We start from the raw sequence: 57,671 nt of genomic DNA, 5'->3' as shown, positions 1-57,671 counted from the left end.
TTACTTCTTTAGGTAAGGAGTCAGTACTGTTTTGAAAACTGTGTAGCGATTGTTTATGATGGAGTAAGACTGAACTTGGTCATCATACAGCATTTATGGATGTTACTGCTTGGCCCAGAATAAAGGAGATGTATATACATAATGATAGCAATATGGACAGAAAATATTATGATCCAATCAGATGATGTCGACTTTAATTCCGTCATTCGTTGGTCCTCGTTACTCGGCCTTATGCAGCGCGCTGCAGACGGACACATTGAAGCATTGGGAGTTAGCAGAGAGCAGCTGGTGGAACACGGCATGGGCTGGATGCTCATAACACTGGAAGTAGAGATGGCCTTTTTGCCGCGATACATGGATACCATTGAGATCAGCACATGGAGCAGAGGTTCAAAGGGCGCGCTCTGGAACCGTGATTATCGTTTGAAAAATGCTACTGGTGAAGTAATCGGTACAGCCCGTTCCGTTTGGGCACTCGTGGATATAAAGAAACGTAAAATCATGAGACCTTCCGCATTTCCTTACGAGGTGCCAGTTCATACGGAATCAGTTGGCAGTCCTCTGGATAAAGCGGTCATCCCGGAAGGGACACTGATGAAGGACATATATTCCCATACGGTGCGGTACAGCGGTATCGACAGCAACGGCCATTTAAACAACGCACGGTACGCTGATTTATGCTGGGACACACTTACGGAAGAAGAGCTTAAAAAGAACGTTACTGGATTCAAAATCACATACCATCATGAGGCAAGGCTGAATGATGAGATGACGTTGAGGCGATCTTCCGGAGAAAACAACGCCATTTATGTACAGGGGCTTTCTTTGGAGGGGGCAAACTTTTTTGAAGCGGCTATCGTTATAAAATAATGAAAAAGGGCTGCTTCTCGCATGACGGGTAAACAGCCAGACGTTTCATGGAAGGAGCATGTAATATGTACAACATCATGATCGTCGAGGATGACCCTAAGCTTGCGGGATTGTTACAATCTCACATACGGAGATACGGGAATGAAGCCATCATTGTTAATGATTTTGACCATGTGCTGGAGCGGTATCAGGAGATCCGACCGCATATTGTTCTATTGGACGTAAATCTACCGAGCTTTGACGGTTATTACTGGTGCAGGCAGATTCGTTCCCTCTCGACATGCCCTATCATATTTATATCCGCCAGAAGCGGGGCAATGGATCAATTAAGGGCCCTCGAGAATGGTGCCGATGATTATATAACTAAGCCATTTCACTACGACATCGTTATTGCCAAAATCCACAGTCAGCTTCGACGAGTATACGGCGATTATGCCGCTGCTTCCGGAGAACGGACCGTAGAGAAGGAGGGGCTTGTTCTATACCCTGAAAGAATGGAGCTTCAATTGGGCGAACAGACCGTGGCTTTGACCAAAAAAGAAACGATACTGCTAGAGACTTTGCTTGGCCGTAGCCCGCGTCTGGTGAGCCGGGAGACCATTCTCGAAAAGCTGTGGGATGATGCCTTTGTTGATGACAACACTTTGAGTGTAAACATTACGCGGGTGCGTAAACGATTGGCAGAGATGGGGATTGAGGATGCGCTGGAAACGGTTCGGGGTTCAGGATACCGGATAAACATCGTGTGGAAGACTGAGCAACCGAAATGAAAAGGTTATTTTGGCGTGAGCATATCCCGCTCATTCTCTTTACCGTTGTGCTTCTCCTGGTTGTACTTCTGGTGTTCTGGTTCGACGGATATGATCATCCGGTCACAGCTGCTTATGCCGTATTTCTCGGACTGTTCATTCTAGGTGGATACTTGATGTACCGGTACTACAGTCATCGTGATTTTTATGAAAGGCTATCCCGGCCAATGAGGTCCCTTGAGGAATCCATTAAACACAATGAATCGGCTCCGCTGTCTGCGGCACTGGGTCATCTTATGGAAGAACAGTACCGACAATACCGGAATCAGCTGCAGGATTGGGAACGGAAAAGGAAAGAGCACTTGATCTTTATGAATCAATGGGTGCATCAGATGAAAACTCCGTTGTCCGTGATCGAGATGATTACGCAGGAAGATGACAATGACAGCTTCAGGAGTATTTCCGAAGAGTCAGATCGTCTACGGCGCGGACTTGATATGGTACTGTACATGTCGAGACTTGAAACATTTGAACAGGATTTCAGTGTAGAGCCCGTGTCTTTGCAGCAATTGGTTAAAGACGCGGTACATGAAAACAAACGCTATTTCATCCACAGTCATGTATATCCCGAGGTACTGGTGGATCCCGGGATTGTAGTGCAGACGGACATCAAATGGCTTAGGTTCATCTTGCTGCAGCTGCTCTCGAATGCCATTAAATATTCTGCGGGTAGCGGACAGAAGGTTACCATATCGGCTTTCAGAACATTGAATGGTCGTGAAATTTGGCTGGAGGTGCGTGACCGGGGAATAGGCATTCCAAAGTCGGATCTGACGCGTGTATTTAATCCTTTTTACACCGGGGAGAACGGAAGAAAGCTGAAGGAATCCACCGGAATGGGGCTATACTTGGTCAAAGAGGTTGTACAAAAGCTTAACCATAGCATAGAGTTGGAATCCGAGGTAGGCAAGGGAACCGTAGTTCGGCTTATATTTACTGTATAGGCTAATGAGTATTCTGACCGTACACGATCTTTTATAGTGTATAAAGTTTATTATGTCAAAAGAAACCTATCCTTAAGTAAATGGTGAAGCAGACTATCATTTACAAGTGATTAGGTTTTTTTGTTTTATTAACCTTACACCGATGTAAGGTAGGTGAAAGCATGATCGATAGGAGAAGAAGGGGAGGTAGATTACACTAAAGTTAAAGATAGTGATATTCAGGAAATGAGGTATTCATTATGGAAATATTATCGGTACGCAATTTGGGAAAGGTTTATAAAGCTGCTGTATCACACGAAGCACTTTCCAATATAAACTTGAGCATCAACGAGGGGGAGTTTGTCGGGATCATGGGACCCTCAGGCAGCGGGAAGACGACCCTGCTTAATATGATATCCACGATCGATCGGCCGACATCGGGTGAAATCCGGATTGGGGGCGAGGACCCGTTCCAGCTGTCACAGGATCAACTCGCTATGTTCCGGCGTCGTGAACTTGGATTTATATTCCAATCATTTAACCTGCTGAATACGTTGACGGTAAAAGAAAATATTTTGCTACCGCTCGCACTGGACGGTGTGGATTTGAACGAGATGAACCGCCGTATCGGGGAGCTGGCCGAAAAGCTTGGCATTACGTCCATCCTGAACAAGCGTACCTATGAAATCTCAGGAGGACAGGCACAGCGGACGGCAGTCGCGCGGGCCATGATCCATGTTCCGAAACTGGTTCTGGCAGATGAGCCTACCGGGAATCTGGATTCCAAGGCGGCACAGGATGTGATGGAAATAATGGATCGCAGGAATAAAGAAGATAAAGTGACCATGCTTCTTGTCACTCATGATCCGGTGGCAGCCAGCTACTGCAATCGGGTAGTCTTTATTAAAGACGGACAGCTGTTCAACGAAATTAACTATGGTGAAAGCCGTTCTGCATTTTATCAGAAGATTATTAACGTGTTATCGCTGCTGGGAGGGTCAGGACATGAATTTTCGCCAGTTCGCGGTTAATAACGTCCTGCGCAGCAAGCGCACGTATGTCGCTCATTTTTTGAGCAGCGCCTTTTCCGTCATGATCTTCTTTACGTATGGTCTGCTTGCATTTCATCCGAATCTGAAAGATGGTATCGTTTCCTCCAGCGAAACGATGAGCACGCTTGGTATGATGGGCATGCAGGTATCCCAGTATATCGTATTTATTTTCTCATTCTTCTTTCTATTGTACTCGGTAGGCACCTTCATCAAGATGCGCAAAAAAGAGTTCGGCATCCTGCTCATTCTGGGGATGTCGCGTAAACAACTGAACCGGATGCTGTTTATTGAAAATATTTTGATCGGAGTAGCTGCGATTATAACAGGGATCGGCATCGGATTTGTTTTCTCCAAGCTGATTCTACTGATCAGCTCCAAGCTGCTAGCGGTGGATAACGGACTTCCGTTTTACTTCCCAGGGAAAGCGCTGCTGCTTACGGCAGGTGCCTATGCTGTACTTTTTCTGCTGATCGCCTCATTCTCGTCGGTTATGCTCAGAAAAGGAGCACTGATTGATCTGGTGAAAGCTGAAGACAGCCCGAAACCTCAGCCGAAAGCCTCACCTTGGCTGGCTCTGCTTGCCATCGTTCTTATTGGAGTGGGTTATGGCTTGGTTATGATTTTTGCGGTACTGCAGATTTTCTCCATACCGTTGTTGTTTGGCGGTGTGGTATTAGTCATTATCGGTACGTATTTTCTGTTCACCCAGTTTAGTGTGTTTTTCATGCGCTGGCTGCAGAAGAAACAGAGGTTCTTTTTCCGAAGAACGAATCTGCTCACGATTTCAGAGCTCATGTACCGGATCAAGGATAACGCGGTTATGTTTTTTCTCGTATCCATCATATCTGCTTCTGCTTTTACCGGAATTGGCACGACACTGGCGATTGGCGATCCGGGCCTGTCGGCTATGGAGAATCCGTATGCGTATACGTACACGGCTTATCATGAAGATCAAAAAATTGCCACAAAACATCTGAATATCATCAGCAAGGAACTCGAAAAGGCGGGAATTGATTATTCTCAGGCGTCGGTCACACCTTTCTTTGATGATAACTGGTTAAAGTTAATTAAGCTCAGTGAATACAACAGTCTGCTTCGTGCACTTGGCCATCCTGAAGAAACATTGGGAGATTCTGAAGGCATTTTAACGCCAGGGTCTGTAAAAAATAAGAACAAATACAGGATTAACGGATTAGATTCCGATCAGATTAAGTTGTTAAGCAGAACGGTTGAGCATAATGTTAATGTGATTAAAGCGGAAACGTTTATTGCAATACCTCTCGCATATGATGATGCACTGGTCATCTCGGATGGCTTGTTTGATAAGCTTATGGAAGCGCAGGACGAGGAAATCATCTATCAGACATATCATGCTTTCTATATTCCAGATTGGAAAAATACCGGTGAAGTTTCAAAAACCATTGCTGATTCGTTTAACGAGGATGAAAAAAACAGTTATTATTTGAACTCTCTTTATTTCGATTGGAAGAGTTCGTTACAGCAAAACGGAATTCTGCTTATGACCAGCGGCCTTATCGGTATTGTGTTCTTTACTTTTGCGGCAAGCTTTATTTACTTCCGGCTTTATTCCGATTTATCCCGCGATGAGCAGCAGTACCGCATGATTGCGAAGGTCGGTTTAAGCAGACGGGAACTAAGTAAAATGGTAACTAGACAGTTAATTATTATGTTCTTTCTTCCGATGCTCATTGCGGTAGTCCACAGTGGGGTTGCTTTTGTGGCACTGCAGCAGTTGGTTGATTTCTCAATTCTGTCGCATACGATAAAAATCTTTATCTTTTTCCTGACGGTACAAATCATTTATTTCTTTGTGACACGCTGGCGTTACCTTGACCGTCTGTACAAAACGATTGAGTAAAGTTATTTCAACAAGAAAGCTCCGCATTCGTAGTGATGCAAGGACTGAAGATTCTAGTTCACTTAAATTGACAGGCTTCCCAAGGCAGATAGGCTTCTGGGAGGCCTTTTTTTGTGGATAAAAGAGCGGGAGGTTATAATAGCAGTACAGAGGAAGGGGAGGGCTATGAAAGCATTAATTTTGGCGGAGAAGCCGTCTGTGGCAAGAGAGATTGCGCGGGTCATGGGAAGCCGCGAGAAGCATAAGAACTATTTCGAAGGACCAAAGTATGTGGTCACCTGGGCGTTGGGACACTTGGTGGGACTGGCCGAGCCTGAGGATTATGATCATAAATATCAAACATGGGCATTGGAGGATCTGCCGATTCTGCCGGGTAATATGAAACTGAAAGTGCTTCGGGAGACTAGTCATCAATTCAAAACAGTGCAGTTTCTGCTTAAGCGCAAGGACATCGGAGAAGTGATTGTTGCGACAGATGCCGCTCGCGAAGGGGAATTGCTTGCCCGTTGGATATTGAATATGGCGAAATGGAACAAGCCGTTTAAACGGCTGTGGATTTCATCCCAGACAGATAAGGCGATCAAGGAAGGCTTTGCAGCACTTAAGCCAGGGAATCAGTTTGACCGTCTGTACGAATCTGCTCGTTGCCGGGCCGAGGCTGACTGGATGGTAGGACTTAACGTAACGCGTGCCTTAACTTGCAAATTTAACGCCCAGCTGTCGGCAGGCCGTGTTCAGACTCCAACACTCGGTATGATCATGGAGCGTGAGAAGGAAATTACAGGTTTCCGTTCTCAGGAGTATGACACCATCAGTGTTGATCTGGGACATTTTGAAGCTTCCTGGCGACCTGCAAGCGGAGACGGACGTCTCTTCGACAAGGGCCAGTCCGACAAGTTGAAGCAAAAGGTGGATGGCCGATCTGGACGTATTGCCAGTGTGAAAAAAAGTGAAAAATCCGATCCTCATCCGCTGGCGTACGACTTGACTGAACTGCAGCGGGATGCGAACCGGCGCTTTGGATTTTCCGCGAAGCAAACATCGAACGTGCTGCAAAAACTTTATGAACAGCACAAGCTGGTCACTTATCCGCGTACAGATAGCCGGTACCTCACTTCTGACATGGTTTCGACGCTGAAAGAGCGGCTGGAGAGTGTTGCAGTAGGTCCGTATGCGTCACTTGCGCGTCCGCTGCTTCGTAAGAGTCTGTCACCAAGCAAACGTGTGGTAGATGACAGCAAGGTTACCGACCACCATGCCATCATCCCGACTGAGGAGACCGTTCTGCTCAATAAGCTGAGCACGGAGGAACGGAAGCTGTACGATTTGATTGTTCGCCGGTTTATCAGCTTGTTCTATCCTCCGGCCAAATACGATGCTGTATCTGTTACGGTTCAGATTGAGGGGGAGAGCTTCTTCGCCAAAGGAACGACTGTTAAAGACAGTGGCTGGCGTGAAGTATACGGCGGTAACTACGAGGATGACGGAGATGATGACAACCACGATTCTGGTGGAAGCGCGGAGCAATCCGGACGGCTGCTGCCGGAGCTTTCTGAGGGGGAGCAAGTAACGGTCCGCCGCTGCATCGTAAAGTCGGGCCGGACACAGCCGCCGAAGCGACATAATGAGGCATCGCTGTTGTCGCAGATGGAAAAGCACGGGCTAGGGACACCGGCTACACGTGCCGACATTATCGAGAAGCTTGTAAGTTCGGATACCATTGAACGCCAGGGCTCATCACTGCATCCAACCGGAAAAGGGAAGCAGCTGATCGAGTTGGTTGCACCGGCCTTGAGAACACCGGACCTTACGGCAAAGTGGGAAGCGGATCTGGAGCGGATTGCGAAAGGTCAAGGCAAGGCAGAACCATTCTTGCGCGGTATTAGGGATATGACCAAGGAACTGGTGTCTGGTGTCAAAGGTAGTGACGCTGAATACAAACCTCACAACGTATCAAACAGCAGCTGCCCGGACTGTGGCACAAGACTGCTTGAGAAGAAAAGTAAACGCGGAAAGTTTCTGGTGTGCCCTAGTGAGGATTGTGGTTATAAACGCTCCGGAGAGAAGCGGCTGTCCAACCGTCGTTGTCCACAGTGTCACAAGAAGATGGAGATGAAGGAAGGCAAAGCCGGAATGTTTGTTCAGTGTCTGGGCTGCGGCATTACTGAAACGTTGAAAAAGGACAGCAAACATATTAACAAGCGTGAGGAAAAGAAGCTTGTACAGCAGTATGGAAAGCAGGAATCCATCGGTTCCAATCTGGGAGAATTGCTGAAAGCAGCTATGGAGAAAAGTAAATCGGATTAAACAAGAATGAGTAAGGCATAACCTGTCGTGGAATGGTTCATTCTACGAACAGGAGGTGATATGCCGTGCCGTATCATAAACCGAGAACAAGTGAAAATCAGCAGAACAAATCGAGCATTATGGAGGAGAGCAAGACACTCAAGCCTAAAAAGGCTAACGACTATGCTCCCAGTCTGAATGAAATCCCTAAACAGGAATCTTAAGTCTGCTTACCGCATTTAGATGTTCCGACTGCCCGCAAAAAGAGATACGGTTGATACAGGTCCGTTACTTTTCTGCGGGCTTTAGTCGGCTTCTCGCTGCATTAATTAACGTCATTGTGTTCATGATCATGTAGTTTTATAATAAAGATAGAAGCAATGATGCCTGTCAAATGAAAAGGTTTGACCGGGGATTGGAGGTGCAGGTCAACTTGAGAACTGCGCTGGGTGTCTGGTTTGTATTTATTAATGCCGTGGCTTACCTGGTCATGTCCGATGACAAACGGCGAGCCCGCCTCGGAAAGGATCGTGTTCCCGAGAAAACATTATTTTTGCTTGCAGCCGTCGGGGGCGCCCTAGGTGTGTGGGCTGCGATGTATCGTAAAAGGCATAAAACGAGGCATCTTTCTTTTAAAATTGGTGTGCCGCTGCTGCTGTTTGTAAACGCAATGCTTTACGGATATTTTTGGAAATGAGCTCATACCTACATACAGTGTAATTTTGGAAGCGCGTGGGAGTTCGTTTCACCTCAGTGCGTAATGGTTTAATGATATGCAGTTCGTCTTAACACACAGAGAAAGAGGTGGCCTGTATGCTATTCACCAAAATTTTACTGGCTTATGACGGCTCTAAAGCTTCGATTAAAGCGCTCGGCCGGGCGGTTGAGCTCGCAAAAGTGACACCGGGGGCAACATTGAACATTGTACATGCCTATGATTACCCTCGTTTTTTTGTCGGTGAGGGACTCGCTCCTATTCCGGCATCACTGAACAAAGATATTTACGATCTTGCGGTGCAGACAACGGAAGAGCTTAAAGAACGTATGGGGCATGCAGAAGTAGATAGTAGAGTTGAAATGATCCAAGGATCTCCGGCGGAGGTTATTTTGGAATATGCCAAAATGAATGAGATCGATCTGATCGTGATCGGCAGCCGCGGTTTAGGTGGTATACGGGAGTTTGTTCTCGGCAGTGTCAGCCACAATGTTGTGCAGCATGCTAAAGTTCCTGTACTTGTCGTGAAATAAATATATAGAGCAAAAGGGATGCCCGTGGCGTCCCTTTTTTGTTAAGTGATTTAGAAAGAAAGGCGTCGATAGACGTTTTTGTTCAGGAACAAAAAAACGAACATTATTTTTTGTCTATTATGGAATGTTCGTGTTTAGGTTGACATGAGGTGTTGGAGATTGATAAACTGGACTTGTTAAGGTTCAATTCATCTGATGAAATGTAAATTCAGTAAATTAAATATTTCTCGTATAAAGCTGGGGATATGGCCCGGAAGTTTCTACCCGAAAACCGTAAATTTTCGGACTACGAGGGAATACGGCGGTGCTGCAGAACAGAAGCAGTGTTTCTTCTGGATCTTTGACGGCGAGTACGTGGAGTTTCTTCTGTCTTTGTGTTGTAATGACATAGGGAGACGGAAACGGTATTCCCCCGAAAGTCCGATGTCCCGCACATGATGTTAAGGGAGAATCGGACTTTTTAGTGTGATCTGCCTTCTTATGAAGGTACGTCGAGTCAATAGACGTATTTCTCTAAAGTTAAATTCAGAATATGTAGAGAGAGCAGGTGGAATCATGGCGGTGCAGGTAGCAGTCATTATGGGCAGTCAGTCGGATTGGGGCACCATGTCCCATGCGTGCCAGGTGCTGGATGAGATGGATATAGCGTATGAGAAAAAGGTTGTATCTGCGCACCGGACACCGGATCTGATGTTCCAGTACGCAGAGGAAGCGGAAGGACGCGGTATCCGGGTTATTATTGCCGGTGCCGGAGGTGCTGCGCATCTTCCAGGCATGGTGGCTTCAAAGACCGTGTTACCCGTGATCGGCGTTCCGGTTCAGTCGAAAGCCTTAAACGGGCTGGACTCCCTGCTCTCCATCGTGCAGATGCCGGGCGGCGTACCGGTTGCGACGGTGGCGATCGGTCGGGCTGGAGCGGTCAATGCAGGTCTGCTGGCAGCACAAATTCTGGGCTCTGCTGATATGAGCATTCGTGCCAAGGTACAGGAGCGGCGGGACCGGATACGTGATGAAGTGCTGAAGGGCAGTGATGATCTATGACGGAGCGCGTAACTCTGCATAGTGATAGTAAGAGTAAGACACTGCCTCCGGGATCAGTGATCGGCGTTCTTGGCGGCGGGCAGTTGGGCCGAATGATGGCACTGGACGGAACGAGAATGGGCTATAAGTTCATTGCATTGGATCCGGGGCCGGACTCTCCGCTCGGACAGATTGCTGAGCAGATTACCGCCTCGTATGACGACGCAGATGCAGCGAAAGAGCTCGCATCTCAAGCGGATGTCATCACGTATGAATTCGAGAACGTGGACGCGGGTGTAGCGAAATTGCTGGAGGAACGTTCGTACGTTCCTCAGGGAAGCAGGCTGCTCTATACGACACAGCATCGCCTCCGTGAGAAAGCAGCCATCGAAGCGGCCGGAGTTCCAGTGGCGCCATACCGTGAGATCACAAGCCTGGAAACTCTAAAGGAAGCGGTAGCAGAGCTGAGCCTGCCATGTGTTCTGAAAACGGCTACCGGCGGTTATGATGGGAAGGGACAAGTCGTATTGCGACGGGAAGAACAGCTTGAAGCTGCTTATGCGGAGCTGTCCTCAACAGGTGCAGAACTCGTTTTGGAGAAATTCATTACGTTCACAAGTGAGATTTCGGTGATCGCGGCACGTACGCCGGGAGGAGAAGTGAAGAGTTTTCCGCCGGCTGAAAATGTTCATGTGAACAACATTTTGCATCTGTCGATTGTACCGGCACGCATACCGAGTGATGTCCAGCGTAGAGCGTGCCAGCTTGCAGAGCAGGTGGCGGAAGGCTTGAATGCAGCAGGGCTGCTCGCAGTAGAGATGTTCCTAACGGAAGAAGGTTCTCTCTATGTGAACGAGGTTGCGCCAAGGCCGCACAATTCGGGACATTACACGATGGAAGCGTGCACCACTTCCCAGTTCGAACAGCATGTAAGGGCGATATGCAATCTTCCTCTGGGAGACACAACACTGATGAGCCCGGTCGTTATGGTGAACGTGCTTGGACAGCATCTGGATGAAGTCATCAGCCGTACCACAGTGCAAGATCCGGTGGCCGAATCACTGGGCATTGTGCCAAAACTTCATCTATATGGCAAAAGCGTCAGCAAGCATAACCGCAAAATGGGCCACATTAATCTGTTATGCGGTGATGTATATGACGCATTGGAATGGGTAGAGCAAACTAATATTTGGAGGCATTAATATATGATCGAACGTTACAGCAGACCGGAAATGCGGGCCATCTGGACCGAGGAGAATAAATTCAGAGCATGGCTTGAGGTGGAGCTTTGCGCTTGCGAGGCTTGGGCTGAGCTTGGTGTCATTCCGAAGGAAGATACAGTTGCACTGCGTAACAACGCCTCTTTTGACATCGAACGGATTTATGAAATCGAGCAGGAGACCCGCCATGACGTCATTGCCTTTACCCGGGCGGTTTCGGAAAGCCTTGGAGAGGAACGTAAATGGGTTCATTACGGCCTGACTTCCACGGATGTAGTAGATACAGCGAATGGCTACTTGCTGAAGCAGGCCAATGATATTTTGGAGCAGGATATTCTTCGTTTTATTGGGATTTTGCGGGAGAAGGCTGTTGCCTATAAACACACGCCGATGATGGGCCGTACGCATGGTGTGCATGCAGAACCTACGACCTTCGGTTTGAAAATGGCGCTATGGCACGAGGAAATGATCCGCAACCTGGAGCGCTTTCGGCATGCGGCTGACGGCGTTCAGTACGGCAAAATATCTGGTGCGGTTGGTACGTATGCGAACATCGATCCTTCTGTAGAACAGTTCGTGTGCCAGAAACTTGGCACAAAGGCGGCTCCGATCTCCACCCAGACGCTGCAGCGTGACCGTCATGCTGAATACATGGCAACACTGGCACTGATCGCAACATCGCTTGATAAATTCGCTACGGAAGTGCGTGCACTCCAGAAGAGTGAAGTGCGTGAAGTGGAAGAAGCTTTTGCGAAAGGGCAAAAGGGTTCCTCGGCGATGCCGCATAAACGTAACCCGATTGGTTCCGAGAATATTTCGGGTCTTGCGCGCGTCATTCGCGGCCATATGGTTTCTGCCTACGAGAATGTGCCGTTGTGGCACGAACGGGACATTTCCCATTCCTCCGTGGAACGGATCATTTTGCCGGATGCAACGATGCTTCTGAACTATATGCTGAACCGTTTCGGAAATATCGTGAAGAACTTGACGGTATTCCCGGACAATATGAAGCGCAACATGGCACGGACCTTTGGAGTTCCTTTCTCAGGCCGTGTTATGACGAAGTTGATCGATAAAGGCTTCAGCCGCGAGCAAGCTTACGATACTGTACAGCCGCGAGCGATGCAGGCATGGGAAGAGCAGCGTCAGTTCCGTGAGATTGTTGAGGCAACACCGGAAATTACCGATGTGCTTAGTGCTGAGGAGATTGAGGATGCGTTTAACCCAAGCTGGCATCTGAAGCATGTGGATACGATTTTTGAGAAGCTGGGACTGAACTAAGCACCGATAGATCAACAGCAACCAAGAAGAAACGCCTTCGTCGTCCTTTTTAAAGGACGGCGGCGTTTCTCAAGAAATATAAGCCAAGTATACAGTATGAAATTTTACGTTCTTATATTTTGATAACGACCGCTCTGGCGGCCCTCGTTATAAGGGAGTGAGATGACATGGCATTACCTGCGCTTTCTACGGCTGTCGACTTGGTCGATGCGCCCCTTTTGTACAAGGGCAAGGTTCGAGAATTGTATGATCTGGGAGAACACATGCTGATCGTGGTCACCGACCGCATCTCAGCCTTTGACTATGTGCTGGATCCCCCTGTCCCTGCTAAAGGAACGATGCTGAACAAGCTGAGCTCATTCTGGTTTGAGCATACGAAACACCTGATCCACAATCACGTTGTCCACACGGATGTGGAGTTGCTTGGAGATATAGCCAAGAATAAAGAACTGCTGGATGGGCGGATTATGGTGGCCCGTAAAGCGGAGCGTATCGATATTGAATGCGTCGTACGTGGTTATATTACCGGCGGGGGCTGGCGTCAGTACCAGGCAACCGGAGAGGTCAATGGAATCCGGCTTCCGGAGGGGATGCGTAAGAATGAGCCTTTCCCTGAGCCAATCTTCACACCGGCAGCCAAAAATGATGTCGGTCATGATGAAGATATTTCGATGGACCGTATGAAGGAGCTGGTCGGTGAGGAACTGGCGCAAGAGCTGCAGGAACAGAGCCTCATGTTGTATCGGTTCGCACGTGATTACTGCGCGGATCGGGGAATTATTCTGGCAGACTGCAAATTCGAATTTGGTCTGATTGATGGAAAAGTCATTTTGATCGATGAGATTTTCACACCGGATGCATCCCGTTTCTGGGATAAGGGTAGTTACGCGCTGGATATTGAGATCGACAGCATGGACAAGGAACCGGTACGTACGTACTTAGCGTCATCGGATTGGGACAAGAACAGTATACCAGAGCCGCTGCCAGAGTCTGTTGTTGAAGAAACGACGAAACGTTATACCGAGATTTACCACCGGATTACAGCACCAAGTTTCACAAGCCAATCATAAGCAAGCAATTATTCATATACGATACCGAGGAGGAACAGGGAACGATGTTGAAAGCAAAGGTCTATGTCACCATCAAGCAAAGCGTATTGGATCCACAAGGGGTAGCAGTGCAAGGGGCATTACATTCGGTTGGATTCCGGGAAGTGGAAAGTCTTCGTATCGGAAAGTATATGGAGCTTGAGCTGGATACAGATAACCGCCAGGAGGCGGAAGAGCGTCTGCAGCAAATGTGCGAAAAGCTTTTGGCCAATACGGTAGTTGAAGATTACCGTTATGAATTGGAGGGCTAAACATGAGATTTGCAGTACTCGTATTCCCTGGCTCCAACTGTGATATCGATTGTTATAAAGCGGTGGAGCAGACATTGGGACAGCCAGTCGATTATGTATGGCATACCGAAACGGATCTGTCGATCTATGATTGCATCTTGGTGCCTGGTGGTTTCTCTTACGGAGATTACCTACGGTGCGGTGCGATTTCCCGGTTCGCCCCGGTCATGAACGAAGTGGCCAAAGCGGCGGAAGAAGGAAAGTTTATTCTTGGGATATGTAATGGATTTCAGATATTGACGGAAGCGGGCCTGCTGCCAGGTGCGCTACGCCGTAATGAATCCATGAAATTCCGTTGTCATGACAGTGTACTTCAAGTTGTAAATCATGAAACACCGTTTACACGCAACTATACGGAAGGGCAAGAGATCGTCATTCCGATTGCCCACGGTGAAGGTAATTATTATTGTGATGAAGCTACACTGCAAAAGCTCCGGGACAACCGGCAAATCGTATTTACGTATAAGGATAATCCGAATGGATCCGTTGGGGATATTGCAGGGATCTGTAACGAGCGCGGTAACGTGCTCGGCATGATGCCTCACCCGGAACGGGCTGTCAGCAGCTTGCTCGGTTCGGAAGACGGAAAAGCAATGTTTACATCCATCATTCAGACATGGAGGGATCGTCATGGTGCAGCAGCAAGTGTCCGCTAAAGAACCGACAGCAGAGCAGATTGCAGAGTTTCGGGTATATGAGCAAATGGGTGTATCAGACAGCGAGTATGATCTGATCTGTTCGTTTATGGGACGGAAGCCCAACTACACGGAGATTGGTGTCTTCAGTGTAATGTGGTCCGAGCACTGTGCTTACAAGAACTCGAAGCCGTTGCTTCGGCGTTTCCCGACAAGCGGCCCCCGTGTTCTGATGGGACCCGGTGAAGGAGCCGGTATTGTAGATATCGGCGACAACCAAGCTGTGGTGTTCAAAATCGAAAGTCACAACCATCCGTCCGCTGTTGAGCCTTACCAAGGCGCGGCTACGGGGGTAGGCGGCATTATCCGTGATATTTTTTCCATGGGTGCTAGACCGGTAGCGCTGCTGAACTCGCTTCGATTCGGCAAGCTGGAGAGTGACCGTGTTAAATACCTGTTCGAGCATGTGGTCTCGGGTATTGCTGGTTACGGTAACTGTATCGGGATTCCGACTGTTGGTGGAGAGGTTGTCTTTGATGAGAGCTATGACGGCAACCCGCTCGTAAACGCTATGTGTGTAGGAATTATTGACCATGATAAAATTCAGCGCGGTGTCGCCAAAGGGGTTGGCAATCCGGTTTATTACGTAGGCCCTCCTACAGGTCGGGACGGTATTCACGGTGCAACCTTTGCGTCCGTTGAGCTGACAGAGGAATCGGAGGCTAACCGGACGGCTGTTCAGGTCGGCGATCCGTTTATGGAGAAGCTTGTCATGGAATCTTGCTTGGAGCTTATTGATACCGGTATCGTGCTGGGGATTCAAGATATGGGCGCAGCGGGCCTGACATGTTCAAGCGCAGAAATGGCTAGCAAGGCCGGCAACGGTCTGGAGCTGTATCTGGACCAGGTGCCGCAGCGGGAAGAAGGCATGACGCCTTATGAAATGATGCTGTCCGAATCCCAGGAGCGCATGCTGTTCGTGGTGGAGCCGCACAATGAAGCGCAGGCGCTTGAAATATTTGAGCGCTGGGGCGTTATCTGCGCCAAAGTCGGAAAGGTTACGGACGATGGCCGACTGAAGCTGATCCATCATGGTGAAGTAGTAGGGGATATGCCTGTGAAAGCGCTGGTGGATGAGTGTCCGGTATACAACAAGCCTTCTGCAGTTCCTGCTTATTATGAAGCACAGGCTTCGATCGATACGCTTCGTTATGAGGAAGTGAAGGATCTTGGCGACGCGCTCAAAAAGGTGCTTGGTTCTCCAAGCCTTGCAAGCAAAGCATGGGTTTACAATCAATATGATTATATGGTTCGTACCAGTACGGCTGTTCGTCCAGGTTCCGACGCGGCTGTCGTTACCGTTGACGGTACACGCAAGGCGCTTGCGATGACAACGGACTGTAATGGACGCTATGTGTATTTGGATCCGGAACTCGGTGGCAAAATTGCAGTCAGCGAAGCAGCCCGTAACATTGTCTGTTCCGGTGCTGAGCCGCTCGCAATTACGGACAACCTGAATTTCGGAAGTCCTGAGAAGCCTGATATTTTCTGGCAGATGGAGCGTGCGGTTGACGGGATGGCGGAAGCCTGTCGTGAGCTGAACACGCCGGTCATCGGTGGTAATGTCAGTCTTTACAATGAGAATGCGAAGGGTGCGATTTACCCGACACCTGTCGTAGGAATGGTAGGTCTGATTCACGATACCGATCATATTACAACCCAAGGGTTTAAATCGGAAGGTGATGTGATTTATCTGCTGGGAGAGACACGAGCAGAACTTGGTGGCAGTGAGTTCCAAGCCGTTCTGCATGGCGTTTCAGAAGGTAAACCTCCTGTACTGGATTTGCGTACGGAGAAAAGATTGCTTGATAGCGTCCTGACCTCTATCCAGTCCGGCTTTGTCAGCTCCGCTCATGATGTATCCGAGGGAGGAGTGGCGGCAGCCCTAGCTGAAAGCTGCATTAGTGGAAACATAGGAGCTGCGGTCAACTTGAATACGGAGCTGAGAAATGACGTTGCGCTCTTCAGCGAGAGCCAGTCCCGTATTATTCTTTCCGCATCACCTCGCAAGCAGTCTGATCTGGAACAGCTTCTGAAGGAAGCGGATGTTCCGTTCGCTGCGATTGGCCGGGTTGGAGGAGAAGCCTTGCGCATCAACATTAACGGTACTTCCGCTGTGCAAGAACCGGTGGAGGCTTTGAAATCCGTCTGGGAGGATGCCATTCCATGCCGCATGAAATAACACCGGAAGGATTATGGACTGGCGATTACTATAACGAAGGGACAGGACAGAGTGATATCTTCGATACGCTCAAAGAGGAGTGCGGCGTGTTCGGGGTATTCGGACACCCGGATGCCGCCTCATTGTCCTATTACGGGCTGCATGCCCTGCAGCACCGGGGAGAGGAAAGTGCAGGGATCTGCGTGGCTGACGGTCTCGAGTTTAACTACCATCGGGGGATGGGGCTGGTCAAGGAAGTATTTGATAAGGATCGACTGGAATCGTTAACGGGTAATATGTCGATCGGACATGTTCGTTACTCCACTAGCGGAGACAGCCAGCTGAGTAATGCACAACCGCTCGTCTTCAAGTACCGTGAGGGTAATCTGGCGATTGCCACGAACGGCAACATTGTCAATGAGCCGAAGCTTCGGCATGAGTTGGAAAATTCGGGTTCGATTTTTCAGACCACAAGTGATACGGAAGTCATCGCTCACTTGATCGCGCGCTCGCCTAAGGATTTTGTTGAGGCAGCGAAGGACGCACTGCAGCGCCTTGTCGGCGGATTCGCTTTTCTGCTTATGACCAACGACAAGTTGCTTGTCGCTTCCGATCCGAACGGACTCCGTCCTTTGACGATGGGCCGGCTCGGCAATGCCTATATTTTTGCCTCTGAAACATGCGCTATGGAGGTTATCGGAGCTGAGCCGATTCGTGACATTGCGCCTGGTGAGTTGCTCGTACTGGACGTAAACGGACTGCATGAGGACCGCTATACGGAACCTGCGCAAAAAGCACTGTGCGCGATGGAGTATATTTATTTCTCCCGTCCGGACAGTGACCTGAACGGATCGAATCTGCACTCCGCTCGCAAACGTATGGGTAGCCGGATGGCACTGGAATCGTTCGTGGATGCGGATGTCGTGACAGGTGTTCCCGATTCCAGTATTTCGGCCGCGATCGGTTATGCCGAGCAGACGGGCATTCCATATGAGCTGGGCCTGATCAAGAACAAATATACTGGTCGGACCTTTATCCAGCCGAGCCAGGAGCTGCGTGAACAGGGCGTGAAGATGAAGCTGAGCGCCGTGCGGCGTGTTGTGGAAGGCAAACGTGTCGTGATGATTGACGATTCTATCGTACGCGGGACAACGTCCCGCCGGATTGTGAATCTGCTGCGGGATGCGGGAGCCGTGGAAGTGCATGTCCGGATTACTTCACCGCCGTTCAAGAATCCTTGCTTCTACGGGATAGACACGCCGGATCGCCGGGAGCTTATTGCTTTCGGGAAGAGCGTGGAGGAAATATGCAAGGAGATCAATGCGGATTCCTTGTCGTTCCTCAGTCCGGAAGGACTGATTACGGCGATTGGTGGATATGACGAGAAGAGTCCCAAGGGCGGGTTATGTATGGCATGTTTTGACAATGAATACCCGACACAGATTGATTTTAACGGTGAGGAAAAGATGGGCTGCAGCTGCTAACTTTAAGTGTGTGAGTACAAAAAGTCAGACTTTTTGAACAACCTCTTTAAATAATTCCGGAGCACAGCCATGGGGAAAGTGAGTGGTTGTCTCCGGATATTCATTCTGATGCTTGGCTTATATTCTTTCGCGAAACGTAAGTTTTGCCGTTAAAGACGGCGAAGACGTTTACGCTTGTCTGGTGAATCATTAAGGCTATTAAATATTATTCAACTCAATTCTCTCTTTAACAAAGGAGTGTTAAGCGCGTGTCTGATACTTATAAAAACGCCGGTGTAGATATTGCTGCAGGCAATGAAGCTGTAGAACGGATGAAAAAGCACGTCAAAACGACCTTCAGACCGGAAGTCATGACGGACCTGGGCGGTTTTGGAGCTCTGTTCCAACTGAATAAGGACCAATATGAAGAGCCGGTTCTCGTCTCGGGCACCGACGGCGTCGGCACAAAGCTGAAGCTCGCATTTGCGATGGATCGTCATGATACCATCGGAATTGATGCAGTGGCCATGTGCGTAAACGATGTTGTGGTGCAAGGTGCGGAACCGCTCTTTTTTCTCGACTATTTAGCTTGTGATAAAGTGATTCCGGCCAAAATTGAGTCGATTGTCAAAGGGATTGCCGATGGTTGTAATCAGGCCGGTTGTGCCCTGATCGGTGGGGAAACAGCTGAAATGCCAGGGATGTATGCTGAGGGCGAATATGATATCGCTGGCTTTACTGTCGGTATTGTCGACAAGAGCAAGATGATTAACGGATCATCGATTTGCTCAGGTGACGTTGTCCTAGGACTGGCTTCAAGCGGCGTGCACAGCAACGGCTTCTCGCTCGTTCGCAAGCTGCTGCTGGAACAGTCCGGATATGCATTGGATCAAGAATTGCCTGAGCTTGGCAAGTCTCTTGGGGACGCGCTGCTCACTCCAACGAAGATTTATGTTAAGCCGCTGCTGGCTCTTCTGAAAGAGGTTGAAGTGAAGGGAATGGCCCATATTACGGGCGGTGGATTTATCGAAAATATTCCGCGGATGCTGCCGGATCACGTCAATGTCGACATCGAATACGGTTCATGGCCAATTCTGCCGATATTCAAACTGATGCAGGAACAGGGCGGTATCTCGAACAAAGACATGTTTACGACATTTAATATGGGAATCGGCATGGTTATTGTCGTTGCAGAACAGAATGCAGACAAGGCACTGCAGCTTCTGCGTTCCTCAGGGGAAGAGCCTTATGTCATCGGACGTGTAACAGACGGAGAGCGTGCGGTTACCTTTACGGGAGCGAACGTGTAATGGGTTCTTACCGGATTGCGGTGTTCGCTTCCGGCAGGGGAAGCAACTTTCAGAGTCTTGTTGACGCTCAAGCGAGTGGTTTACTGGGTGGAGAAATCAGTCTTTTGGTATGTGATAAGCCGCAGGCACCCGTTGTAGAGCGCGCCCGTGAAGCAGGGATCGAGAGTTTTGTGTTCCAGCCCAAGGATTATGCATCCAGAGAGGATTATGAGCGCGAGATAGCGGCGGAGCTGCAAAAACGCGGGATAGATCTGATCGTCCTCGCTGGTTATATGCGGCTGTTGACCTACGTGTTGGTGGAGCCTTACTCTGGCCGTATGATTAACATTCACCCATCTCTCCTGCCTTCATTTTCAGGTAAAAATGCAATCGGACAGGCATTGGATTATGGGGTGAAAATGACGGGAGTCACCGTTCATTTTGTCGATGGGGGAATGGACACAGGCCCGGTTATTGCTCAGCGTGCCGTAGAAGTTCTGGAAGGGGATGACGAAACATCCCTTGCCCAGCGGATTCACGCCGTAGAGCAGCAGCTGTATCCTGAAGTCGTATCTTGGTTCACAGCGGGACTAATTGAGCTGATCGGGCGTAACGTGGCGATTGCTGCACCAGAAAAACGGTAAAACCGGACATGGGACGCCTTATCATCGACATGTTCGATATTTCTCGGGAAATACTTTAGGAATTATCTCTTATCGACAGCATTTACGTAACAAGACAAACATATGGGGAACTTTCGAAAATGTTAGGGAGGAATAAACGTGAGTATCAGAAGAGCGCTGGTTAGTGTTTCAGATAAGACGGGAATCGTGGAGTTTTGCCGCGAATTGGCTTCTCTCGGGGTTGAGATCATTTCAACAGGAGGCACAAAAAGTCTGCTGGCAAAAGAGGGAGTACCGGTTATTGGTATATCCGATGTAACGGGATTTCCGGAAATTTTGGATGGACGTGTAAAGACACTACATCCGGCTGTGCACAGCGGCCTGTTGGCCGTCCGTGACAGCAGTGAACACCGCCGCCAGATGCAGGATTTAGGGCTCGATTATATCGATCTGGTTGTTGTGAATCTGTATCCGTTCCAGGAGACCATTGCCAAGCCGGATGTCGAATACGAAGATGCGATTGAGAATATCGACATCGGCGGTCCGACGATGCTCCGTTCCGCCGCGAAAAACCACGCTTTTGTCAGTGTAGTTGTAGATGCGGACGATTATAGCGCTGTGCTGGAGGAAATCCGTGCAGATGGAGATACGACACTTGAAACACGTAAACGCCTTGCAGCTAAGGTGTTCCGTCATACCGGAGCGTACGACACGCTTATTTCTGAGTATTTGTCGAATGTAACAGGTGATCCGCTACCGGAACGCTTCAGTGTAACCTATGAGAAAATTCAGGATTTACGTTATGGAGAGAACCCGCATCAGAAAGCGGCATTCTACAAGAAACCGTTGGCTCCGGCTGGTACTTTGACTACAGCTGAACAACTTCACGGTAAGGAATTGTCCTACAACAACATTAATGATGCCAATGCGGCACTGCAAATTGTGAAGGAATTCGATGAGCCGGCTGTCGTTGCAGTAAAACATATGAACCCTTGCGGCGTGGGTGTAGGTACAAATGTGCTTGAAGCGTTCAAAAAAGCTCATGCAGCCGATCCAACCTCAATTTTCGGCGGCATTGTAGCAGCGAACCGTACGGTAGACGGACCTACAGCTGAATTGCTGAAGGATATTTTCTTGGAGATTGTTTTGGCACCGGATTTCACACCGGAAGCGCTGGAGCTGCTAACGAAGAAGAAAAATATTCGATTGCTTAAAATGGGTGAATTTGGCTCCGCGAAGGATCGGAAGAGTGTGCTTGCTGTAACGTCGATTGAAGGCGGAATGATCGTACAAGAGAGCGACGTTCATTCACTGAATTCAGCTGATCTGAAGGTGGTTACAGACCGCCAGCCAACGGAAGATGAGCTGAAGCAGCTATTGTTCGGATGGAAAGTTGTGAAGCATGTAAAGTCCAACGCGATTGTGCTCGCTGCTGATGATATGACGGTCGGTGTCGGCGCAGGACAGATGAACCGTGTCGGTTCAGCGCGCATTGCCATCGAACAGGCGGGTGAGAAGGCTAAAGGAGCGGTACTCGCTTCGGATGCGTTCTTTCCGATGGGAGACACTTTGGAATTTGCAGCTAAAGCCGGAATTACCGCAGTGATTCAGCCGGGAGGCTCTATCAAAGACGAAGAGTCGATCAAAGTGGCTAATGATAACGGAATTGCCATGGTATTTACGGGCGTAAGACATTTTAAACATTAAAACTGCTGGAGGAATCGTATATTCGGGGTGGTATGACAGCGTGCAAGCTGGACATCCTGAGCGGTTCCTTTGCTGTATAAATGATTCATCTCATAAATCGGTTTTAGCGTACAGAACTTTTCTCGTGGGAGGGGAAGCATGGATATTTTAGTCATCGGAGGCGGAGGACGCGAGCATGCGATTGTGTGGGCGCTGTCCAAGAGTCCCAAAGCTGGGACGATATACTGCGCACCCGGAAATGCCGGTATTGCACAGCTCGCTGAATGTGTGCCAATCGCTGTCAGTGCATTCGAACAATTGAGAGCATTTGCTCAAGAAAAAGAGGTCGGGCTTGTCGTTGTTGGACCAGATGATCCTTTGGCGGACGGTATTGTTGATGTGTTCGAGGAGGCGGGTATTCCCGTGTTCGGACCACGTAAAAATGCCGCAGAAATTGAGGGAAGCAAGGCGTTTATGAAGGATCTTCTTCATAAATATAATATTCCAACCGCAGATTACGCGAAATTCGATGATTTCGAGAAGGCATTGGAGTATTTGCGCAGCAAGCAAGCTCCCATTGTTATAAAAGCTGACGGATTAGCCGCAGGCAAAGGGGTTACGGTGGCCCGTACGATGGAAGAGGCGGAGCAAGCGCTTCGTGACATCATGGAGTCCAAGGTATTTGGAGATGCGGGCAGCCGTGTTGTCATTGAGGAATTCCTGGAGGGACAGGAAATGTCCATCTTAGCGTTTGTTGATGGAGAAACCGTGAAGCCCATGTCAGCCGCCCAGGATCATAAACCGGCTTTTGATGGCGACTTAGGGCCGAATACAGGCGGAATGGGCACATATTCTCCTCTTCCACATATCCCGGACTCCGTCATTGAGGAAGCGATTGAAACGATCATAAAGCCGACGGCTAAAGCCATGGTATCCGAGGGACGCCCGTTCCGAGGTGTTCTGTTCGCGGGGTTAATGATTACACCGGACGGTAAGCCGAAGACGATTGAGTTTAATGCCCGTTTCGGCGATCCTGAGACACAAGTGGTATTGCCGCGACTGAAGACAGATTTGCTGGAAGTATTTCTGGCAGCGGTAAACGGAAGTCTTGCGGAGTTGGAGCTGGAGTGGAGTGAAGAATCGACAGTTTGTGTCATTTTGGCATCAGGAGGATATCCTGCTTCTTATGCGAAAGGGCTAGTCATATCCGGCTTGGATGCCGAGGATAACGGCTCGATCGTGTTTCATGCCGGAACGGCTCTTGATGGGGAAGGACAATGGATTACGAACGGTGGACGTGTACTCGGAGTGGTTGGTATGGGTTCAGATATCGCTTCAGCCCGAGCCAAAGCCTATGAGCGCGCGGAGCATATTATTTTTGAAGGCAAGCACAACCGGACAGATATTGCTATCAAAGCTTTGGTTTAATTCAACTGCCAGGTTGATGTACGCTTGCATCGAACAGGCATGATAGCATTTTTGAGGTGTGAGACAAAAGGCCTGCTTTGACTGCAGGTCTTTTGATTTCCATTCTGTGCAAACGTTTGTTTAGAAGCGTATCATAGTTGTCCTTGATTTATGGACAATTGGGCGTTATTCCAAAGTTTTTTAACGAAAACATGATATGTTACGAAAAACAGCGAAAATGGGAGAGATAATTAGATTAATGCACAAGAACTACCATAAATACAATGTGCAAACGTTTTTACAACGGAAGTTGATTATTGTATGATGATTTCAGTGGATGAAGCGCTTTCCAAGCATGGATGTACCGGAAAATCCGCTGGCTCTACATAGAAATAGCGAGCTTGAAAATTTTCTGAAATCGTTTGCGCAGAATTCCAACATTTTCTGTACTTTTACTGAGAGGGGTTATATTGGAATGAAAATGAAAAAAATACTTACGCTCGCTGCCGCTTTCACGATGGCAGTGTCCATTACAGCATGCGGAGGCAAAACAGCTACTCCTGAGCCAGCACCAGAAAGTCCTTCTACGGAAGCAAAAACACCAGCACCAGAGGCAGATGCTCCTGAATTGAAGCCTGAGGACGGCGCAAAACTGGTAGTTTGGGAAAGTAAAGATGAAAGAGCTTATACAGATGCTGTTATTAAAGCATTTACAGAAAAATATGGCGTGGAAGTAACATTGGAAGAAGTGAACCCTACGGACCAAGCAGGTAAACTGCTTCAAGACGGACCTTCCGGTATGGCTGCTGACGTTGTTATATTCCCTCACGATAACTTGGGTAAAGTTGCAGCTGCTAATCTGGTTCTGCCTAACGATTCATTCGAAGCAGAAACCAGAGATCAGAATACGGAAGCTGCCATTCAAGGTGTAACCTTCGACGATGTGCTGTATGGATATCCTCGTGCGGCAGAAACTTACCTGATGTACTACAACAAGGACTTGATCAAAGAAGCTCCGAAGTCCTTTGAAGAAGTAATCGAATTCAGTAAAACGTTTACAGATAAATCGAAAAACAAATACGGAATTATGTGGGAAACCGGTAACCTGTACTTTAACTATCCGTTCCTTTCATCCACCGGCGGTTACATCTACGGTAACGGCGGTACAGACATTAACGATATCGGACTTAACAGCGAAGGCGCTATTAAGAGTATGGAAGTATACTCAAGTTTGAAAGAAGTTCTCCCTGTAAAATCCGGTGACATTACTCCGGACATCAAGCGCGGTCTGTTCACTTCCGGCGACCTGGCTATCGACATCAACGGTCCTTGGGAACTGGGCGGTTACAAAGAAGCTCTTGGCGACAAGTTGGGCGTAGCTCCAATCCCAGCCATTGGCGGACAGCCAGCCGTTTCCTTCTCTGGTATTAAAGCTTGGTATGTTAACGCATATAGCCAATATCCAAATGCAGCCCGTCTGTTTGCAAATTTTGCAACATCAGAAGAAGCTCAATTGCAGCTTAGTGAACTCGTAGGTTCTGTACCAACAAACAAAAAGGCACAAGATTCTGACCAAATCAAGAATGATCCATATGTATCTGCATTCACTGAGCAGTTCAAGAGCTCTCAGCCAATGCCTTCCATCCCTGAGATGGGTAACGTATGGGCCCCTGTAGGCGCTGCTCTTGCTGAGATCTGGGATAACAACAAAGATGTCAAAGCTACATTAGACAAAGCAGTAACACAACTTCAGGAACTGAACAGCGGTACAGCTGGGAAGTAAATCTTACAATCGAGCATACACAGACTATTATAAAATGATGTTCACCCGCCGATATCTGGCGGGTGATTCCTCGATTATACGGAGAGGAGAATGGATGGAGCATGCGTCAACATCGTACGACAGCAGCCGTGTTATCGGCCATATGCATGGGATTCGGACAGCTTTATAATCGCCAATGGATCAAAGGCGCCATTTTGACCGCTTTAGGAATATCAAGTTTGTACTTCTTTATTAATAATTTGGGTGACGCCTTGTGGGGGATTATAACACTTGGCGAGAACGGCAACCACTTCGAGAAAGTAAACGGTTTAACTAAGCTTGTAGAGGGTGACCATTCCATCAATCTGCTGATTGAAGGACTCATTACTTTGATTTTGCTTGCTCTATATCTTATTGCTTACTACGCAAATATCAAAAATGCGTATAATACCGGAAAACAAAGGGACAACGGTGTAAAACCTAACACGTTTAGAGAGACCCTTAACTATATTTTTGAAATTAAGTTTGCACAATCCTTCTTGACACTTCCCGCTTTCGGGATTCTATTTTTTACGATTATGCCGATCATATTCATGGTCATGCTGGCGTTTACGAACTATTCAGCTCCGAATAACCTTCCTCCTGCCAAGCTTGTTGACTGGGTTGGGTTTGAAACATTTACAAATCTGGTAGCTCTGAAATCATGGAGTCACACCTTCTTTGGTGTTTTGACTTGGACGATTATCTGGGCGATTCTGGCTACGGTTACTACTTATTTCGGTGGTGTTCTAGTAGCGTTGTTGATTCAGCAAAAAGGAATTCGTTTCAAGGGCGTATGGCGCGTCATTCTCATTATTCCTTATGCGATTCCGCAGCTGATCTCTTTGCTCGTTATGCGTAACATGTTCAACGGACAATTTGGACCGATCAACCAGTATATGAGATATTTTGGTTTGGAGGGCCTGCCATGGCTTACCGATCCGTTCTGGGCAAAGGTAACGGTTATTGTCGTTAACATGTGGGTAGGTATTCCAGTATCGATGCTGCTTGTTATGAGTGTTCTTACTACGATTCCTAAGGATCTTTACGAAGCTGCCGATGTGGACGGTGCGAGCGGATTCCAGAAGTTTAAAATTATCACGCTCCCGATGATTTTGTTCTCTACGGCACCTGTGCTCATTACTCAGTTTGCAGGTAATATCAACAACTTTAACGCCATCTTCCTGTTGACAAACGGAAACCCGGTTGTCGGGGACTATCAGTATGCGGGGGCAACAGACCTGCTTGTAACCTGGCTGTATAAATTGACGCTTGATCAGCAGCGGTACAGTATGGCATCGGCCATCGGTATCATCATCTTCTTGATTATTGCTTCCTTCTCCATCTTCAACTACCGCCGCACAAGATCATTTAAAGAGGAGGATATGATCCAATGATCGGACAGAAGCTCAAGAAAACCATTCGTCTGACGGCGAGTTATATTATGTTGGTCATCATCGCTATTTGCTGTATCTATCCGGCACTATGGGTTGTTCTTGCATCCTTCCGTCCTGGTAAATCACTGTACAGCAAATCTCTTATTCCAGAGAGCTTTACAATTGCGCATTATCAGGAATTGTTTACTTCGAAAACCTTTATGTTCAGTACCTGGTATTTGAACACCTTGAAAATTGCCGTTCTGACTACGGTTATCGGTACACTCCTTGTTTTACTGACAAGTTACGCGGTATCGCGTTTCCGGTTTAAAGGCCGGAAAAATGCTTTATCTACCATTCTCGTACTGGGGATGTTCCCTGGCTTTATGAGTATGATCGCGCTGTATATTTTGCTGAACTCATTGGATCTTCTGAACACACACATGGCGCTGATCATCGTGTATGCTGCAGGGGCTCCGCTCGGTGGTACGCTCATTATGAAAGGCTTCCTTGATACGATTCCACGAAGTCTGGACGAAGCGGCAAAAATCGACGGTGCGACGAATTTTGCAATTTTCCGTAAAATTATTCTTCCATTGTCCAAACCGATGATTACGTATATGGGTCTGACCCTGTTCGTCGGTCCTTGGGTGGATTTCATCTTTGCCCGCCTAGTGCTTCGGACGAAGGAGAACTGGACACTGGCTGTCGGCCTATGGGACCTTGTTAACTCCCAGCAGGACAGTAACTTTACACTGTTCGCAGCTGCAGCTGTTCTGATTGCACTGCCAATCACAATCTTGTTTGTATTCCTGCAGCGTCTCCTCGTTGACGGCATGACAGCTGGGGCAAGCAAGGGGTAATTCTAGATTCAAGCCAATTACAACAGACAAAGATTTTAAGACATCGAGAGGCACAGCAGTGAAAGATTGCTGTGCCTCTTTTGTATCTTAAACGCATATTTGAGGGGCAATGGATATGAAAGTAGTAGGGCGATTTCCACCGAAAAGAAATCCGCTACTCCTGATCAGCTGGTCAACCAGACGTTTGTCTTGTACGATGATGAACAGATTCGGGATATTGTTATAGACTTCATATCCGTGTACGGAACCTGGATATTTTGTTTATAACTAATAATACACAGGCTATTACGGTGATTTAGATCTGCCGGGACAGGATCCGGTATATTACGGATGGGTTAGTCCCAAAGGAAAGAACACATCCCATATTTCCAAAAGATTTATGAATAAGCTTAAATACGAATTGTGATATCGCCTATAGAATATAAAGAAAGAGCAGTCCGGAATTCCGGAACTGCTCTTATCATGTTACGGCTGCCATTCGGGAAATGTCGTGACTTATCAATCTATTAATAACGGCTGCTATTGCAAATTTGTGCAGTTCTAAATCAAACCTTTGTTCAAGAAATTACGTCTAATTATAAAATATTACCAAAAGGTGGTTGCGAGATGTGGAAAAATTTCGGGTTGTTGATGTTGTGTTTGGCTTTAATTGTAGGTTGCAGTACCAAGAGTGATAACAATGAACGACAACAGCAAAATGATACATTTTTGAACATTCAAGAAGTTCTTGATCAAGAAAATGTATCACCTCATTATATAGAAACCGGTAATTTTTCTGGGGATGAATTAAAAATTATCAACACATTAAACGAGTCAATGAAATATAGTCTCTTGGATGATATCCCAGGAATTATAACTTTGTATTCTGAAGACTATCCCGGTAAAAATGATGATTATTCTGATGTACATGTTCTAAGTATTATAGTATCACTCGATTCACCAAAGTTTAATTTTACTTCTGATAATAGCGTGGAGGTTTTTGTTGATCGATCAGACATTGTCTTAGCAGATCCAGAAAAGAGTATCAGTACAGTCGCAAAAATCTATTATATGGTGAAGGAAAATGGAGAATGGAAAATATCTTCAATTCAAAACTAGATGTTTAAACAGGAACAACGGCGAGACATAGACATACATTAATAACATCAGCTTTGTAAGAAAAAGAGGGAGCTAAACTCCCTCTCTTCTTGTTATTCAGCACAAGTATTTACTTCTAAATCTAACGGTTCATCTTAAGTCCAAGTCGTAGCATCAACGGTAACCATACTGTGAACTGATCGCATTGGTTGATCTGGTTTAGGGCACCAGAAGCCATTATTACCACCAGATTTATAACGGATTTGAGAAGATCCGCCACCATCGAGCATGATTGCAAATGTGCAACCGAGATCTTTCATAAATTCACGGACGTTCCAAGCGTTTTGACTATCAAAGACAGCCAAAACGATTTTTCTTTTCGAATTCACATAACGGTAACCAATAGCTGTTCTTGCTGTGACACTTTGAGGTGAAAACCGGTATGCATTTTCTGAGTTAGCAGTTGGCTCCTTAGTGGTTGCACCAGTACCGTTAATATCTGTATAGTAATCTGCTGAGGTACTGTAAGATTTTGTTGGATGCAAGCTGTATCCCCCAATAGCCCATTTCACATTACTTGTGGATGATTTAGGGTAGTCCAGGTAATTCGCAACCGGCATTGTATCAAAGAAAACAACACCAGCAGATGGATCGAAATAGTACATCGTTCCCCTCTTAGAAGGATAAACTTTTCCGTTATAGGATACGCCCGTTGTTGCATCGCCATTATTAGCAACCTTGGCAGCTAATCCATTCGACATCCGATTGACTGCGACACCGACCAATGTAGTTGAGGAGAAGAACGTACCATTTATACCATATTTATTGGAGTTTTCAACGCTTTTACCAGAGATACTTTCAACTTTAATGGCATCCAAATCGGCCTCAATATACCGTACTGCTTTACCGCCATGTGTTGTACTTACATATTTCGCTTCTGACATTTTTCAGCACCTCACTAGAGTTTTTAGATTGACACTGATAACAGGGAAGTGAAGAAATTTAGGGAACCTCTACCCGAATTCTCTAATTTTCTTTGTCATCAGTGTCTTACTCTATACAGTGAAAAATGTCTTGAAATTAACAACTGCGACAAGCCAGTTCATCCATAAAAGCTTCGTGGGCAGATTTCCAACCTAGACATTTGCGAGGACGATGGTTGATGAGGTAGATGGCGCGGGATTCTCTCCGATATGATCAAATCAACATGGCAATCAAGCAATAGAGAGTGACACAGAAACGATAAAATAGGGTCAGCTAAGAGGGCGTCGATAACTTTAAGAGACCACAACATTGTGGTCTCTTTTGATGTGCGCCCGGCATGGGCGATAACTTGGCGGTGAAAGTCCGCTACAGACTTGGCAGTAGGAACTGTTAGCCAAAGGCAAGGGTGTCCGCTGCGAGGCGGAATCTGAAGGAAGCCGGAGGCAAACCCTCGGTCTGACGAACAGAAATCACATAGAAGGCATGATGGGACGGGCGAGCTTGCTATACAAAGCAAAGTCCAATACTGCCCGAATCCCATGATGTAAATGTGGCAGATAGATGAGGGGAAGGTTATCGCTCTTACCAGGGGAGATCTCACAGACGTAGAGTAGGAAAAAAAATCCGAAAGCGGAGTAAAGCTTGCTGTGAGAGGTCAGCAGAAGCCATAGTACCGTTTTTTTTTACGGGAAGGGCTGAACAATCGTAAGTCTCGAGTACATGCTGAAAGGAGAATCGATGCGATGAAAGCAGAATACCGAAAGGGCTGCCGGCAAAGGGATAGCGTGGAACGCGAAGAGTATGCAGGAGCGCGGAGCATCGAAGCTCGGGAAGGGAGAGAAAGAGACGGTGCAATCGATCTGATGGAACGCATCCTGAACAGAGAGAATCTGAACCGGGCGTACAAGCAGGTCAAACGCAATCATGGAGCGCCGGGAATCGATGGAATGACCATCGAAGCGGCACTGCCGTGGCTGCAGGAAAACAGAGAGGAGCTTCTGCAAAGCATCCGGGAGGGAAGCTACAAGCCAAGCCCGGTGCGGCGCAAGGAAATCCCCAAACCAGATGGAAGCGGAGTGAGAAAGCTCGGCATTCCTACGGTCGTGGATCGCATCATCCAGCAAGCCATCGCTCAGCAGTTGCAACCGCGGTTTGAGCCACTTTTCTCGGATGGAAGCTACGGCTACCGCCCAGGGCGGAGCGCGCAGCAGGCGATCCGAAAAGTGAAAGCTTATGCGGAGCAGGGATGGGGCCACGCGGTAGAAATTGACCTCTCGAAGTACTTCGACACGCTGAACCATGAGCTGTTGATGAACCTCCTGCGGAAACAAATTGATGACAAGCGCGTAATCAACCTGATTAAAAAGTACCTGAAAAGCGGAGTCATGGAAAACGGGGTACGCCGCGAAACAGAAGAAGGCTCTCCTCAGGGTGGTCCTTTGTCGCCGTTATTGGCCAACATCTATCTGAACGAATTCGATCAGGAGATGAAAAGCCGGGGCGTGAAGGTCATTCGCTATGCAGATGACATTGTGGTGCTGGCGAGAAGCAGACGGGCAGCGACTCGGCTACTGGAATCCTGCCGGACGTATCTGGAGAACAAGCTAAGGCTCAAGATGAATACGCAGAAAAGCAAGGTAGTTAGCGTAGTGGCGCAGAAGCGTTTCAAATTCCTCGGCTTTGCTTTGGGGAAGAACGGAAACGGCGTGTATATTCGTGTACATCAACAATCCCTTGCAAAGGCAAAGAGGAAGCTGAAAGAGCTAACGAGGCGGAGTCAAGGCAGGAGTGCCCGGCAGGTGATGGAAAACGTAAAGGTCTACATTCGCGGATGGATCGGTTATTTCTATGTAGCCGACATGAAGCGAATCCTGCAAAGCTGGAATGAATGGCTGCGAAGGCGGATGCGTATGTATATCTGGAAGCAATGGAAGAGGCCGAGAACGAAGATACAGAACTTGCGGAAGCTGGGAGTGCCGGAGGGACAGGCCTACCCATGGGGAAACACCCGGCTGGGTTACTGGCGCATTGCCGGAAGCGCGATATTGCAACGCTCTGTTACAAATGAAAAGCTCGCACAGGCAGGGTATTATGACTTCCTGCTCAGTACGAGCGTCTACGTCAATGCACTTAAACGATTGAACCGCCGTATACCGAACGGTACGTACGGTGGTGTGAGAGGTCGGCTACTCAACTAATGGGTAGCCTCCTACTCGATTGCAAAATAATTATCTACTGCCTTGGGAATTACCAATCATGTCATATTAATTCGACGTAAAATTGTTGTTAATCCATTTATTTAAACGAAGCGTAACCTTCGTCAGCCATGACCACACTGCCGTTGATGGCACTGGCTTCAGGAAGAGTCAGCAGGTATACGGAGTCGGCAATCTGTTCCGGGTTCGTTAGTTTGTTACCCATAACTTTAGATTTCATCGATTCTACCATACCATTATCTTTATAACCTTGAATGATAGGAGTATCCACCGCGCCAGGAGCTACTGCAACAACACGGATGCCGTATGGAGCCATTTCAAGTGCAGCAGATTTAGTCATCATGATGACGGCACCTTTGGAAGCGTGATAAGCAAACGTACCGGGAGACGCAAGGAAGCCGAATACCGAAGCTGTATTGATGATTACACCTTTGATAGACAACTCGCGCATTTTTTTACCAGCTGCAATAATACCGTGAGCCACACCATGTTGGTTGACATTAATGACAGTGTGGTAGTCAGCGAGATTCTGATCCAGTACGGGAGTAATACGTCCGATACCGGCATTGTTGAACATGATATCGATTCTGCCAAAGGTTTCTACAGCTTTCTCGACCAGTGCTTCCACGTCTTCATACTTGGACACATCCGTTTTGACAAAGATAGCTTCTCCACCCGCAGCTTGAATTTGTGCAACCGTTTCGTTTCCTGCAGCTTCATTGAAATCCGCTACAACGACCTGATCGCCCTTGCTTGCAAATTTCAATGCGGTTTCTTTTCCGATTCCACTGGCAGCACCGGTAATGACAGCAACTCTTTTATTAGACATTCGATATTCCTCCTTAATATATAATTCATGTGACTAGAAATAATAATGAATAGGTTTTCTTAATCTATTATTATGGTAACATTGAGTAGTATTAATTAAAAATTAAATATAATTAGGTTTAGTTAAGTTAAATTGAATTAAATTGAGGTGGGGACTTGAATCTTGAGCAAATGGAGTATATCGTACAAGTGGCCAAAACCGGTTCATTGACAAGCGCCGCTCAGCAATCCCATGTCACATTATCGGCGATCAGCCAATCGATTTCAGCGATGGAAGCGGAATTAGGAATCACCTTGTTTACGAGGTCCCGGGGATCAGTCGCTACACCTACCGCGGAAGGGCAGGTTATTATCCAAAAAGCAAATGATGTGCTGATGAAGCTCCATGAGTTGAGGGAAGAGGCACAATCGTTCAGCAATGCATTAAGCGGTAGGCTTAAAATCGCAACCATTCCGGGTCCCATGCATCTTCTGGTGGACGTCATCGCAAAATTCAAGAGGGAAAATCCGAATGTGAAGATTGAAGTTTATGAAAAAGGACCGAAGGAGATTTTGCATGATATTGAGCACAATCACATCGACGCCGGATTAATCGTCCTAACTGAAAATGTGATGCGGAAGTACAAAGCATTATCTTTTGAACGGCTATTGGAGGGGAAAATCGTCGTTGGCGTAAACAGCAGATCCCCATTATCGCTTAAGAAATCCGTTACTCCGGATCAGCTGGTCAACCAGACGTTTGTCTTGTACGATGATGAACAGATTCGGGATATTGTTACAGATTTCATATCCGTGTACGGAAACCTGGATATTCTGTTCATCACTAATAATACGCAGGCTATTGATAATGCAGTTAATGAGGGTCTGGCAATAACCCTCGGACTCGACTATTCATTCCATGGCTACGATGATAATAGAGTCAATAATATCGTTACGGTTGATTTAGATCTGCCGAGACAGGAGCCGGTATATTACGGATGGGTTAGTCCCAAAGGAAAGAACACATCCCATATTTCCAAAAGATTTATGAATAAGCTTAAATACGAATTGTAGAATCGCGTATAGAATAAAAAGAAGAGCAGTCCGGAATTCCGGAACTGCTCTACGTCTAATTATAAAGTATTACCAAAAGGTGGTTGCGAGATGAGGAAAATTTTTGGGTTGTTGATATTGTGTGTGGCTTTAATTGTAGGCTGCAGTGCCAAGAGCGATAACAATGAACGACAACAGCCAAATGATACATCTTTGAACATTCAAGAAGTTCTTGATCAAGAAAATGTATCACCTCATTATATAGAAACTGGTAATTTTTCTGGGGATGAATTAAAAATTATCAACACATTAAACGCCTCAATGAAATATAGTCTCTTGGATGATATCCCAGGAATTATAACCTTGTACTCTAAAGACTACCCCGGTAAAAATGATGATTATTCTGATGTACATGTTCTAAGTATTACAGTATCACTCGATTCACCAAAGTTTAATTTTATTTCTGATAATAGCGCGGAGGTTTTTGTTGATCAATCAGACATTGTCTTAGCAGATCCAGAAAAGAGTGTCAGTACAGTCGCAAAAATCTATTTTATGGTGAAGGAAAATGGAGAATGGAAAATATCTTCAATTCAGAACTAGATGTTTAAACACAAATATTTACTTCTAAATCTAACGGTTCATCTTAAGTCCAAGTCGTAGCATTAACGGTAACCATACTGTGAACTTGTCGCCCCCTGCTACTCGATTACGGCTGCCAGTTTACGTTGACGGTTGCGGTACCGCTGGTTGGGGCAGTGAAAGAATGGTTGGCACCGCCTTCCCATGTAACCGTAGAGCCGTTCTTTTTCAGAAACTTGAATTCAATTGTTTTACCTGCAGGAACACTGACGTCATAGTACCAAGTCGGATAACTGTAGATAACTTGATTGTATATTGGGCCTATTGCCTTGGCCGGTTCCCAATTGCCCATTTCACTTACATTGCCTGTGAGGTAAACATTTTGACCAGGAACAGTGGTTGCGTTGTTCACGACAAATCGGACACTGACCTGATCGCCGGTTAGAATTTCGAAGTTATCATACACATTGCTTGCAGTTCCGGCTGAATTCGCGATTTTGATGTTATATAGTCCTGGCGTCACCGCTGGGATTTTCACTTGAATCTGGCTGTCTTCCCATGTAGTGATGCTGCTTCCTGTTACAGCTGTTGTGCCGAAATAGACCGTTCCTTTGGTTGATCCGAAGCCCCTTCCGTCAATGGTGACCGTTGTGCCTGTCTTAGCCATCATCGGACCGACATGACCGATAATCGGTGTAGACTGATCCGTTGTGTACTGCCATACAGCCGCTGCGCCTGCGGCGAGCGTAAAGTTGTTAACGGCACCGCCGCTAAGGGCGGTAATTGTGCTACCGTTTAGTGTGCCGCCGAGCACATCAGCGTATGTTCCTGCAGGAAGGAACGTGGCAAGGCTGGTGATGGAAGCAGAGGACGTTAGGTTGCGGTTGACCGCTACAACAGCGACGCTGCTGCCGAATTTACGCTCAAATATAAGAACATCGTTATTGATCCAGCGCTCTTGCGTGGAGCCGTAGGCAATGGCTGGATTTGATTTGCGTAAAGGAGCGAGTTTTTTAATGACATTGTATGCGGTTGTGCTTGTTGAGAATGAAGGAATCCGTGCCCGGTTGTTCGGGTCTGTTCCACCAGACATGTACTGTTCCGTTCCATAGTAAATGGCAGGAACACCCCGAGAGGTAAGCGTAAAGGCGAGTGCTTGCTCAAGCTTGCGCTTATTCGCGCTGGAGTCGTGGAAACGCTCCATGTCGTGGTTATCGATGAAGGTAACCTGATCATCCACTTGGGCATAGTCATTGGCCGAGCCTTCCAACATGGATTTTAAGCCATACATAGTGTCCGTGTTGTCCCGGAACACCTGACGAACCTTTTGGGCAAAGCGAAAATCGAGCAGACTCATGCCGGTTTCGTTCGCGAATTTATGATTTTCTGCGCTGACCTCATTTACACCTAAGAACCATTCACCGAAAGTAAACACGGGTTTGTAGTTATTGATGGAGGACATGAAGTTTTTTTGCCAGCCGAAAGGCATGTGCTTCACAGCGTCAACCCGGATACCGTCAATGCCAAGATCAAGCCACATTTTGATTGCATCTTTCATATATGTATCAATCGTGCTGTTGTTATGATTCAGATCGGCAAGATCATAGAGGTTCTTGTAGATGCCGTTTTCGGTGGTGGAAAAGTCGGTACCTCCATTATGGTGAAACAAATTTTGGGTATCGTTCGTATAGCCGCCGAGTAGAGTGCCGTTGTTGTAGAGTCTGCCGTTCTCTGCGAATGAAGGTTGGTCGGAGGAAGCAGGTGATGTATGATTCGGTGCGAAGTCTATGATGACTTTGATGTTCTTAGCATGGGCGGCAGCAATGAGATTATTAAAATCTGCTATTGTGCCATAGGCCGGATTCGTTTTCTTGAAATCCCTTGCCCAATAACCATGATAGGCGGTGTTGTTGACACCGGAATAGTTGATCACGCTATAAATATTCTCCACCGGCTGTGAGATCCAGATCGCGGTGATGCCCATACCGGTGAGATAACCGTCGTTAATCTTGTTGATGATACCTTGCCAATCGCCGCCGCAGTACAGTCTCAGATTGGTGCATGTTCCATCAAAGGCTGACCCCGTTGGGTTGTTGGCAGTATTGCCATCCGAGAAGCGGTCCGTAAAGATTTGATAAATAACGTCCGTGCTGAAATTCTGTTTGTTGGATACAGCAGTATCAGGTGCCGCTTGAGTGGTTGTAAACATACTGAATGAAAGGGATAAAGCGAGGGTTAATACGGCTGTTATCTTGGTGAACTTGTTCATTGGTTAATACCTCCTTTGATAAAATGTAGTTTCGCAGTGGATATGTTGAAAAATTTGCATCCGGTGAAAAAACAGCTTGACTGCATCACCTCCATAAAAAGTTACAAAAAACCCCGGTATCTCAAAATGAGAAACCGGGGTTGTTCTTAACCGTTAAGGTTAGAGAAGGCATAGCCCTTAAATTCTATGAATTGCTGATTTCAAGAACATTTTATATGGAAGCGTATTCAATTGTCAATGCAGCTGTTAAAATATGACGAGAAGACTTAAAATAACAGGCGAATACGAAATTAAATGAAGGAGGTTCACGATGTCACTTGATTATATTGAAGATGGTGCGGAAACACTCGGGCTTGAATCGGATAGTGTAAAGGCAGCTTGCAGAGCCATTGATCGAGAAATTGAAGCCGGTATTACACCGGGGGCGGTGCTTGCAGTTGTGCACCGCGGTCGGGAATGGATGTATACAACCGGTTACGCCAATCCAGAACAACGAATGCATGTGGACAAGGACACGCTGTATGATTGTGCGTCGTTAACCAAAGTTGTAGTTACACTGCCGCTTGTTCTGAGTCTTATTGACGAAGGGATTTTAGCGCTTGGAACCGCGATATCATCGTGGCTTCCTGAATTTGGAGCTGCGGGTAAGGAAGATGTAACGGTCGGACAGTTGTTGACCCATACGTCCGGCTTACAGGCGGATATGGACCTACATTCACACGGCTGGAGCATGGAACGGATGTGGGAGACTATAAACCAAGTGGCGCTCCAGAGAGAGCCGCAGACTGCAGTTGTATACAGTGATTTGGGTTATTTGATACTAGGACGCCTTATTGAGGAAGTGCTCGGAATGCCGATTGATGAAGCTGCTAGAATCCGGATTTTTGAGCCACTGGGAATGAAAAATACCGCGTTTTCTCCGATTCTTGATTCCAAGAGTCGATGTGCGGCAACAGAGTATGACGACGAGTTTGGGGGACATTTATGTGGAGTCGTGCATGATGAGAAAGCACGGGCGTTAGGAGGGGCGTGCGGGCACGCCGGACTGTTCGCAAGTGCGGGTGATCTAACACGCTATGCGCGGATGTGGCAGGAAGGAGGTCTGGTCCCGGATGATTCCTCTACTCCTTCGGGAAGTGCACAATGCCGGCGTATCTTGTCCCGGGCTGCAGTGGGAATGTCCATACAAAGTCATACCACCGGAATTCCAGACGCAAACAGGGGTCTCGGTTGGGTTCTTAAGGGAGACCGGATGGATGCATCCGGCGATTGGATGAGTGCAAGAAGCTATGGACACACGGGGTTTACCGGCACGAGTCTGTGGATTGATCCCGATCATGATCTCGCTGTCGTTCTGCTGACGAATCGGGTCTATGGAGGGCGTAGCGGAAGTGTTGCATCCCTTCGGGCTCGTGTGCACAACGCGTTAACGGCTGCGGTAAGAACCTGATTCTAGATTAGATGTAATACTCGATATGGAACAATGTCTAAATGAACTGAGAAATTTTTGTGATAACACCCAAAACATAAGCTGACACAAGATTTATCTTTTGATATAATAAGGGAGTTACGGGGGAACACGTACGGTATTTATAGATAAGATATATAAAGAAGAGAGAAGACCTTCCATGGGTTTGGAGGGTCTTTTCCTATTAATAAAGATAAATAGCAAGATGGTTGATACGGGTTGCGTTTTTCTTCAAAAATGGTAATATAGAATGAAGAATCTTAATGTTAAGATAATATCAAGAGCTGTTAGGATAATAATACTAAGGGTAGTTATGTTCAGGATACAAGTTCTGAAAGGAGATATTTAGTATGGAGCATCGTCATATTTACCGGCAGGGAACGTCGGCTGAGGCCCAAACTCTGCTGCTGCTTCATGGTACTGGCGGGAATGAGCAGGATCTTCTACCGCTCGGGGAGATCATCTCCCCGACTTCAAATCTGCTTGGCGTCCGGGGAAATGTACTGGAAAACGGCATGCCACGCTTTTTCAGGAGATTGTCTGAAGGGGTATTTGATGTAGAGGATCTGATCCAGCGTACGAAGGATTTAAAGGCTTTTATCGATGATGCGGCAGTACAATACGGCTTCGACCGGAGCCGTGTAGTTGCTGTAGGATATTCCAACGGCGCGAATATCGCAGCCAGCCTACTATTTCATTACGGGGGTACGCTGCAGGGTGCTGTACTGCATCACCCGATGGTGCCGCTGAGAGATAAAGAGCTGCCGGATCTGGCAGGTGTACCGGTGTTTATTGCAGCGGGACAGCGCGATATGATGTGCCCTCCACAGGAAACAGAGGATCTTGCTTCGCTATTGACCGGAGCCGGTGCTGACACTAATGTTCATTGGGAGCATGGCGGACACCAGCTGAGCCGTACTGAGGTGGTGGCCGCGGCGGCCTGGTTCAAGGAGAAGTTTGCATAAACTTCGGCTGAAATAGAGCGTCCATAGAGAAGAGGGAAGAACATGCCTTCTTCTCTTTTTCTATGCAGCTTACGAAACCGTTTTCAATTGGGCGGGAATCTAATATAACATATCTTTGTGCGGTATATTGCATAAGTGTAATATTTTGCATACAATGAAATTGTAATTAAAAGGGTTCGTTTGAGATCCATACCCATGGGAGGGAATTTTAATGCCAAGTCATTCGTTAAGCGCTTTCTTACAGCAGAATCTTACAGAACTCAAGGGGCAGGGACTCTATAATACGATCCAGCCTCTTGAAAGTCCGAATGGTCCATTGATCACCATTCAGGGCCGTGAATTTGTGAATCTATCCTCCAATAACTATCTGGGCCTTGCGAATGACGAGCGATTGAAGGAAGCGGCCATCCGGGCAACAAACGATTTTGGTACGGGAAGCGGTGCTGTCCGCTCTATTAACGGAACGCTAACGCTTCATGTTGAGCTTGAGGAGAAGCTTGCACAATTCAAAGGAACGGAAGCGGTACTTACGTTTCAATCCGGCTTTAATTGTAACATGGCGGCGATCTCAGCTGTGATGGGGGCTGGTGATGCGATACTATCCGATGAATTAAACCACGCGTCTATCATCGATGGCTGCCGTTTAACTAAAGCGAAGGTTATTCGTTATAACCACTCGGATATGGAAGATTTGCGGACCAAAGCGAAAGAAGCGAGAGAGTCCGGGCAATATGGCAAAATCATGGTTATTACCGATGGTGTGTTCTCGATGGATGGCGACATTGCGAAACTTCCGGAAATTGTAGAGATTGCAGAAGCCTATGATCTTATCACATATGTAGATGATGCCCACGGCTCTGGTGTTCTTGGGGACGGAGCAGGTACCGTGAAGCATTTTGGATTGTCGGACAGAGTGGATATTCAGATCGGAACTTTGTCCAAGGCTGTCGGTGTGGTCGGAGGGTATGTTGCCGGATCACGTGATCTGGTTGATTGGCTCAAGGTCCGCAGCCGACCGTTCCTGTTCTCAACGGCACTGCCTCCAGGCACTGTTGCCGCTTGTATTACCGCTGTTGACATTCTTCAGAACAGTAAGGAGCTTCAAACCAAGCTCTGGGAGAACACTAGATACCTGCAGGAAGGGCTCAAAAATCTTGGTTATTCTATCGGGTCTACGGAAACTCCGATAACACCTTGCATCATCGGGGACGAAGTGACAACACAAAAGTTCAGCATCAGATTGTACGAAGAAGGCGTATATGCCAAAGCGATTGTGTTCCCGACAGTACCGAAAGGGACAGGAAGAGTTCGTAACATGCCTACCGCTATGCATACTAGGGAGATGCTCAATCGCGCACTCTCCGCATATGAAACCATCGGACGCGAACTGGGTCTGGTTCGTTAAGGGGGCACGAAACAATGAAACGGATTATGGTAACAGGTGCGCTCGGTCAGATCGGTTGTGATTTGGTGGCGAAATTGCGGCAAATCTACGGCGAAGAAGCCGTACTCGCGACAGATATCCGCCAGATCCATCATGAAACGGTACAGTCAGGACCTTTTAGAACATTAGATGTAACGGATAACGCTGTATTTTATGAGGCGGCAAGGGAGCACAAGGCGGATACCATTATTCACCTTGCAGCACTTTTGTCCGCCAAAGCGGAGTCAGATCCAGCGCTTGCTTGGCGCCTGAACATGGGCGGTTTGTTAAGCGGTCTGGAGACGGCGCGAGCGTTGTCCTGCCAGTTCTTTACACCGAGCTCCATAGCAGCATTTGGATCGGACACCCCCAAAAATGCCACACCGCAGGACACGCTGCAACGTCCTCTAACAATGTATGGCGTCAGCAAGGTTGCCGGTGAGCTGCTATGTGATTACTATTACCATAAATATGGAGTGGACACCCGTGGCTTACGTTTTCCGGGGTTGATCTCTCACTCAGCGCCTCCGGGAGGAGGAACAACCGATTACGCGGTTGATATGTATGGATCTGCTATAAGCAGTGGGAGCTATACTTCTTATATTAATAAAGGGACATACCTTGATATGATGTACATGCCGGACGCTATCCAAGCTGTTATTACACTCATGGAGGCAGACTCTTCCAAGCTGAAGCATCGTAATGCCTTTAATGTAACGGCGATGAGTGTTGATCCTGAAGCAATTGCCGCCAACATCCGCCGCCATATTCCGGAATTTACGCTTGATTATGATGTGGATCCGGTCCGCCAAGCCATCGCTAACGAATGGCCGGATTCCATTGATGCAACGGCAGCACGCGAAGAATGGGGATTTGATGTACAATATGATTTGAACCATATGACCGATGATATGGTGTCAAAGCTTATGGTGAAGCTGCAGGCTGATCAGAGCAAGATCAGTTAACCGCTTAGGATCAGAAGGAGGATATTGTTCGATTGGAACCCATTCATAAAAAGGTAGGGAGAAATTTACAAGCGATTCGTAAATCACGGGGCTTAAGCCTTGATAATGTAGCCGAGTTGACCGGTGTAAGCAAAGCGATGCTAGGACAAATCGAACGCGGAGATTCAAACCCGACGATTTCCGTATTGTGGCGAATCGTTAGCGGACTGGGCATTTCATTCACCACACTCATTGAGGAGTCGGAAACTGAAGTGACCGTGGTGTCGCCTGATGAGGTGGAGCCTTTTCATGAGGCAGAGGGCGCTTACCGGGTTTATCCGCTGTTTTCTTATAATCTGCGTACCAAATTTGAGTCTTATATGGTGGTGATGGATCCGGGGTGTGACCATGGGTCTGAGGCACATAATGATGGCGTCGAGGAATATATTTTTGTACATGAGGGGGAACTTGAACTCTGGCGTGAAGTCGAAAGTTATACGATTCCTGCCGGAAATTCCGTTCATTTCTCTGCTAACCGGCCGCATCGATATCGTAATCCGGGCAAGAAGACCACGAAATTTTACACCATTATCTTCTATGCGGATGCTGCAGCTCGTCGTTAAATGACCTTCTGTATTAGCATCCTTGAAAAATACGAATTACTTTAAGAAACGCGGCCATTTATGGTTGCGTTTTTTTGTTTTGTGGATTTACTTAGAAACATCCAGTAGAAATGGAACATATTTCTTAGTTAAAAGAAGGGAAAATAAATAACTAAGAGAATAAAATTGTTATGAAACTGCTTACAGGAGGATTAAGGATGTAAGGGGAAAAGAAGTAAAGTCAGGTCAGGTATTGCGTATTTATCTCTAAAGGAGTTGATCAAATGTCCATTTTTCCGATTATGCTTGGTCTTGCTGTAATTGCTGTTGGCTTGTTTGCTAACAAAAATCCAGAATCATGGTTGTTTAGAAGAATCGATGATGTTTTTGAACAAAGCGATGTCCAATTATCTTATACTCGGTATGGCGGAGTAGTATGTTCAATAATGGGTGTAATAATTATCATGTTTGGAGTTATTCCAGTGAATTAATCGTAGAACTCCAATCCAAGGTTAGCTTTTCAGGTGTAGTTAATGATCCAGACGTTTCAGACTGCAGGCTCAATAACTTTATATTTATATAACCCGCTCAAAGGAGCGGGTTATTAGTTTATTCAGGTCGGTTCATCCTTGGCCTTTGGATTGGAAGTTCATGCGAATATACTAAGCCTCTTTTCACAACTAGCGAAATGACCCAAGAAAATTTCATGAAAAGTGATACAATAGGGTAAATAAAACTAGTTCAAGGGTAGACGGAAGGCGATCCGCCACCCGGGCGGCGAAGTGGAGTGGGATTATGAAAGAGACGCAAACTCAGAAAAAAACAGTTGGTATGGAGGATATTGTACGCGCTCACCACGTGCTGCGTGAGGTGATCATACGGACACCGCTGCAGCGGGATGAGGTACTGTCTGCCAAATACGGCTGTAATGTGTACTTGAAACGTGAAGATTTACAGGTGGTTCGGTCCTTTAAGATCCGGGGCGCCTACAATATGATCCGCAGCTTGACCGAAGCTGAGCTGGCAGCAGGCATTGTATGTGCGAGTGCTGGTAACCATGCGCAGGGTGTGGCTTTTTCATGCAAGGTGCTTAACATACGCGGAAAAATCTATATGCCAAGCACCACGCCGAATCAGAAAGTGAAACAGGTCAAACGTTTTGGTGGGAGCAGCGTGGAGGTCATTCTGACCGGAGATACATTTGACGATGCGTATGCTGAAGCAATTAAGATATGCGAAGAACAGGGAATGACCTTCATTCATCCATTCGATGAACCCCGTATTGTAGCGGGTAGCGGAACGATCGGGATGGAAGTGATGGAAGAGTTGGACGCACCGGCGGATTATATGTTTGTCACCATTGGTGGTGGCGGTCTTGCAGCCGGAGTATCAACTTATGTAAAAACCGTCAGTCCGATGACCCAGATGATTGGTGTTGAACCGTTGGGAGCGGCCTCCATGATTGAAGCCAAGGAACGCGGTGAGGTGGTTACGCTTAACGAGATCGATAAGTTCGTTGATGGTGCCGCTGTCAAAAGGGTTGGCCAGCTCCCCTATGAAATTTGTAAAGAACTTCTGGACGATATCGTCATGGTTCCTGAAGGCAAAGCGTGCACAACCATCTTGGAGTTGTACAATGAGAATGCCATCGTGGTTGAGCCGGCTGGGGCCTTGTCCGTAGCAGCCCTGGATCTGTATGGTGACAAGATCCGCGGCAAGAATGTAGTCTGCGTTATTAGCGGTGGTAACAATGACATTGACCGTATGCAGGAGATCAAGGAACGCTCTCTGATCTATGAAGGCTTGAAGCATTATTTCTTGATCAACTTCCCACAACGTGCGGGAGCACTGCGCGAGTTTTTGGAGGAAGTACTTGGGCCGAATGACGATATCGCACGGTTTGAGTATACGAAGAAGCACAATAAGGAGGATGGTCCCGCACTAGTCGGGATTGAGCTGCTGTATCCAGAGGATTACGGTCCGTTGGTCGAGCGGATGAACCGGAAAGGCCTCGATTACACCGAACTCAACAAAAACATGAACCTGTTTAACCTGCTGATCTGATCCGCGAGGAGCAGGACATAAACTCTAACAACCGGCATACTGCCGTTATACGATTCTACATGTAAAAAGAGCCTGCATTCCGTTTGAAGGAATGCAGGCTCTTTTTGTAGAGATAAGAAAGTGTAAACTTCAGTGTAAACCACATCCTTATCTCGCAAGAAAAACTACCATACAATGCGGTCTGTCTTCTTTGAAGTACGTCGATAGACGTTTTTCTTACTACGACTATCTTTATCATGATCCCAGTAAAGACGATTTATTTTCTGGAGAACAACACTTTGGTTCCGATCAAACCGACGATGAAAATTACGAGGCTAGCCCAAGGCGGGATAACGAGAACGGGAAGAGAGCGGCCAAGCCAAACCCCTGCAACCAGTATGACAACAACGACCGCGATATAAATTCCCATGTTGCGAATGTTGATTTTGCGTTTGCTGTCTTCTGGCTGGAAGGCATCTTTGTTCATCAGGTTCATGACCAGCTTGATCAAAATATAGGAGCCTGCAGCAACAAGCAGAAGGGTGGATATACGCACTTGAGACATTTTCTCCACATGACCACCCGTCATCATCGTAAAGAAACCGACCAGAGCCTGAGCGAAAAAGAACCAGGTTAGTGCCACCCAAGGAATCATCAAACTAAGCTGGATCTGGCTCAGACCCTTCAGCTTAGGCAAATTCTCTACAAGCTCTGCGCAATATGCCTCAGGATCGTTGCCGAAGACTTCTTTCGCACTTTTGCCCTTGCTCTGGGCATCGAGCAGATGCTGGGCCATCTCGAGCAGAAGCTCTTCACCCCGGGCTTCATTTACAGCACTGGTGCGGATATAGACGACCATGTCTTCATAATACTTCAAGTTGGATGGTGTCATCTGCTCCTGCAGCCGGTTATTTTCACGGACCATCTGTTTAATCTTCATTACTTTGTTCCTCCGTTGTCTAAAATGTGATCGACACTATGTTTCAGCGTACCCCAATGCTGTTTAAATTGAGACAAGTTGTTCTGTCCCTTCTCCGTCAGGTTGTAATATTTCCGGGGAGGTCCGCCGGAGCCGGCGTCTGAACGGAGTGTGCCCTCAATCAATTGCTCTTTCTGCATCCGAAGAAGGAGAGGATAAATGCTGCCCTCGCTAACGAACGTTAAGCCGCTCTGTTCAAGCAAGGTGCTGAGCTCGTATCCATATACTTCGCGATTTTCCATTAGTGACAGGATGCATCCTTCCAATATCCCTTTTAGCATCTGACTTTGCGTTGTCATGGCTAGCTCCTTTGATCTGAGTATGTTGTAATACAATATAGTTTACAATTATCTATCTTGTATTACAAGTTAATGTGTGAGAAAAGTGAACCTTTGACAAAAAGAGAATAATTCTCCGTCAGCTTCTCAACAATATAAGCAATCTTGAATGAACATTCAGGAACAACCACACACGAAAGGGTGAACATTCGTATGACACAAAAGTACAATGCACGCAGCATAGCGGCAGAAAGACAGGCTTCAGAAGGGGAAAGAATGGATGGCGTCGATACGGACAACGGTATTGTAACTCCGGACGATCACCCTTTTGCAGCAGGTAGCATGGACTTGGATACTCCGGAGGGGATTATCGGGGCTGAAACGGAAGAAGGAACGGCAAGCGCTTTGAACCTCTGGATTAATGAGCGGGATGACGCAGAGTGGATGAATAACTGGAGCGGTCGGGTGGAGACACATTCCATGTTCCGCCGTAGCTACGAATAAAGATGAAGAGGGACAGCTGAATGTTATAAATATCGCTTGTTGATGTGGTTCAAAAATGTCCTGTGCCGTCCCGTTGACAACTCATATAGGTAATGCTAAGATAATTTTAATTAATTCACATTAAACTTATCGGAATTATCGTTATATATGAAATTCTTTCGGGGAGGAATGGACATGGAGCGGCAGATCATCATCCGCCACAATCAGGAGGAACTGACGGCAAGCATACATTATCCGTCTAAAGACGGGCAACAGAAAGGGCGCTGCAATCGCGTTCCACTCGTTGTCATCTGCCACGGCTTCGTCGGAAGCAGGATCGGCGTAGATCGCCTGTTCGTGAAGACGGCGCGGGAGCTTGCGGAGGACGGGTATATGGTACTCCGCTTCGACTATATCGGCTGCGGAGAAAGCTCTGGCTGCTACGGAGCTGAAGGGCTGGAGTCCATGATTGCTCAGACCCGTTCCGTACTAGATTACGGACTTAGCTGCACCGATGTTGACCCAACCCGGGTTACGCTGATCGGTCATAGTCTTGGAGGAGCCGTAGCGCTTCAGACAGCTGTCCGCGACCGCCGGGTCAAGAATCTTGTCCTATGGTCGGCTGTAGGTTATCCGTTTAACGATATTGTGACTATTACGGGCCGTGACGTGTATGACGCATCCGTGAAATCCGGAAAAGCAGATTACCTCGGCTATGAATTCACACCGACGTTTTTCGAATCGCTTGCAGCGGGGCAGCCGTTTCAGGAGGCGATCAGGTTCACTGGAGATGTGCTGGTCATCCACGGAACGTCTGACGAGATTATCCCGGTCGATTATGCGTTCTTGTATCAAAAAGTGTTCTGGATGCGTCCCGAGGGACGTTGTGATAAAGAGATCATTTTCCAGGGAGATCATACGTATTCCGCGGGGGTGCAGCGATCACAGCTGTTGAAACGGACCCGGGAATGGTTGAACGAGCTGGAGAGCGTTCAGCAGGATTGGCAGCATTGGATGATATGATCCACTCTAGCCTGTCATATGCAGTCAACGACAAAGACCTCCGCTTCACCTGTTCGGGTGAAGCGGAGGTCTTTTCGATACTTATTAGGATTGAAACAGCCCTATATTTTTATTTCAGTATGGTTTCTCTATATGTGGAACAATGAATTTCGAGTTAGAGAATGTTCTTTACACGGTGCGTTTATTGAACTTTGGAGCACTGTCGCCATAGGTTGTTCGTCCGCCTTTGTTAAACAATCCGCGAAGGTAAGGGAGGACATAGCGGTCAAGACCGATTTTGCCGGCATTAGCAGCTGCAACGATGATCAGTACTTCAAGCAGTAGCAATTGTGCGTTGGTGCTCACGGTACCCGAGAAGAGGAACGCTGCGTTCATCACGAGTCCCATCAGTGCAGCAAAGGTGGTAAACGTTCCGAGAATGAGTCCAAGACCTACCAGGAATTCACCAAGCGGTACAAGGACGTTGAAGAATTTTACTCCAGGCAGTGCGGCATGTTCCAGAAACGCAGCCCACCATCCTTGTACGGCGGGGTGGTCACCCGCTGCCTTTGCGATTGCCCCCTGCATGAACCCTGCGGCGTCAAATCCGCCTGTCAGCTTGCCCCAACCTGCTGTTAACCATTCATAACCAACATAGACCCGAATGACGGTCAGAAGCCACATTGCAATTTTATTCTCTCTCAGCCATTGGTTAAACATATGAACCACTCCTTAGATGATTTATCATTTCGTGTTATCTTGCTGATTGCTTCTTTGTTTTTATGGAAGATGATCATCTCTTTCATGGCTTAATTATAAGTGAAAAAAATCACATACCTTGTGATTTAAATCACAATTTTAAATAAAATTTAAAATTAATTTTGAGCATCTTTATATGGACGTGATTTTATTAAATACAGAGATGTATAGAGCTTGAGATCAAAGCATGATATATTAGTTATTGCCTAATAAAATAATGTACTACCTAATAAATTAAGTTAATACCTAAAGAATGGAGGTTACTTTCATGCTCGTATGGATGCTGCGAAGCATTATGGCTGAACGCGGTATTTGGTCAGGGGCTGCCTTGGCGAGATTATTAAAGGAGAAGGCGGGGTACAGCTTATCAGCTCCCTCCATTAGTTCATTGATTAACGGCTCACCGAAGCAGATGAAAGCAGAGACGTTGGACGCTTTATGTACAGCATTGGAATGTACGCCTAGCGATTTGTGGGTTCATACCCCTTCTCGTTTTAAAGGTGCTTGATAAGGAGGAATAAATAGCATGGCGGAAAGAACGATACTTCCTTTTGGTAATTCTCTATTAAGGAAAACAGCTAAGCCGGTTGAAGAAGTGAACTCCCGTACGTTGAAACTGCTCGACGACATGGTGGATACCCTTTATGCAACAGAAGGCAGAGCCGGCTTGGCTGCTCCACAAATTGGCATACTCCGAAGAGTGGTCGTCATGGATTGTGGAGAAGGGTTGATTGAACTCATAAATCCCGAAATCATGGAGTCTAGCGGTGAACAATTCGGACCAGAGGGGTGTCTTTCATATCCCGGATACAACGGCATGGTGACAAGGTCCCATTATGTAAAAGTGTCTAGCCTGAACCGTCAGGGGGAACCCTTTATCCTTGAAGCTGAAGGTTATCTGGCCGTGTGCATTCAACACGAGATTGATCACCTGAACGGCATACTGTTCATTGATCATGTAAAGGACGATTTCCTTTACCATGAGCAGGACGGACATCGGGTTCGTCTTATAGATGTACTTAAACTGACAAGATAACAAAAAGCCCGTTACGGGCTTTTTGTTGTGTTTACGAGAGAATAGTGACTCGTTTCCTTTTTACCTAAGTCATTTTCCTTCTGTAATGTACATTTACAGACAAATAATGAGTTTTGTGATTAAATGTAAAATATGGTCTAACTGTCAGTTCAACTTGAGATTTATTAAATTAGCCATTTGGGAGTGCTATGAATTAGGGGGAAAACGAAGATGTTGTTGAACAAAAGAAAATCCGTGTGGAGGACAAGCATTCTGTCCATCTCGATGGTGCTCATGCTGTCTGCATGTAGTGGAGAAAAAAAGGAGGAGCCCGTCGTAACGCCAGAGGCCCAGACTCCAGTGGAGTCGCCAGCGGAAACACCGCCTGGGAAAGAGACTGCTGCATTTACGGCACCGCTTACAGGAATGCCGCTTGAAGAGGCATCTAATCGGAGACCGCTGTCTGTTATGATCAACAATGCGCCTGCCGCGCGGCCGCAATCTGGACTCAGCCAGGCAGACATTGTCTATGAGGTGTTGGCCGAAGGCGGAATCACACGTCTGGTCGCTATTTTCCAAAGCCAGACGGGTATTGAGAAGATCGGTCCGATTCGCAGCATCCGGCCTTATCTAATTAATATAGGCGAAAGCTACGGCGGCGTCCTTGTTCATGCGGGGGGGAGTCCGGAAGCATATTCCATCATCAAGAAACAGGGCAAGCAGGATCTCGATGAGATCGGCAATGCAGGAGCTTATTTTTGGCGGGAGAAGGACCGCAAGGCACCTCATAACTTGTACTCCAGTGATGAGAAGCTTCGTGAAGGAGCTGAGAAGCATAAGTTTTCAGATGATGTGACGATACCGAAATACACTTTTATGAAGGAAGAGGCAGCGGAAGCTGACTCGGATAGTGGGTCTGTATCTGCAGATGCAGCGGAACCAGGCTCGGATAGTGGATCTGTATCTGCAGATGCAGCAGAATCAGGCTCGGATAGTGGATCTGTATCAGCAGACGTTCCAGAGGGCGAAGCTGCGGCGAAGGTCGACATTACCTTTTTGCTAAAAAATTATGTGGTAGGATACACCTATGATGAACAATCCAAGCTGTATCAAAGATCTATTAACGGCCAGCCGCATATCGATCTGAATAACAATTCCGTGCTTACAGCTGCCAATGTTATTGTGCTGGGGGCGAACCATAAAGTGCTCGACGATGTTGGAAGACTTGCTGTAGATATTGATCTGGGTGGAGAAGCAATGCTATTCCAGCAGGGGAAAGTCATCAAGGGACAGTGGGTTCGTTCAGCCGGAGACGCTATCCGTTTCGTGAAAGACGGTAAAGAAGTGCCTTTGGTCCCAGGAACGACTTATTTCAACATTGTGCCAAACAGTCCTGCTTTCGACACACATATTACAATAACTAATCCATAATTCGGATTTGCTGGGATAAACGACATCGAAGCGGGTAAGTTATATTTATAGTCTTCAAAATGTAAGCGCATTGATCGTCTTTTTTTGCGATTTGCGGCGTTTTTAGACAATACTTTGTAGTACACACGTCTCATTGTATGTGATAAGATAATCAAGGTTGTCTTTTCTTTTCATTTCGACGTTCATGGCAATTTTTCGTAAAGGGGTTAGAGTATGAAATTGAAGAAAAAGGATATATTCTTCCAGACGTTGGAGAATATGGCCGACACAATCGTGCAAGCAGCAGATTATTTCTCACAGCACGTTTCTAATCTACAAGATGTTACAGAATTTGCTAATGAAATGAAAAAATTTGAGTCCAAGTGTGACACTTTCACACATACCATCATCACGGAACTCAACAAAACATTTATTACGCCAATCGAACGCGACGACATCATGGATTTGACAACCAGTATGGATGATGTAATGGATGGTCTTGAAGCCACCGCATCCCGGTTTTATATGTATCAGCTGGGCCAGCCGGACGAGCATATCGTTCAGTTTGCCGAAATCTTGCGTCAATCCTCTTACGAAATCCAGAAGGCGATTCATCTGCTCTCGCAGAAGAAGCTGCTGGCTATTCGCGAGTATACCATTCGTCTGAATGATCTGGAAAACCAAGGTGATGAGCTGCTGCGTATTTGTATTAAAGATTTGTTCGCTACGGTATCTGATCCGATCGAACTGATCAAACGCAAAGAGATTTATGAACGTCTTGAGACTACCACGGACACTTGCGAAGACGTGGCAAATATGCTCGAATCTATCATTATGCGTAATTCGTAAGGGGTCCTGAACTATGGATACATCTATGCTCGTATTAGGTATTGTCGTACTTCTGGCACTCGGGTTCGACTTTATCAACGGTTTCCATGATACGGCTAATGCGATCGCCACCTCTGTATCGACGCGGGCCTTGAAGCCCCGAACGGCGATTATCATGGCCGCTTCCATGAACTTTTTAGGTGCGATGTTATTTACTGGCGTGGCCAAAACGATCGGTGGCAGTGTAGCGGATCCGACAACGCTTGATAACGGGATCGAAGTTGTTATTGCAACACTTATCGCCGCGATCATTTGGAACCTGGTTACCTGGTGGTTCGGAATTCCGTCCTCCTCTTCACATGCACTTATTGGTGCTTTGGCAGGGGCAGTATTTGTCGGAGCAGGAAGCGATAAGCTGAACTATGCCGGATTTACCGACATCGTGCTTGCACTCATTCTATCGCCGATCATCGCTTTTGTTGTCGGTTATCTGATCATGCAGCTGCTTAAAGTGATCTTTGCCAAAAAGAGTCCGCATACGGTAAACAAAGGTTTTCGTACGATGCAGATTTTTACAGCGGCACTCCAATCCTTCACGCATGGTACGAATGATGCGCAGAAAGCGATGGGGATTATTACGTTCGCACTCGTGACCTCAGGTCAACTGAGCGAAATGGAAGTTCCGTTCTGGGTTAAGTTGTCTGCAGCTACGGCAATGGCGCTCGGTACTTCGGTGGGCGGATGGAAGATCATTAAAACCATGGGTACCAAAATATTCAAAATCGAGCCGATTAACGGGTTCGCAGCTGATTTTACCGGCGCGACTGTTATTTTTTCGGCTACGTTGCTTCACCTGCCGATCAGTACAACCCATGCCATTACTTCAGCCATACTCGGTGTTGGCTCAGCCAAACGCTTTTCGGCCGTTAAATGGTCTCTCGCGGGTCGTATTATTATAACTTGGTTTATTACCATTCCGATCACGGCACTGCTTGCAGGTCTTATCTTCAAGATTTTATTCTAGAGAACAAACAACACATACACATATAATTAGGATAGCTGTGGAGCCAATCATAAAAGATTGGCTTTTTTGTTATAATAGTGCGTGTTCAAAAAGGTCGGTTTTCAGCACCGAAGCATATGCTTCCGATGTGCGTTTTTTCAAAACGCTTGAGTTGGATGAAGCTAGGGACTGAGGAGCGGAGCTGCACGTTTTCGTAGAAAACGTCTTCGTAAGCATCAGCTGTTTTGGGTACGTGAGCACCTAAAATGTTTCCGGAGGAAACATACTTCGTAAGCATCTACTTAGGGCCTGCTGAATTCAAGATTCGATGCCGAGCCCACTTCCTGATTCACTTCGTGATCAAAAGCGGACTTTTTGAACAACCTCTAATAGAAGATTGTTTTGATGAGACTTTTAGAAAAAGGGGGCTGAGGATATGATTCGAACGTTAGCCGTGACCCGTAGCCGAGAGGCTGTTATTGGACTTCCTCTGGAAGAGCTGAATCTGGAGGAATACGATTGGGTCTGGGTCGATTTTAATGCGCCTACGACGGAGGAGTGCAAGCTGCTGGAAACATATTTTCATTTTCACCCCCTCGCGGTTGAAGACTGCCTTCATATTTTGCAGAGACCCAAGCTGGACTATTTTGAGGATCTGCAGTTTCTTGTTCTACATGCCTTGGATCCGGATAGCCTGGAGGTTGTGGAGGTCGACTTCTTCCTGTCTCCATCGCTATTTGTGTCATTTCATATGCAGCCCTTGATCGAGGTGGATGAAGCATGGGAGAGGGTAACGGATGGTGCAAAACAGAGAGGGATTAAGGCAAATGGAGCTACCTTTTCTGCTTATACGGTCATGGATAAGCTGGTCGACCAATATTTCCCGGGCCTGTTTGCCATAGAGGATGAACTGGCAGAGATCGAGAGCAAGGGCGGGGAAGAATCTATAGAGGAACTGATGCATCAGGTGTTTTCCCTGCGCTCCAAGCTTTTGAGACTGAGACGGACGGTTGTACCGATGAGAGATTTACTGTACCGGGTCGTGAATTCGCAGCATGTTCAGAAGCACGGTCATCATGCTTATTTCTCCGATGTTTACGACCATTTGCTTAAGCTGACGGATATGATCGAGGTGGATAGAGAGATGACGGCAGACCTACGTGACAGTTACATATCTTTGAATTCCAACCGGATGAATAATATTATGAAGACATTGACCGTTATTACAACGATCTTTATGCCCTTGACGCTGATCGCCGGCATTTACGGAATGAATTTTGATGTTATGCCAGAGCTGCATTGGAGTTTTGGATATGGAGCTGTGCTTCTGTTCATGTTCCTTCTAGGGGCAAGCATGGTACTATGGTTCATACGGAGGGGTTGGTTCAAGTAGGCGAGGTCCAATGGCGGTGGGTTCAGCAGTTTCGTGATTTAGGAGGATGTAGGTGATACTCCTTGAATGTCATGCCGAATAGGCCAAACCAAGCGTAAGGCGGGAATGCCCTCCTCCACTTGGATTGGCCATGGTGCTGATTCAATATGAGCTCTCGAGTCACCGGCTGCATTGGCGTAAGGCATGGAGCGCCAGCTTAAGATCGCTGGCGCTTTCGTCCACCTGAAGAGGGCCTACGTGAACCGGATCTCCGTCTGGCGGCTGAGGAGGAACGACGTCTTCTTGGGGTATATCCATAGCTGCTGTTACTGAAGTCGGTAGATTTATTGGAGGAAGCTCCCTTGCCTTTTTTGCCAAACATTCCGGTAAGGAGAGATATCATGGGTGCGAGCTGTTGGAAGCCTTGCATGACTTTCTGGACTTTGCCCACGTTCGCAATGAGTCCGTCAATCCCGCCCATTTTCTCAATAATGCCTTTTACATCGAGATTGCTGAGGTTAAGTCCGCTGAGCAAGCTACTTAGACCGCCGGATCCGCCGTTAGAAGGAGCAGGGGTTACCGCGGATACAGGAACCGGAAGACTCCCTCCTACTTCAGACTCTCCATCAAAGGGTGTGAAGGATGACTGTGCCGTATTTGAATAAGGATAGAGGGAGGGAGTTCCAACCTCTTCGGGAAAGTCAGCATATGAATTAACACCGGGATAAGGCGATGCAGGCGGCATTTCGCTGATTGACCGCTGGTTAGATGGGCGGCGGTGGTGATAATGGTAATGACTTGGCATGTTTATCACTTTCCTTTTTGAATGGTTTACTATACTGTATGAAATAGGCGGGCTAATGCCTTAGGCTTTTGCCCTTGTTTACGGGATAGGAGCGGAATCGGGCGGGTGCCCATGTGGGCTATTCGTGATTTTTTAGGTGTATTTTCCCATAAAAAAGCCGATGATATGGTTGTTCTGTAGTGCGTGAAATCGTTAATGCTTGAAAAGACTGTCACTGCTCGGGTACAATGAAGGTGCGTATAAGTAACGGTAGGGGATGATCTAATGCAATTAAAAAAATTAAATGATAAAAGCATCGATCAATTATTTGAATCAGTCCTGACATTGGAGAGTGTGGAAGAATGTTATGTATTTTTCGACGATCTCTGCACAGTCAATGAAATTCAATCTTTGTCTCAGCGACTGGAAGTCGCGCGGATGTTGGGAAAAGGATGCACATACAACCAGATAGAAGCAGAAACCGGAGCCAGCACAGCAACAATCTCTCGCGTGAAACGGTGTTTGAACTATGGTAATGATGGGTATAAAATGGCGCTGGAACGTTTAGGGCGTTAATAATGAAATCTGGAGTGCTCGTCATCAGTCATGGCTCCAGAGAAGAGACTTGGGTATCGCTGGTGGACGAGGCTGTCCAGGAGCTAGCCAAGGATGTGGATGTACCGGTAGTGGCTTCATATTTGGAGTTAGTAGAAGGTCGCCTCATTCAAGACGGTATATTTGCATTGGAAGGCCAGGGTGTCACGGACATGCTGGTTATTCCTTTGTTCGTATCTTCGGGCAGCACTCATATTGATGAAATAGCATACGCTTTGGGTGTAAAGGCTGTGCCCGATAAGGAGACGGATCTCGAACCTTTTGAGGTGAAGGCACGGGTCCATTTTGGTACCCCGGTCGACGATGATCCGGATATTGCGGTCATGGTATGGGATAAAGTTCGTGAGCTGTCTTGTGAACCTTCGAAAGAAGTCGTACTTCTGGTTGGTCATGGCAGCCGTCATGAGCTGTTTCACGCCCGCTGGGAGCTTGGGATACGTTCTTTGGCCCTGCGGGTGGCAGAAGTAAGCGGAACGTTTGCGGATGCTGCGCTACTGAATCCTGGAAATATTCGGGAAAAAGTGGTAGAATGGAAGGAGCGCGGCTGCGAGGTAATCGTGGCTCCGCTTTTTTTAAGTGAGGGATATTTTACCGAGAAGGTGATTCCGGACCGGCTGCAGGGGCTTTCGTGTCATTATTCTGGCCGAACGCTGCTGCCCCACCCGCTGCTTCCGCAGTGGATGCTGCGTCAGGTCCGTACCTTCTTGAACCCTTGAAATCATGAATACAGGTGGCGTATCGTAAATGAGAAAAGCACGGTTAATTTATAACCCCACCTCTGGGCGGGAGGAAATGAAGCGACGTCTGGCCGATATATTGCAGCGTCTGGACAACGCAGGTATTGAGACCTCTTGTCATGCGACAACTGGCGAGGGGGATGCGACTCTCGCAGCCGCGGAAGCAGTAGATCGGGGGTATGACCTCATCATTGCCGCCGGTGGCGACGGAACATTGAACGAAGTCATTAATGGCATGGCGGAGAAAGAGAATATTCCACCTTTGGGTGTGTTCCCGCTAGGAACGACGAATGATTTTGCACGGGCGCTTGGCATTTCGAAGAACTGGGAGGAATATTGCGATCTGGTAATTCGGAATGAGACCCGGCCGATTGATCTCGGCAAGGCCAATGACCGTTACTTCATTAATATTGCAGGCGGCGGTACGCTGACGGAGCTTACGTACGAAGTTCCAAGCAAGCTTAAGACGATGATCGGGCAGCTGGCGTATTATTTGAAGGGTCTGGAGAAAATGGTCAGCCTGACGCCACAGGAGCTCATCATTAATGCGAACGGCCAGGCAACGATCCACGATGAGTTCATGGTGTTCCTCATCGCGAACAGCAATTCGGTTGGCGGTTTCGAGAAGCTCGCTCCTGGTGCCAGTATCGACGACGGTCTGTTCGACGTCATTGCACTGCGCAAATGCAATCTTGCGGAATTCGTCCGTGTCGTCTCCATGGCCCTGCGCGGGGAGCATTTGAACGATAAGAGGGTTATCCACTTCCGGACCGATTATATGGAGGTTGTCTCCCCGGGGCCAGTACAGCTGAATCTCGACGGCGAGTTCGGCGGTGTGCTGCCAGGAACGTTCCGCAACCTGCCGCAGCATCTGCGGATTTTTGCGTGAGGCATGAATTAGATTGAATGTAATAGGAAGCTCCCGTATAATGATGGACGGAGCTTTTACGACAAGCTCCCCTATGGGGGCTTTTTGTTGTTGTGTAAAGATTTTGATTATGGATGTGCTCAATACAGGGAATATAGAGAGGTATGGGTGCACGCATTTGATACATACAGTAGATGAGTTTTATAAGTTGAATGGAAAGAAGTGAGTAGCACATCATGAAGAAGAACCGCAGCGGACGTGGTCCGCAACGTAGCAGCAAGCCCTCGGCGGCGATTGCTGGATTGCCGGTGGCGAAAAATGACGAGGTTATCATAGATATCATCGGGATGAACCATGACGGTGAAGGGGTAGGCCGTGCGGAAGGCTATACCCTGTTCGTGCAGGGCGCGCTGCCGGGCGAGAAGGTCCGCGTGAAGGTGCTTAAGACAAAGAAACAGTACGGTTATGCGAAGCTGATGGAATTGGTGGGGGCGAGCAAGGCTCGGACTTCGGCACCTTGTCCGATCTATGACCAATGCGGCGGCTGCCAGCTGCAGCATATGGACTATGCTGCCCAGCTGGGGTGGAAACGCCAGTTGGTAGTGGACAACCTGGAGCGGATCGGGAAGCTGCGGGTGCAGGGTGGAGCGGCTAGAGCTGGGATGAACGGTCAGGACGGGGAGCAGGGCGATGAGCCAATTGGACAAGTTGTGACCCCAGATAATCAAGAAGGGATTATCGTGCGTCCAACGCTAGGTATGAGCGAGCCTTGGCGTTACCGTAACAAGTCACAGGTGCCGATCGGTGTTACCGAAGGTGGACTGGTTGGGGGATTCTATGCCCGGGGCAGTCACCGTATTGTAGATATGGAGACATGTCTTATTCAGCACGAGCAGAACGACGCTGTCGTCAGCCGTGTAAAGGCCATCGGCTGGAAGCTTGGTATTACCGCATATAATGAAGAAACCGGTCAAGGCCTGCTCCGCCATGTTGTCGTGAAGATTGGCTTTGCAACTGGGGAGATGATGATCGTTTTTGTGACCAATGGCGAGCGTATCCCTCACCTTGACCAATGGATCGCTGCGATTCGCGAGGAACTGCCAGCCGTCGTGAGCATCTGTCAGAACGTCAATACGCGTAAGACGAATGTTATTTTCGGAGATGTTACTCGTGTCCTGTGGGGGCGTGAGGTCATCCATGACTATATTGGTGATGTGAAGTTTGCCATCTCTGCACGTTCTTTCTATCAGGTGAATCCAGCACAGACGGAGATCCTGTATGGTAAAACTGTCGAATATGCTGGGCTGACCGGCAATGAGACGGTTATCGATGCCTACTGCGGCATCGGTACGATCTCATTGTTCTTGGCGCAACACGCCAAGAAGGTGTACGGCGTCGAGATTGTCAAAGAAGCGATCGAGGATGCACGTGCAAATGCTGAACTAAATGGTATGAGCCATGTGGAATTCGAGGTCGGAGCTTCCGAGGATGTGATTCCGCGTTGGAAAGAGCAAGGTGTCGAGGCGGATGTAATCGTAGTGGACCCGCCACGCAAGGGCTGCGATCCCCGCTTGCTGGAGACGATCCTTCAGATGAAGCCGGAGCGGGTTGTGTATGTGAGCTGTAATCCGTCGACGTTGGCGAGGGATTTGAGGGTACTCGAGGATGGTGGGTACCGGGCTGTGGAGGTGCAGCCGGTGGATATGTTTCCGCATACGGTGCATGTGGAGTGTGTAGTAGGGATGCAACGAATC

At 47.4% G+C, this 57,671-nt stretch carries 54 protein-coding genes and 1 riboswitch (1 of these 55 running past the window's edge); of the genes, 47 read left to right on the top strand and 7 right to left on the bottom strand.

The features are described from left to right. The first annotated feature begins 141 nt into the window (after window positions 1-141). From AC2TF5_RS23870 to AC2TF5_RS23750, 25 genes are all read left to right on the top strand, one after another. Window positions 142-870: an acyl-[acyl-carrier-protein] thioesterase gene (locus AC2TF5_RS23870; RefSeq protein ID WP_491299596.1), complete on the top strand. Its 729-nt coding sequence runs from the start codon at window positions 142-144 to the stop codon at window positions 868-870. A 65-nt stretch (window positions 871-935) separates the two neighbouring features. After that, window positions 936-1,640: a response regulator transcription factor gene (locus tag AC2TF5_RS23865; RefSeq protein WP_491299595.1), complete on the top strand. Its 705-nt coding sequence runs from the start codon at window positions 936-938 to the stop codon at window positions 1,638-1,640. Then, complete coding sequence (locus tag AC2TF5_RS23860; RefSeq protein ID WP_491299594.1) at window positions 1,637-2,623, top strand: sensor histidine kinase; 987 nt, start codon at window positions 1,637-1,639, stop codon at window positions 2,621-2,623. Before AC2TF5_RS23865 ends, AC2TF5_RS23860 begins: the two co-directional genes overlap by 4 nt. 239 nt (window positions 2,624-2,862) lie before the next feature. Further along, complete coding sequence (locus tag AC2TF5_RS23855) at window positions 2,863-3,633, top strand: ABC transporter ATP-binding protein (protein WP_491299593.1); 771 nt, start codon at window positions 2,863-2,865, stop codon at window positions 3,631-3,633. Then, the gene (locus AC2TF5_RS23850; protein WP_491299592.1) at window positions 3,608-5,533 is read left to right on the top strand and encodes an ABC transporter permease; all 1,926 of its coding nucleotides are present in this window, start codon (window positions 3,608-3,610) and stop codon (window positions 5,531-5,533) included. The genes AC2TF5_RS23855 and AC2TF5_RS23850 overlap by 26 nt, the downstream gene beginning before the upstream one ends. Before the next feature lie 165 nt (window positions 5,534-5,698). Continuing rightward, on the top strand, window positions 5,699-7,840 hold the full coding sequence (locus tag AC2TF5_RS23845) for a DNA topoisomerase III (RefSeq protein ID WP_491299591.1): 2,142 nt from the start codon (window positions 5,699-5,701) through the stop codon (window positions 7,838-7,840). A gap of 65 nt (window positions 7,841-7,905) precedes the next feature. Continuing rightward, window positions 7,906-8,043: a hypothetical protein gene (locus AC2TF5_RS23840; RefSeq protein ID WP_491299590.1), complete on the top strand. Its 138-nt coding sequence runs from the start codon at window positions 7,906-7,908 to the stop codon at window positions 8,041-8,043. A 209-nt stretch (window positions 8,044-8,252) separates the two neighbouring features. Next, the gene (locus AC2TF5_RS23835) at window positions 8,253-8,516 is read left to right on the top strand and encodes a DUF1294 domain-containing protein (RefSeq protein ID WP_491302979.1); all 264 of its coding nucleotides are present in this window, start codon (window positions 8,253-8,255) and stop codon (window positions 8,514-8,516) included. 116 nt (window positions 8,517-8,632) lie between these two features. Further along, the gene (locus AC2TF5_RS23830) at window positions 8,633-9,067 is read left to right on the top strand and encodes a universal stress protein (protein WP_491299589.1); all 435 of its coding nucleotides are present in this window, start codon (window positions 8,633-8,635) and stop codon (window positions 9,065-9,067) included. A gap of 207 nt (window positions 9,068-9,274) precedes the next feature. After that, window positions 9,275-9,376, top strand: a riboswitch (purine riboswitch). A 246-nt stretch (window positions 9,377-9,622) separates the two neighbouring features. Next, window positions 9,623-10,108: a 5-(carboxyamino)imidazole ribonucleotide mutase gene (gene purE / locus AC2TF5_RS23825; RefSeq protein ID WP_491299588.1), complete on the top strand. Its 486-nt coding sequence runs from the start codon at window positions 9,623-9,625 to the stop codon at window positions 10,106-10,108. After that, window positions 10,105-11,289: a 5-(carboxyamino)imidazole ribonucleotide synthase gene (gene purK / locus AC2TF5_RS23820; RefSeq protein WP_491299587.1), complete on the top strand. Its 1,185-nt coding sequence runs from the start codon at window positions 10,105-10,107 to the stop codon at window positions 11,287-11,289. The genes purE and purK overlap by 4 nt, the downstream gene beginning before the upstream one ends. 3 nt (window positions 11,290-11,292) lie before the next feature. Beyond that, on the top strand, window positions 11,293-12,588 hold the full coding sequence (gene purB / locus AC2TF5_RS23815; RefSeq protein ID WP_491299586.1) for an adenylosuccinate lyase: 1,296 nt from the start codon (window positions 11,293-11,295) through the stop codon (window positions 12,586-12,588). Between the two features lie 167 nt (window positions 12,589-12,755). Then, window positions 12,756-13,658 (top strand): phosphoribosylaminoimidazolesuccinocarboxamide synthase, encoded by a 903-nt coding sequence (locus AC2TF5_RS23810; RefSeq protein WP_491299585.1) that lies wholly within the window; start codon window positions 12,756-12,758, stop codon window positions 13,656-13,658. A 44-nt stretch (window positions 13,659-13,702) separates the two neighbouring features. Further along, window positions 13,703-13,948, top strand: coding sequence for a phosphoribosylformylglycinamidine synthase subunit PurS (purS, locus tag AC2TF5_RS23805; RefSeq protein WP_208915780.1), 246 nt, complete (start codon window positions 13,703-13,705; stop codon window positions 13,946-13,948). Window positions 13,949-13,950: 2 nt separating this feature from the next. Continuing rightward, window positions 13,951-14,643, top strand: a complete 693-nt coding sequence (purQ, locus tag AC2TF5_RS23800; RefSeq protein WP_491299584.1) for a phosphoribosylformylglycinamidine synthase subunit PurQ — start codon at window positions 13,951-13,953, stop codon at window positions 14,641-14,643. Then, window positions 14,621-16,864 (top strand): phosphoribosylformylglycinamidine synthase subunit PurL, encoded by a 2,244-nt coding sequence (purL, locus tag AC2TF5_RS23795; protein ID WP_491302978.1) that lies wholly within the window; start codon window positions 14,621-14,623, stop codon window positions 16,862-16,864. The genes purQ and purL overlap by 23 nt, the downstream gene beginning before the upstream one ends. Further along, complete coding sequence (purF, locus tag AC2TF5_RS23790) at window positions 16,849-18,327, top strand: amidophosphoribosyltransferase (RefSeq protein ID WP_491299583.1); 1,479 nt, start codon at window positions 16,849-16,851, stop codon at window positions 18,325-18,327. Before purL ends, purF begins: the two co-directional genes overlap by 16 nt. A 248-nt stretch (window positions 18,328-18,575) precedes the next feature. After that, window positions 18,576-19,616, top strand: coding sequence for a phosphoribosylformylglycinamidine cyclo-ligase (gene purM, locus AC2TF5_RS23785; protein ID WP_491299582.1), 1,041 nt, complete (start codon window positions 18,576-18,578; stop codon window positions 19,614-19,616). Next, window positions 19,616-20,239 (top strand): phosphoribosylglycinamide formyltransferase, encoded by a 624-nt coding sequence (gene purN, locus AC2TF5_RS23780; RefSeq protein WP_491299581.1) that lies wholly within the window; start codon window positions 19,616-19,618, stop codon window positions 20,237-20,239. The genes purM and purN overlap by 1 nt, the downstream gene beginning before the upstream one ends. A 138-nt stretch (window positions 20,240-20,377) precedes the next feature. Then, window positions 20,378-21,925, top strand: a complete 1,548-nt coding sequence (gene purH / locus AC2TF5_RS23775) for a bifunctional phosphoribosylaminoimidazolecarboxamide formyltransferase/IMP cyclohydrolase (RefSeq protein ID WP_491299580.1) — start codon at window positions 20,378-20,380, stop codon at window positions 21,923-21,925. 138 nt (window positions 21,926-22,063) lie between these two features. Continuing rightward, a complete protein-coding gene (gene purD, locus AC2TF5_RS23770) occupies window positions 22,064-23,332 on the top strand; it encodes a phosphoribosylamine--glycine ligase (RefSeq protein WP_491299579.1) in 1,269 nt (422 codons plus the stop codon). A gap of 454 nt (window positions 23,333-23,786) precedes the next feature. Next, complete coding sequence (locus AC2TF5_RS23765) at window positions 23,787-25,094, top strand: sugar ABC transporter substrate-binding protein (RefSeq protein ID WP_491299578.1); 1,308 nt, start codon at window positions 23,787-23,789, stop codon at window positions 25,092-25,094. 101 nt (window positions 25,095-25,195) lie between these two features. Next, window positions 25,196-26,509: a carbohydrate ABC transporter permease gene (locus tag AC2TF5_RS23760; RefSeq protein ID WP_491299577.1), complete on the top strand. Its 1,314-nt coding sequence runs from the start codon at window positions 25,196-25,198 to the stop codon at window positions 26,507-26,509. Further along, window positions 26,506-27,351, top strand: coding sequence for a sugar ABC transporter permease (locus AC2TF5_RS23755; RefSeq protein WP_491299576.1), 846 nt, complete (start codon window positions 26,506-26,508; stop codon window positions 27,349-27,351). Before AC2TF5_RS23760 ends, AC2TF5_RS23755 begins: the two co-directional genes overlap by 4 nt. Window positions 27,352-27,957: 606 nt before the next feature. Beyond that, window positions 27,958-28,449 (top strand): hypothetical protein, encoded by a 492-nt coding sequence (locus AC2TF5_RS23750; protein WP_491299575.1) that lies wholly within the window; start codon window positions 27,958-27,960, stop codon window positions 28,447-28,449. A gap of 134 nt (window positions 28,450-28,583) precedes the next feature. Here AC2TF5_RS23750 and AC2TF5_RS23745 read toward each other — a convergent pair whose 3' ends face one another. Further along, complete coding sequence (locus AC2TF5_RS23745) at window positions 28,584-29,372, bottom strand: phosphodiester glycosidase family protein (RefSeq protein WP_491299574.1); 789 nt, start codon at window positions 29,370-29,372, stop codon at window positions 28,584-28,586. Window positions 29,373-30,197: 825 nt separating this feature from the next. Between AC2TF5_RS23745 and ltrA the strand changes: the two genes are divergently transcribed. Then, window positions 30,198-31,610, top strand: a complete 1,413-nt coding sequence (gene ltrA / locus AC2TF5_RS23740; RefSeq protein ID WP_491299573.1) for a group II intron reverse transcriptase/maturase — start codon at window positions 30,198-30,200, stop codon at window positions 31,608-31,610. 97 nt (window positions 31,611-31,707) lie between these two features. On the opposite strand, the gene AC2TF5_RS23735 is transcribed toward ltrA, so the two are convergent. Beyond that, the gene (locus AC2TF5_RS23735; protein WP_491299572.1) at window positions 31,708-32,457 is read right to left on the bottom strand and encodes an SDR family NAD(P)-dependent oxidoreductase; all 750 of its coding nucleotides are present in this window, start codon (window positions 32,455-32,457) and stop codon (window positions 31,708-31,710) included. Between the two features lie 155 nt (window positions 32,458-32,612). On the opposite strand from AC2TF5_RS23735, the gene AC2TF5_RS23730 reads away from it, so the two are divergent. Both AC2TF5_RS23730 and AC2TF5_RS23725 read left to right on the top strand, forming a co-directional pair. Beyond that, window positions 32,613-33,509 (top strand): LysR family transcriptional regulator, encoded by an 897-nt coding sequence (locus tag AC2TF5_RS23730; protein ID WP_491299571.1) that lies wholly within the window; start codon window positions 32,613-32,615, stop codon window positions 33,507-33,509. 90 nt (window positions 33,510-33,599) lie between these two features. Beyond that, on the top strand, window positions 33,600-34,091 hold the full coding sequence (locus AC2TF5_RS23725) for a hypothetical protein (protein ID WP_491299570.1): 492 nt from the start codon (window positions 33,600-33,602) through the stop codon (window positions 34,089-34,091). A gap of 106 nt (window positions 34,092-34,197) precedes the next feature. Here AC2TF5_RS23725 and AC2TF5_RS23720 read toward each other — a convergent pair whose 3' ends face one another. Further along, window positions 34,198-36,339 (bottom strand): alpha-amylase family glycosyl hydrolase, encoded by a 2,142-nt coding sequence (locus AC2TF5_RS23720; protein ID WP_491299569.1) that lies wholly within the window; start codon window positions 36,337-36,339, stop codon window positions 34,198-34,200. Between the two features lie 310 nt (window positions 36,340-36,649). Between AC2TF5_RS23720 and AC2TF5_RS23715 the strand changes: the two genes are divergently transcribed. The 7 genes from AC2TF5_RS23715 to ilvA all read left to right on the top strand — a co-directional run bounded on the left by AC2TF5_RS23715 (window position 36,650) and on the right by ilvA (window position 43,805). Next, window positions 36,650-37,789, top strand: a complete 1,140-nt coding sequence (locus AC2TF5_RS23715) for a serine hydrolase domain-containing protein (protein WP_491299568.1) — start codon at window positions 36,650-36,652, stop codon at window positions 37,787-37,789. Between the two features lie 368 nt (window positions 37,790-38,157). Beyond that, window positions 38,158-38,772 (top strand): alpha/beta hydrolase, encoded by a 615-nt coding sequence (locus AC2TF5_RS23710; protein ID WP_491299567.1) that lies wholly within the window; start codon window positions 38,158-38,160, stop codon window positions 38,770-38,772. Between the two features lie 211 nt (window positions 38,773-38,983). Further along, on the top strand, window positions 38,984-40,177 hold the full coding sequence (locus AC2TF5_RS23705) for a glycine C-acetyltransferase (RefSeq protein ID WP_491299566.1): 1,194 nt from the start codon (window positions 38,984-38,986) through the stop codon (window positions 40,175-40,177). A 14-nt stretch (window positions 40,178-40,191) separates the two neighbouring features. Continuing rightward, window positions 40,192-41,160, top strand: a complete 969-nt coding sequence (locus AC2TF5_RS23700; protein ID WP_491299565.1) for an NAD-dependent epimerase/dehydratase family protein — start codon at window positions 40,192-40,194, stop codon at window positions 41,158-41,160. A 32-nt stretch (window positions 41,161-41,192) separates the two neighbouring features. Beyond that, complete coding sequence (locus AC2TF5_RS23695; protein ID WP_491299564.1) at window positions 41,193-41,762, top strand: helix-turn-helix domain-containing protein; 570 nt, start codon at window positions 41,193-41,195, stop codon at window positions 41,760-41,762. A gap of 263 nt (window positions 41,763-42,025) precedes the next feature. Beyond that, complete coding sequence (locus AC2TF5_RS23690; protein WP_491299563.1) at window positions 42,026-42,232, top strand: DUF6199 family natural product biosynthesis protein; 207 nt, start codon at window positions 42,026-42,028, stop codon at window positions 42,230-42,232. Window positions 42,233-42,536: 304 nt separating this feature from the next. Further along, the gene (gene ilvA / locus AC2TF5_RS23685) at window positions 42,537-43,805 is read left to right on the top strand and encodes a threonine ammonia-lyase IlvA (RefSeq protein WP_491299562.1); all 1,269 of its coding nucleotides are present in this window, start codon (window positions 42,537-42,539) and stop codon (window positions 43,803-43,805) included. 256 nt (window positions 43,806-44,061) lie between these two features. On the opposite strand, the gene AC2TF5_RS23680 is transcribed toward ilvA, so the two are convergent. Both AC2TF5_RS23680 and AC2TF5_RS23675 read right to left on the bottom strand, forming a co-directional pair. Beyond that, window positions 44,062-44,724, bottom strand: a complete 663-nt coding sequence (locus AC2TF5_RS23680) for a DUF1129 family protein (RefSeq protein WP_491299561.1) — start codon at window positions 44,722-44,724, stop codon at window positions 44,062-44,064. Continuing rightward, the gene (locus tag AC2TF5_RS23675; RefSeq protein WP_491299560.1) at window positions 44,724-45,062 is read right to left on the bottom strand and encodes a PadR family transcriptional regulator; all 339 of its coding nucleotides are present in this window, start codon (window positions 45,060-45,062) and stop codon (window positions 44,724-44,726) included. Before AC2TF5_RS23675 ends, AC2TF5_RS23680 begins: the two co-directional genes overlap by 1 nt. A 192-nt stretch (window positions 45,063-45,254) precedes the next feature. Between AC2TF5_RS23675 and AC2TF5_RS23670 the strand changes: the two genes are divergently transcribed. Continuing rightward, window positions 45,255-45,545 (top strand): hypothetical protein, encoded by a 291-nt coding sequence (locus AC2TF5_RS23670; protein ID WP_491299559.1) that lies wholly within the window; start codon window positions 45,255-45,257, stop codon window positions 45,543-45,545. Window positions 45,546-45,719: 174 nt separating this feature from the next. Then, window positions 45,720-46,547 carry an alpha/beta hydrolase family protein gene (locus AC2TF5_RS23665; RefSeq protein WP_491299558.1) on the top strand — a complete coding sequence of 276 codons (828 nt, stop codon included), beginning with the start codon at window positions 45,720-45,722 and terminating at the stop codon, window positions 46,545-46,547. Between the two features lie 168 nt (window positions 46,548-46,715). Here the strand turns inward: AC2TF5_RS23665 and AC2TF5_RS23660 are convergent, their stop codons facing one another. Continuing rightward, entirely contained in the window at window positions 46,716-47,246 is a 531-nt protein-coding gene (locus tag AC2TF5_RS23660) for a DoxX family protein (protein WP_491299557.1), read from the bottom strand. Between the two features lie 307 nt (window positions 47,247-47,553). Between AC2TF5_RS23660 and AC2TF5_RS23655 the strand changes: the two genes are divergently transcribed. The 6 genes from AC2TF5_RS23655 to corA all read left to right on the top strand — a co-directional run bounded on the left by AC2TF5_RS23655 (window position 47,554) and on the right by corA (window position 52,934). Beyond that, window positions 47,554-47,793: a helix-turn-helix domain-containing protein gene (locus AC2TF5_RS23655; RefSeq protein WP_241932135.1), complete on the top strand. Its 240-nt coding sequence runs from the start codon at window positions 47,554-47,556 to the stop codon at window positions 47,791-47,793. Between the two features lie 18 nt (window positions 47,794-47,811). Beyond that, on the top strand, window positions 47,812-48,321 hold the full coding sequence (gene def, locus AC2TF5_RS23650; RefSeq protein ID WP_491299556.1) for a peptide deformylase: 510 nt from the start codon (window positions 47,812-47,814) through the stop codon (window positions 48,319-48,321). 210 nt (window positions 48,322-48,531) lie between these two features. After that, entirely contained in the window at window positions 48,532-49,731 is a 1,200-nt protein-coding gene (locus AC2TF5_RS23645) for a DUF3048 domain-containing protein (protein WP_491299555.1), read from the top strand. A 213-nt stretch (window positions 49,732-49,944) separates the two neighbouring features. Further along, entirely contained in the window at window positions 49,945-50,559 is a 615-nt protein-coding gene (locus AC2TF5_RS23640) for a DUF47 domain-containing protein (protein ID WP_491299554.1), read from the top strand. 13 nt (window positions 50,560-50,572) lie between these two features. Further along, window positions 50,573-51,562, top strand: a complete 990-nt coding sequence (locus AC2TF5_RS23635; protein ID WP_491299553.1) for an inorganic phosphate transporter — start codon at window positions 50,573-50,575, stop codon at window positions 51,560-51,562. Window positions 51,563-51,977: 415 nt separating this feature from the next. Beyond that, window positions 51,978-52,934, top strand: a complete 957-nt coding sequence (gene corA, locus AC2TF5_RS23630) for a magnesium/cobalt transporter CorA (RefSeq protein WP_491299552.1) — start codon at window positions 51,978-51,980, stop codon at window positions 52,932-52,934. Between the two features lie 196 nt (window positions 52,935-53,130). On the opposite strand, the gene AC2TF5_RS23625 is transcribed toward corA, so the two are convergent. Next, window positions 53,131-53,718 carry a hypothetical protein gene (locus tag AC2TF5_RS23625; protein ID WP_491299551.1) on the bottom strand — a complete coding sequence of 196 codons (588 nt, stop codon included), beginning with the start codon at window positions 53,716-53,718 and terminating at the stop codon, window positions 53,131-53,133. 264 nt (window positions 53,719-53,982) lie between these two features. Between AC2TF5_RS23625 and AC2TF5_RS23620 the strand changes: the two genes are divergently transcribed. The 4 genes from AC2TF5_RS23620 to rlmD form a co-directional block, all read left to right on the top strand. Continuing rightward, a complete protein-coding gene (locus AC2TF5_RS23620; RefSeq protein ID WP_208915750.1) occupies window positions 53,983-54,273 on the top strand; it encodes a YerC/YecD family TrpR-related protein in 291 nt (96 codons plus the stop codon). Between the two features lie 2 nt (window positions 54,274-54,275). Continuing rightward, window positions 54,276-55,028, top strand: a complete 753-nt coding sequence (locus AC2TF5_RS23615) for a sirohydrochlorin chelatase (protein ID WP_491299550.1) — start codon at window positions 54,276-54,278, stop codon at window positions 55,026-55,028. 28 nt (window positions 55,029-55,056) lie between these two features. Next, complete coding sequence (locus AC2TF5_RS23610; protein WP_491299549.1) at window positions 55,057-55,938, top strand: diacylglycerol kinase; 882 nt, start codon at window positions 55,057-55,059, stop codon at window positions 55,936-55,938. Window positions 55,939-56,153: 215 nt separating this feature from the next. Further along, window positions 56,154-57,671, top strand: partial view of a 23S rRNA (uracil(1939)-C(5))-methyltransferase RlmD gene (gene rlmD / locus AC2TF5_RS23605; RefSeq protein ID WP_491299548.1) — the 5' portion only. The gene runs 6 nt beyond the window's last position; 1,518 of the gene's 1,524 nt are visible here — the first part of the coding sequence; it begins with the start codon at window positions 56,154-56,156; its stop codon lies off the right edge, out of view.

The sequence above is a fragment of the Paenibacillus sp. JNUCC 34 genome (assembly GCF_058269055.1).
This window is presented reverse-complemented; position numbering and strand designations above follow the sequence as displayed.

Bases quoted from the DNA above. Each gene is read 5' to 3' on its own strand.
- AC2TF5_RS23870 (WP_491299596.1), top strand. From the start codon at position 142: ATGATAGCAATATGGACAGAAAATATTATGATCCAATCAGATGATGTC.
- AC2TF5_RS23865 (WP_491299595.1), top strand. From the start codon at position 936: ATGTACAACATCATGATCGTCGAGGATGACCCTAAGCTTGCGGGATTG.
- AC2TF5_RS23860 (WP_491299594.1), top strand. From the start codon at position 1,637: ATGAAAAGGTTATTTTGGCGTGAGCATATCCCGCTCATTCTCTTTACC.
- AC2TF5_RS23855 (WP_491299593.1), top strand. From the start codon at position 2,863: ATGGAAATATTATCGGTACGCAATTTGGGAAAGGTTTATAAAGCTGCT.
- AC2TF5_RS23850 (WP_491299592.1), top strand. From the start codon at position 3,608: ATGAATTTTCGCCAGTTCGCGGTTAATAACGTCCTGCGCAGCAAGCGC.
- AC2TF5_RS23845 (WP_491299591.1), top strand. From the start codon at position 5,699: ATGAAAGCATTAATTTTGGCGGAGAAGCCGTCTGTGGCAAGAGAGATT.
- AC2TF5_RS23830 (WP_491299589.1), top strand. From the start codon at position 8,633: ATGCTATTCACCAAAATTTTACTGGCTTATGACGGCTCTAAAGCTTCG.
- purE (WP_491299588.1), top strand. From the start codon at position 9,623: ATGGCGGTGCAGGTAGCAGTCATTATGGGCAGTCAGTCGGATTGGGGC.
- purK (WP_491299587.1), top strand. From the start codon at position 10,105: ATGACGGAGCGCGTAACTCTGCATAGTGATAGTAAGAGTAAGACACTG.
- purB (WP_491299586.1), top strand. From the start codon at position 11,293: ATGATCGAACGTTACAGCAGACCGGAAATGCGGGCCATCTGGACCGAG.
- AC2TF5_RS23810 (WP_491299585.1), top strand. From the start codon at position 12,756: ATGGCATTACCTGCGCTTTCTACGGCTGTCGACTTGGTCGATGCGCCC.
- purS (WP_208915780.1), top strand. From the start codon at position 13,703: ATGTTGAAAGCAAAGGTCTATGTCACCATCAAGCAAAGCGTATTGGAT.
- purQ (WP_491299584.1), top strand. From the start codon at position 13,951: ATGAGATTTGCAGTACTCGTATTCCCTGGCTCCAACTGTGATATCGAT.
- purF (WP_491299583.1), top strand. From the start codon at position 16,849: ATGCCGCATGAAATAACACCGGAAGGATTATGGACTGGCGATTACTAT.
- purN (WP_491299581.1), top strand. From the start codon at position 19,616: ATGGGTTCTTACCGGATTGCGGTGTTCGCTTCCGGCAGGGGAAGCAAC.
- purD (WP_491299579.1), top strand. From the start codon at position 22,064: ATGGATATTTTAGTCATCGGAGGCGGAGGACGCGAGCATGCGATTGTG.
- AC2TF5_RS23765 (WP_491299578.1), top strand. From the start codon at position 23,787: ATGAAAATGAAAAAAATACTTACGCTCGCTGCCGCTTTCACGATGGCA.
- AC2TF5_RS23760 (WP_491299577.1), top strand. From the start codon at position 25,196: ATGCGTCAACATCGTACGACAGCAGCCGTGTTATCGGCCATATGCATG.
- AC2TF5_RS23755 (WP_491299576.1), top strand. From the start codon at position 26,506: ATGATCGGACAGAAGCTCAAGAAAACCATTCGTCTGACGGCGAGTTAT.
- AC2TF5_RS23750 (WP_491299575.1), top strand. From the start codon at position 27,958: ATGTGGAAAAATTTCGGGTTGTTGATGTTGTGTTTGGCTTTAATTGTA.
- AC2TF5_RS23745 (WP_491299574.1), bottom strand. From the start codon at position 29,372: ATGTCAGAAGCGAAATATGTAAGTACAACACATGGCGGTAAAGCAGTA.
- AC2TF5_RS23735 (WP_491299572.1), bottom strand. From the start codon at position 32,457: ATGTCTAATAAAAGAGTTGCTGTCATTACCGGTGCTGCCAGTGGAATC.
- AC2TF5_RS23725 (WP_491299570.1), top strand. From the start codon at position 33,600: ATGAGGAAAATTTTTGGGTTGTTGATATTGTGTGTGGCTTTAATTGTA.
- AC2TF5_RS23720 (WP_491299569.1), bottom strand. From the start codon at position 36,339: ATGAACAAGTTCACCAAGATAACAGCCGTATTAACCCTCGCTTTATCC.
- AC2TF5_RS23715 (WP_491299568.1), top strand. From the start codon at position 36,650: ATGTCACTTGATTATATTGAAGATGGTGCGGAAACACTCGGGCTTGAA.
- AC2TF5_RS23710 (WP_491299567.1), top strand. From the start codon at position 38,158: ATGGAGCATCGTCATATTTACCGGCAGGGAACGTCGGCTGAGGCCCAA.
- AC2TF5_RS23705 (WP_491299566.1), top strand. From the start codon at position 38,984: ATGCCAAGTCATTCGTTAAGCGCTTTCTTACAGCAGAATCTTACAGAA.
- AC2TF5_RS23700 (WP_491299565.1), top strand. From the start codon at position 40,192: ATGAAACGGATTATGGTAACAGGTGCGCTCGGTCAGATCGGTTGTGAT.
- AC2TF5_RS23690 (WP_491299563.1), top strand. From the start codon at position 42,026: ATGTCCATTTTTCCGATTATGCTTGGTCTTGCTGTAATTGCTGTTGGC.
- ilvA (WP_491299562.1), top strand. From the start codon at position 42,537: ATGAAAGAGACGCAAACTCAGAAAAAAACAGTTGGTATGGAGGATATT.
- AC2TF5_RS23680 (WP_491299561.1), bottom strand. From the start codon at position 44,724: ATGAAGATTAAACAGATGGTCCGTGAAAATAACCGGCTGCAGGAGCAG.
- AC2TF5_RS23675 (WP_491299560.1), bottom strand. From the start codon at position 45,062: ATGACAACGCAAAGTCAGATGCTAAAAGGGATATTGGAAGGATGCATC.
- AC2TF5_RS23670 (WP_491299559.1), top strand. From the start codon at position 45,255: ATGACACAAAAGTACAATGCACGCAGCATAGCGGCAGAAAGACAGGCT.
- AC2TF5_RS23665 (WP_491299558.1), top strand. From the start codon at position 45,720: ATGGAGCGGCAGATCATCATCCGCCACAATCAGGAGGAACTGACGGCA.
- AC2TF5_RS23660 (WP_491299557.1), bottom strand. From the start codon at position 47,246: ATGTTTAACCAATGGCTGAGAGAGAATAAAATTGCAATGTGGCTTCTG.
- AC2TF5_RS23655 (WP_241932135.1), top strand. From the start codon at position 47,554: ATGCTCGTATGGATGCTGCGAAGCATTATGGCTGAACGCGGTATTTGG.
- def (WP_491299556.1), top strand. From the start codon at position 47,812: ATGGCGGAAAGAACGATACTTCCTTTTGGTAATTCTCTATTAAGGAAA.
- AC2TF5_RS23645 (WP_491299555.1), top strand. From the start codon at position 48,532: ATGTTGTTGAACAAAAGAAAATCCGTGTGGAGGACAAGCATTCTGTCC.
- AC2TF5_RS23640 (WP_491299554.1), top strand. From the start codon at position 49,945: ATGAAATTGAAGAAAAAGGATATATTCTTCCAGACGTTGGAGAATATG.
- AC2TF5_RS23635 (WP_491299553.1), top strand. From the start codon at position 50,573: ATGGATACATCTATGCTCGTATTAGGTATTGTCGTACTTCTGGCACTC.
- corA (WP_491299552.1), top strand. From the start codon at position 51,978: ATGATTCGAACGTTAGCCGTGACCCGTAGCCGAGAGGCTGTTATTGGA.
- AC2TF5_RS23625 (WP_491299551.1), bottom strand. From the start codon at position 53,718: ATGCCAAGTCATTACCATTATCACCACCGCCGCCCATCTAACCAGCGG.
- AC2TF5_RS23620 (WP_208915750.1), top strand. From the start codon at position 53,983: ATGCAATTAAAAAAATTAAATGATAAAAGCATCGATCAATTATTTGAA.
- AC2TF5_RS23615 (WP_491299550.1), top strand. From the start codon at position 54,276: ATGAAATCTGGAGTGCTCGTCATCAGTCATGGCTCCAGAGAAGAGACT.
- AC2TF5_RS23610 (WP_491299549.1), top strand. From the start codon at position 55,057: ATGAGAAAAGCACGGTTAATTTATAACCCCACCTCTGGGCGGGAGGAA.